Here is a 56,492-nt window from a genome sequence, read left to right as displayed (position 1 = left end):
CACACATGTCGGGATAGCCGTTTGCATCCATGAAGACGACGCCGAAAGAGTCTTCAGGGTGTGCCGGTTCGATCAGCGCGGCGGCAAACATTGACCGATGGCCGCGTGGTTCGAACACGGCCAGGCGCCGCACCCAGTCGCGCGATCCAGCAAGGAGGTAACGAGCATCGACGGGCGAAAGCCCGGGCATAAGCCCTGTTCCATTCAAAATGACGCGTGTCGGCTGACCGCAGGTATGGGAGTCGACGATATCGAGCGTTTCGTCAGATTCCATAATCGAGATATTCTTAAAGTCTGCTAAGCGTGGCATCGTTTATCGCGAATCCTCAATTTCGTGTTGCGCGGCGAAATGGCATCGTCACCACGGTGACGTCATGTCGCAAGCCCTGCCGGTCGATGTCATGAGATATATCCGCTATTGCGTGTATTCCAAAGACTTGTTTTAAAAATCATAGGATTTTCATGACGGATTATCTCACCCGGCCGAAACGCCACTCGCAAGACGGCCTCTTCCGGTGTTATAAAGCAACACCACGGTGTCGAAGGATATTCCTCTTGGTCAACACGGCTCTTTCCTCGGATTCTGACTCTTCTTCGACATCTTCCGGGACGGCCAATGTCGGCACCCGGGTCGATCGCGTCCGTCCGGCCGCGGCGGCGGCGATCGGGAATGCGCTCCAATTTTATGATTTCTTCTTGTATGCGACTGCGGCGGCGATTGTTTTCAATACGGTTTTTTTTCCGTCCGGCCGCCCGGTCGTGAGCATGATCGGCGCCTATGCCAGCTATGCCGTGGGGTTCGTTTCCCGTCCCCTGGGTGGGATCGTCTTCGGTCATGTCGGTGATCGCTTCGGGCGAAAGATCACCATGGTCTGGACCTTGAGTCTGATGGGCGTATCGACGGCATTGATCGGTCTGCTGCCGACGTTTGCACAGGTGGGGCTCGGAGCGCCGGTCATGCTGGTCTTACTCAGGCTTATTCAGGGCTTTGCCGCCGGGGGCGAATGGGGCGGTGGAATCCTGATGTGTACGGAGAATGCTCCGCCGGGCCGGCGCGGCTTTTATGGCGCATTCAGCCAGGCGGGTGTCGGCTTCGGTTTCGTCCTCTCCTCGGGGGCGTTCTATGCCATGCAGCGCATGAGTGGGCATGGCTTCCTGACCTGGGGATGGAGGGTACCGTTCCTGTTGAGTGTCGTCGTGGTCGCGGCCGGACTCCTGATCCGTTCCCGGGTGCCGGAAAGCGCGGAGTTCAGATCCGCATGCGATGAAGTGTCTTCCAGGCAGCCTGTTCGGGAGGTGCTGCGTGAACACGGGCGGGTATTGCTCATATCTGGCGGCTTGCTCCTTGCCGAAATGTGCGGTCCATTACTGACCACGACGTTCGCTTTGGCCTATGGCGCGCTGTGCGGCGTCACGAGCGATATTCTGCTTCTGGGCGTTTTGCTGTCGATGATCGTTGATACCTGCGCGATGCTGGGATTCGGCTATCTGTCTGATCGAATCGGACGAGGGCCGGTTTATGCTTTCGGGATCTGTGGTCTGGGCTTATTCATCACGCCGTTTTTCCTGTTCGTCGGCAGCGGCCATCCCGTACTCATCGTGTTTGGCTTTATTCTGGCGAATGGCCTGTTCCATGCTGCCATGATCGGCGTGCAGCCGGCTCTGCTGACAGAATTGTTTCCCGTGAGCGTTCGGGCTTCGGGGCTGGCCCTCACGCAATCCATCGCTTCGGTGTTGGTCGGTTTTCTACCGCTCGGCGCGACGGCGCTCTTCTATGCAACAGGAAGTATTCTTCCGATCTCGGGAGGGATGATTGCAATCTGCATGGTGTCCCTGCTGGCGTTGCGGGCCGCGTTCAGGCGCTTGGCGACGAGCCGCGTCTAGCGCTGGCTGCCCGCATCCGGAGAATCAAAGTCTTGGAAGCTGTTTGCAAAGTTGGCCGGCCGAATGAGAGTGCCGCGTGTCGGATCGTTGGCAGGATGACTTTGCAAATAATTGCTTACGCCGTACACCTGACGGCGGTGCCTGCCTGTGCCCAGGGACGACCGGGCGGCCGCCTACTCGATCGATAGTTTGGCGAGGTTCTCACCGATCTGCTGAAGGGTCGTGACAAGTTGGTCAAGCGCCGCATCACTGATCCCTTGCATCGCGCGCTTGACCTGGCGTGCGACAACGGGTGTGAGCGTGTTCAGCAGCGTATGTCCATCCGTGGTCAGCGTCACGATCGTGATCCGATTGTCCGCCGGGTCGGGCTCTGTCGTGGCGAAACCGAGTTCGACCATCCGCTCCACGATCCGGCTCACGGTATTACGCTTGATCAGCGCGTGCTCGGCCAGGTAGCTGATGCTGGTCGGCTCCGCTTCCCGCAGCACGGTCATGATCCGGTACATGCTCTTGTTGACGCCGTGCTTGAGCAGTACCGCACTGACATCTTCATGGTAACGGAAGTCGGCGTGCGCGATCAGGTAAAACGGTGAACGAAAAAGCTGATAGCCCTCCTGGGACGGGTCATAGACCATGCGCTGATTGGTATCGATCTTCTTGGACTTCATCCTCGCCTACTTGATTAGGATTGCAATGCCATCGCCAAAGATCTAGCCGATCTTGCGGCGATGGTCATCTTCTCATGGAGGTCACAGCCGGTTGAAAAAGCTTGTCAGCCGGATGGCTGCTTCCTCGAGGCGCTCGCGCGGCTGCGAGCCGAAGCAGATGCGCAGATTCCGGTCGGCCAACTGTCCATAAAAGCCACCTGCCTCGACCACCACACCGCACTGCTCCAAGATCGAATCGGCCAGGGCCTGCGAGGTGCGGCCGGTGGCCGAGATATCGGGGAACGCGTAGATTGTTCCCTCCGGCGGGGTGCATGTCACGCCCGGCATCTGGTTAAGGGCCGACACGATCAGGTCCCGCTTCTTCTGGTCGTCTTGCACCATATGCAGAAGTGGTGCCTGATCGCCTGTCACCGCCGCAAGCGCGCCTTCCTGGATGAAGGTGTTGACATGCGTCACCTCGTTGGCGGTGACCTTCAGCATGCCGTCGATGAGTTCCGGACTTGCCATCGCGTAGCCCAGCCGCCATCCGTCCATGGCGTAAGCCTTGGTGAAGGCATACATGGAGATCGTCCGCTCGGCCATGCCGGGGAGGGCCGCAATGCTGATATGACGTGCATTATCGAAGGTGATGAAGTCATAAACCTCATCCGAGATGACAAGCAGATCGTGGCGGATAGCCAGCGCCGCCAGGTCTTCAAGTTCCTCGCGCTTATAGACGCGTCCGGTCGGATTGCAGGGATTGACCAGCACGATCGCCTTCGTGCGCGATGATATGAATGGCTCGATCAGGGCCGCGTTGAGTGCAAACCCGTTCGCCCGATCAAGCGGCGCAAGGACAACCTTGCCACCGGCAAGTTCGATTTTGCCGACATGCTGAGGATAATAGGGTTCGAGCAGAATGACTTCGTCGCCAGCTTCAACGGTGGCCAGGAATGCCGCGAAGGACGCCTGCGTCAGCCCATTCGTCACCAGGATTTGCTCAGGCGCCGCGTCAATCCCATTGAAATCGCGCAATTTTTCCGCGAGTGCCGTCCTGAGCGTACTGATTCCCTGCAGATCGCTGTAATGCACCTTGCCGGCTTGCAGGGCGTCGATCGTCGCACGTTTGATATGTTCGGGCGTATCATGCACCGGCCGGCCGAGTTCGAGATGAATGAGCTCAGCGCCGCCTGCCGCCAAGGCGGCGGCCTTGGCGAACATGCCGTAATTCTTTTTGGAAGAGTGCGTGATCCGCTTGGCGAGAAATGACATTCTCTGAAACTCCTGAGGCAGATGTACGAAATCGAAATTGTTAGTCGCGTGGGATCAAAAAGCGTCGGATCCGGGCCGCTCCCATCAGTAATTTCGGTACGTGGCGAGCAAACGCGAAGCCGGCAACGGACCGTGGCGGTCGCATGGGTAACAGGGTGCGGTAGCCGCATGCGCCGGCCGATGCCCAGCGCGCGGCTTCCCTTCCGGCGATCGTATTGATCGCCAGACCGCGGCCGTTGCAGGCCTGGATGGCGATAGCGTTGTCAGCCAGCACCGTGATGCGCGGAAGCAAATCCGTGTTGAGCCACGCGGTGCCGACCCAGATATGTTCAAGCGGCATGTCCCGCCAGACAGGCAGCATGGATGCCAGGCGCCGATTAATAGCCTTTTCGATCTGGATCCGGTCGATTTGCTCCGGTGCCGTGCAGGCGGTGATAAGCCGGCCGGCCGTATCATAGCGAATTGAGAACACATCTGTTGATAGATCGGTCAGCATATGCTGGCGCGGGAGGATCCATTGCCGCATATCGGCTGGAAGGGGAGGAGTGGCCACCTCGCAGACAGAAAGCGGAAGCACACTGTTTGCCAGCCGGGCGTCTAAAAGCGTATTGCCGCCATTCGCGCACAGTACAAGCTTTTTGGCGGTGATCGTGCCGTCCGCAACGCTCAGATCCCAGCGGCCATCGACACGTTGGCTGATCGCGGTAACGGCAGTGTTACGGTGAACAATGCCGCCGCGCTCCATGACGCACCGGGCCAGGGAATCCACGTAGGCGACCGGATCGATTCCGCCGCCGCTGCTATCGAGCAGCGCGCCGCCATATCCCCGGCAGCCGGTCAGCGCCCGTGTCGTCTCGGCATCGATGAGGGAGACGTCATTGCGAAACGGTGTCCAACCCGCAGCCAAGGCGCTTATCGCGCGGGCGGATCTGGCGGGGAAAGGGGCGAGAAAGCCGGTCTGCATCGGGGCACAGTCCAGTGCTTCGTCCCGGATCAGATCAAACGTATAGCGGGCGGATTCCGCTACGGCCTGAAGCAGTGCGCGACCGATATCCGGACCCAGTCGGCGCAGCACCGCGGCCGGGGTCTTTCGGACGATCTGTCCGGTTACGATGCCGGCGCTGGCCCCCGTGGCGCCCTCGGGACGGTCGGCAGCTTCTAGAACAATGACGTCTCGTCCCTCGCGGGCCAAATGCAGGGCGGTGGACAGGCCGGAAACCCCCGCGCCGACCACGGCCACCTCGGCCTGCGCCTGCCCGACGAAGCGTCCGGCGCCGGGGGCTGGTCCATTTTGAGATTCCCAAAGGGATGGATCTGCGCCGTGTCGGCCGACATGTGCCACCTTCATGTCAGGCATTGCGGACGAACGTGAGTTCGCAGGCGCCCTGACGGCGGATCGTGCGGCAAGCCTGCTGAAAATCGGCGAGATCGGCCGGCGCGATGCGTGCGCAAACCGACCCCATGATCCAGCCCATTGGCATGAGCAGGCGGGCGCCATCGCCATAAAACAGGCCGATGTCAAAGAAATCGGCTTCCGGCATACCTTTCCACGTGCCACGCCGCGCAAATACGGTTGCGATTTCACCAGCGGCAGGGTAGCTCGTTGCGTTTTCGAGTGGAATATTGAGCGTGCGTTCGGGGTCGGGCAACGCCGATCCGAAGATAGGGCAGGATATTTCTGGACCGGTCCACATGGCGTGGATTGCTTCGTGAGCACGGGCAATGCCCGCGATCTGCCATAAAAGTTCGGCGTTCTCGGGCGCGAGATCGTCGAGCAGATCGACCTGGACATCCAGGTGGGAGCGGCTTTCACGCAGGCGGATGCTACGGGGCATGGGAGACTCTTTAAGGTAGATGACGATATGGCAGTAATTAAAGCACCCATAATCACGTGATGTCGAGGGTATTTCGTGAGCGGTGAGAGCAGGCAATATCCTGGCGAATGATGGTCGGCCCGCGTGCCGCGCTTCGACTTGTAGACATAGAGGAAACGAACGATCTGCGGCACCGCAAAGGCGCGCCGGCGACAGATGTACCCCCGTTGGCCTGTTTCAAAACAAACGCGATCTGCGCCGCGGTGAACTTAGAGGTCTTCATGAAATTCTCCTCATCCTGGATACCGAATCATAAGTGGAGAATTCCGACTCAAAATAGCCGTGTTTTTCGGGGAGCACGCAGTGCTTTGGCATCGTCACTCTGTCATGCGGAAAGGAAGGGTATTTTGTGGTCCATCGATCACACATATCGTTGGCTGCCCTCTTCCGTAACCATGAAATCACGAGAAACCCTACGAAACCAGAAGGTTCGTGGGGTTTCTCGTGTGCGCGTGCCAGACTGGATGCAGGACGTAGGTCATCCGAAAAGGGCTCTTAAACCGCAGAGACTTTCAAGTACCGTTTCAGGCCTGTGACCGGTGGGTACTTCGACAAAATAGAACCGGGCCATGGTCGGGCGAGGCGGGATCCTTCCGTTCCATAAGTCGTTGCTGATGTCCAGACCGACACTGGTGCCGTTGGACGGGACAGGCTCGTCCGAAATGATCGCATCGACATCATCGGACCAAAAGACAGGACCCTTGGCCAGGCGCAAAACCACCGGCCAGCGATAGTGACGCGCGACATTGATCAGGGGTTTGTACAACTCGACTCCTGCGGGAGTCAGAGCCGTGTCTTGTGCATCTTCCTCGATCAGGATACCGCCAATGGCTTGCGAGGAAACGGTGCGCACCATATCGGCTATATACATGGATGCATCCTCGATCGCATCGTCGTCGATCTGCTGATGGTTGCGTCCGAGCGCCGTATCAATCCATCGAAGCCATGCCCGCGGAGATGGCAGGGCCAGGACCAGTGGGGCGCGTCCTCCAACATTGGCAAGTACCGCCTCCACCACTTCGAACAGAATCTGGCGCGGCCCGACATCATCGAGAAGTTTGCGCAGGCCGAAAGACGGGCGGGTTTTTGCGGCCGCGGCCTCCTTGAGTGCTGGATTGCGCGAAAGCCAGGAGGCGTACAGTTCGGCCACTTCGATCACCGCCACATCCGGGCGCAAAAGCCCCTGCGCCTGGCTGAAATAAGCCAGATACTGGGCGGCGCCGACCCATGGGTCGCTGCCGTCGGAAAGGAGGAGTCGTCGGGTATAACCCGACGACTTCAGCCACAGGCGAAGCCCATCGTCACCGGATGGCTTCGATAGGATATTGCTGAGACCCTGGCTCATTTTCTTTCATCTCCCGAGGCACCCGTTGCCGCGAGCCGTGCCTCGAGTTCCGCAATGCGCACATCTTTGGGATGGGGCATGTAGTTCGGCGCGGGCGTATCGGCATGCCGGGTCCGGTCTGGGCTGCCCAGATAGAGCGTATCGACATCATCTCCCCAGCAGCCGAAATATTGCAGATGTGCGGGCGGTACGGGCTTGTTCCAGCTCTTGACGAATTCGTTGAAGGGCATGCTGCGCGCGATGCGTGCCTTGCGCTCTTCGGTGCGTGCGACTTCGGTCGCTTCGTGATTGATCGCCAGTGTCACCGGATCGAACACCACCTTGTAGAGACGGGCTGCGACACCGGCGGACATCAGGCCGTCCTCGATATCGCGGATGACACCTTGCGGATCGCGTTCAAGAAGATCGCCATATCCCGCACCAGCGCCCTGGCTGATCATGAACAGCTCGCCACGCTTCGAAATCTCGAACCCCATGCCCATGTGATGCGTCGTGTAGCTGGCGCCTTCGAAGGGTTGGTCATTCATCATTTCCTCGATGGAATGACGAAATTTCTCCGGATTGCTCAATAGCGTCTCATACGTATCGACGCCCTGGATCTTGCACAACGGATAGGTGCCGCAGGCATAGCCGCCGAACAGGCCCTGGAGCGGCGGCACCTTCGCACCCTGCGCCGTGGTCATGAAGCCCCATTCCGCGGAATCCTTGGTGGCGACCATCATGGTATAACCCTGTCCGCCACGATACTTGCCCGGTGCGATGGCATCGCGCGTCATCTTCTTGGACACGAGTTGCAGGAACGGCACGTCCTCCTCGTTCAATTCCTGCTCGCCGATATCGGCCATCGTCGCAAAAATCGGGGCCAATGCGTGTTCACCGTCCCGATCGGACACCGCGCCAGCGCCCATGCCGTTGAGGTCGGCGCATAGATTGCCAAGCGTTTCGCCATGCTGGCTGACCCCACCCCAGATGAAGGTGTTGATCATGTTGAAGGTCGGTGCATGAACCTTCGTGTATTTTTCCGGGCAGCTATAAAGGAACTTGGCGACCGCATGCTGGCCAGCGGTAAAGCCCGTAAAGATCGACATCAGGCTTTGCGAGTTCGGTGCGTTATAGGAACTGTTGAGGATCGAGTGCGGATCGGCGATGACTTCGATCGGGGCAAAGGCGGCCTGGCCTCGTGGCATGTCGGGCCAGACATAGCAGAGAAAAATCTGCGACAGCATGCCTTTGAGGCTCGCCAGGACCGTATTCGTCGCGCGGTTGGTGAATTCCGGACTCGATCCGCGAAAATCGAAAATCAGCCGGTCTCCCGTCTTGGTCAACTGGCAATTGACCTTGACGATGCAATTTTCACGCAAGGTCGAATCCTGAATGATATAGCTGCGGACGGTCATGTCCGGCCATTCCGAAATTCGCCGTTTGACCTCGCTGCGGATGTTTTCCATCGTCAGGCGCAAGGTCGAGATGACCGCCTCCGGGCCGTCGGATTCGAGCGACTCCTCCAGTCGCTGCTTGATACGCAGGCAGGCAAACAGCTTGACCTTCATATCTTCGTATTGAAGTTTTGGCTCGCGCACGGAGTTCTGCAGAAAAGTCAGAAGATCGCGTTTGATCTGGTAGTTCTCGACGACCTTGAACGGCGACATCTTCAGCCCTTCATCAGAGGGACTCTCGGCCATCGACGGCATTCCGCCCGGCTCGATAGCGCCATTCTCGCCTTCATGCACGGTCGAAGCTACCCAGCAGACCAGCCGTCCGTCATGGAAAATGGGCAGGATCATGCTCTGATCCGTGTTGTGAACGTTGCCGTAGCGCGAGTCATTGTGGATGAAGCCATCGCCTTCGCGCACGCCCACCGTCGGGTCGTTCATCCAGTTCTTGATGATGAATTTGATCGGATGATGCACAAGAGCGGAGAACAGCAATACACCGCCGGAACTGGCGATCGCGAGGTCGCCGCCGGCCGAATAGACACCGGTGATGACATCGCCCCATTTCGCGCCGGGAGCCGCACCCATCTGTTCGACCATCTCATAGCCTTCGTCGCAACCGGCCTGGATGCGATCGCGGATCTTTGCGATCGTATGTGCATCGCTGACCTTGCCGATGGCGGCATCTTCCTCGGCAGAGCGCGGCAGGATATCGTGCTCCTGCATGATCTCGGGATCTGGACCGAGGAAGAGTGTCGTGTCGTTGAGGAATTTCTTGACAAGTGCGGCGTCCTGTTCGCTCAGAACCTTGGACCTGCCCGAGAGATTCATGTTGTTCATCGTATTTCACCTGTAAACGCTGTTCGAACCGGATCCTTCAGGACAATACCGTCGCGGTATCTGGCGTCTCTTCCTTGATTCTCAGGAACCACGATGCATTCTGCCGGGCAGCTACGAAATTCCAGCCCGGATTGACCAGAAAAGTGGTCACATCCGAGGCGATGACGGCAGGCCCCGTGATCTGCATGCCCGGTTCGATTGCGCTACGGTTCCAGACCGGCGTCTCGAAACTCTCCTTGTGGCCAACGAACCAGCAGGTGCGGGTCGTATGTGGCGCCGGCGGTGCGGTGCGGAAGGCTGGCTCCACCGGCTTGACGTCATCGAATTGTACCGTCTCGTGATGAACATAGGCAGCGACGCGAACGGTATTGATGCGGATACCGGCTTCGGGAGCCTGCGATCCGTTTCCGAACCGTTTTCCGTAATCTTCCGAGAACTGGGAGATGATTGCCAGAACATCCGCCGGCCCACGCAGATCATGATTGGGGATGACTGCCGTGGTCTGTACGAGCTGGTTGCCATATCGCATGTCCAGCTCAAGATTATGACGGATATCCTCCAGGGAGACGCCCTGGCGCAGGAGGTCCTGGGTTCCGCGTTCCTTCAGGTCCTCCACGATGGCGTTGAAGCGGTTATAGTCGTCGAAGATCTGACGCGAATTGGAATCATACAGCACCATATAGAGAGATTGTTCGTGGATATGGAGCTGATGCATGTTGCCTGCCCCCACCGCTGAGAAAACCGAACTTAGGGGCGGTGCCAGAATCCGGTCGATATTCAGATTCTGGGCGATGCCGCAGCAATGCAGGGGGCCATTGCCGCCATAAGCCAGCATGGCGAAATCCTTGGGATCGTAGCCACGCGCCCGCAATTCGGTAAAGAGGCCGTTGGCCATGTTGGCATCGACTTTCTCCCGGATCAGGAGCGCGGCTTCGATGACCGAGCAATCGAGTTCATCGCACAGAGCGTTCTGGATGGCCGATCTCGCCCGGCGCGGATTGAGCGGAATCGACCCGCCTGCGTAATTGGCCGCGTCGAGATAGCCCAGGACCAGATCGGCATCCGTCACGGTCGGGCGCAGGCCGCCACGATCGTAACAGGCTGGTCCCGGATCGGATCCCGCGCTTTCCGGGCCGCATCGGACGGTCTTGTACATCCGGTCGTATGACGCGATGGAACCGCCGCCGGCCCCGAGCGTGACCAGGTGCACCATCGGCACCGATACCAGCCAGCGGTCGATGACAGGATTGAAGTCGTAATGTTTCACGCCACCATCGACGACGATTCCGATATCGTAGCTCGTGCCGCCCATGTCGGTGGCGACGACATTGCCGAGCGCCGCCTGGAGCGCCAGATGTTCGGACGCGGCGATGCCGGACACGGGGCCGGAATGGATGGTTTGCAGGGCGTCGGTGGAATTGAGCTGCGCCATGCCGCCCGAATTATGAACCACCAGCATGGGCCGGGCATAGAGATGGGCGCGGAGATTCTGTTCGAGTGCCGACAGCGCGTGATACATTGTGGAATGCAGATAGCCGTCGACGATCGCGGAGGTGGCGCGCACATATTCGCCTTTCCGGCCGGCCACCTGGTGCGACAGGATGACGGGAATGGCGCCGAGCAGATGCGAGGGATATTCTGCGAGCAGAATTTCCTCGATGCGCTGCTCATGAACGGGATTCACGACGCTGTTGACCAGGGCGACCACGATGATCTGCGCGCCTTTATCGACGAGTGCCCTGATCTGGGTGCGGACGTCGTCCTCGTCGAGCGGCATGACCAGGTCCCCCTGGAAATCCAGGCGTTCGCGTATGCCGCGGATCATGTGGGGTTCCACCAGCGGGTCGGGGCGCTGCGCATTGGGCATGTCCTGCTGGCCCAGCCTGTCCAGCCCCTCGCCATAGCCACGGGCGCGGCTGAGCGGTACGGTGGCTTCATACCCTGCGGTCACGAGCATTCCGATGCGCGGACCCTTATGCTCGATCAGCGCGTTTGTGCCGAGTGTCGTCGCATAGCGAACGGAATCGACGTCATCGAGAATGTTCTCCAGGCCCAGTCCGAGAACGTCGCATGCCTTGCCCAGCGCCTCGTTGAAGCCCATGGCGAGGTTATGGTGGGTGGTCAGGGCTTTCGCCTCGATATATCGGTCGCCCCAGACGACGAAGCAGTCGGTGAAGGTGCCGCCGATATCAACGGATACGCGCTTCATGGTGTTTATCCCCATTTCTTCTTCTTGAGGCATCGGCCCCCCGCGGCGAGCCGCGTCCCGTCGTTGCGGGAAGGATATTCAGTGTTGATGTCCTTTGTCGGCCAGAACTTCGGGGCCTGCGGCAGGCGCCACCGTGCCCCGTTGCGCCCATTGGGCCTTGAGGGCAGTCAGATTGACCTCCATGTCGTACAGTGGCGGATGACCGGGGATAGCGTATTCCGTTTCGACTTGCGTTCCGCAGCCGGGGCAGCAATATTCGAGAATACGCACCCACTCCGGGTCAGGGCTGAACGTGTAGCGGTATTTCGTCTGATCGATGATGGGCGGATGGATTTCGCCGGGATCGCGGTCATGGACCAGCAGTCCTTCCTTGTAGTTCCTCCGGGCCGGCCCGATCACATGATCGCACACGCGGCATTCCCAGTTCTCGGATTCCAGATCGATGCGGAGATATTCCGTCATTTGCACTTTCATGATGCTCAGGCCTTTCTGTTCAATATGATATCGCCCATGTCACTGATGACGAACTGCCAGCCTTCGGGTATCCGGCAGGTGAAATAGTCTTCCTCGAGAATCGATGGGCCGTCGGAGAAATCGCCGGATTGAAGGCGGTCGAGTTGATAAACGGGAATATCAATGCGGCCCCGGTCGCGGATCAGCACATTGCGGTGTCCAGCCGCCTGCGCCTGCCTGGTGGGGGTGGCGGCAGCCGTCCTGCTTGACGTATTTCTCATGCTTTTGACCGCTGCCAGCTCGAGTTCGATGGACGATGCCGTCGACAGCTCGGGCGGGAATGGCGTTTCGTCATTCAAATCCGCAATCTGCAAGGGAAAGATGGTTTCCTGACCAGCAACATCGGCCACCAGGCGGGCACTGATCGTATAGCTGCCCTCGGGAAAGCCTTCGGCGAACATGTCGCGCGTTGCCTTGACCTTCAGCGCCCTGAGCGCTTCGGAAAGTTCCTCCGACGTGCGCTGCGCAAGGATGACGCCGTAGCGTTGCGAAATATCGCAGGCTCCGATGCCGTAAGCCGAGAACACGGCGGCCATTCTCGGTATCGCAACCGTCCTGATGCCGACCTTTTCGGCGACGCCGCAGGCGTTGAGTGGTCCCGCTCCGCCGAATGCCAATAGGACCGTTTCGGGTGATATTTTGGTAAAACGATTGAGTTCGACGGCAATCTTGTTCTCGTAGGCATATTCCATCTGCAACAGCGCCTCGTCGAGACCGATGCCCAGGGGTTTGGCGATATTCGCTGTGACAGCGGCCGCCGCACGTTCGCTGTCGAGGGTCATGCCGCCGCCGAAATAGGAGGCGGGATCGAGCAGGCCGCTCAGCAGACTGGCGTCCGTGATGGTCGCTTCCTTGCCGCCGCGTCCGAAGCAGGCCGGCCCTGGCACCGCGCCCACACTTTCGGGCCCGATGACGATGCGGGCATCGACGACCCTGAAGATCGAACTGCCGCCGGCGCCTGCACTGACGATTTCACAGAGGGGCAGAGAAACACTGATGCCCTCGACATTGCCACGACTGACCTCGGCCACGGTACCATCGCGATATTGGCCGATATCGGTGGTGGTACCCCCGACGTCGATCGACACGCTGTCGGTAAAGCCATAGAGTTTCGAAAATGTCTTGACGCCCTCCATGCCGCCACGCGGGCCGGAGGAATAGGTCTTGATTGCCACCGTCTTGGCCACGCGCGAGGCATCGCCATCATTGCGGAAGATCAGGAGCGGGTTCTTGATGCGGTAGTCGCGCAGGCGATTTTCGGCATTATACAGGAACGCTTCCATGGACGGATGGAGGAAGGAATTGATCAGCGCTGTCCAGGTGCGCCGCTCCACCGCCTGATCGGTGGTCAGGTCGCTGCCATACAGGATCGGTACGGCGCCCAGAAGATGCCTGGGATATTTGCGCAAGGCAATTTTCTTGAAATGGTCTTCGAGCGTACGGAAGTTCGTGCCGCCGAAACTGACGACCAGGCGGTTTGCCCCGGCGGCCGTCAGCCGATTGATCGCCCTGACCACCTCGACATTCGCGGCGTCACCGGTGATGGATGCGGGATCGAGACGCTCGACCCGGTCGCCGACGAGCGCTTCGAACAGTTCGGGATCGTGTTCCGCCAGGCGGGCTGGCAGTTCGTCCGCGCAGGTGTCTGTAATCAGCCCCAACCGCGGCCCCTTGCGTTCGCAGATGGCGTTGGTGCCCTGGGTGGTCGAATAGCGGATGAGATCGACTTCCTCCAGAAGCCGTTTGACATCAGGCGCGCCATAGATCACGCTCGATGCCTTCTGTAGTCCCTCGAAGAAGCATTTACTGAGATCGTAAGGTGTGGTCAGCACCTTGGTCTTTCTGACGGTATCATCCGTCATGATGCAGATATCGGTTAGGGTGCCACCGTTATCCACGTTGATCTGCAATGTCATCGCGCATGCCCTCCGCCGCTTGCCCTTGCGGGTGCGGTTATTCTTGTTGAGTGCGAGGTCTTGGCTGGTGTTTAAGATCCTGCTTGGAGACCATCGATACTGTCGGGCAAGGATGTGTCTGTATGCAATGGAATCTTCCTGTAGCCTGAATTCTTGTTAGATCATTGATTTATAATAATATGTCGCGGGTGAGGGCGTTGTGGTCCGTCTGTTTTGCGGAACGGCGTCCGGTTTTCGGTTGGAGCATTGCAAGGGGGGCATCGTGTACAAGTCGACGTCTGGCATCGGGAAGCATGCGGCGGGAAGGGTGAGCTTGTCGTAGCCGAGGGACCGTCTACGGTTGCTCACCGATCGCGCCATTGATGACTGCCCAGGTGAGGCTGTTGTTCGGGATTCTCTAGAAAGTATTTTTTATTCTATAAAGAATTCATAATGGGAATATAAGGTGGATCGATTTTGCGTGCTAATGCGTCGTGGCGGAATGAGACGATGTTCCGTCCCGCAAGCGCCGCGACGTACCGACATAGGATTCGAGACCAAACTGCTTGAGCTTCACATAAACCGTGCTTTTGGCGATTCCCAATTCGCGCGCCACCGCGGTCATATTTCCATCGCAGGATTTGATGACATGCAGAATGGTGTCACGCTCTGCTATTTCCATACGGGTCAGAGTGCCGTGCGTATCGTGCTCGCCGATGGCGTGATCGCTTCTGTCGTCAAGCGCGCTCCAGAGTTCGGTGGGCAGGTCCACTTCGGTCAATAGAATCTGATCCGAATTCAGAAGCATATTCTCGATGACATTCCGCAGTTCGCGAACGTTTCCGGGCCAGCTATAATGCTGCAGGAGGCGGATCAGTCCGGGTGACAGGCGGCGTGGCTCAAGATTATGCTGGCGTGTCAGCGATGCGCTATAATGTGCGGCCAGGAGTGCAATATCTTCCGTACGCGCCCGCAGGGGTGGAATATCGATGCTGGTGACCGCGATACGATAGAACAGGTCCGTGCGGAAACGCCCGGTCTGGATGTCGCGGCGCAGGTCGCGGCTGGTGGCGGCGATCAGGCGAAACGAGATCTTGCGGGGACGATTTTCGCCCAGGCGGCAGATCTCGCCCTCTTCAAGTGCCCGGCGGAATAATGGCTGAAGTTCGACTGGCATGTCTCCGATCTCGTCCAGGAACAGGGTGCCCCCATTGGCGGCTTCGATCTTGCCGGCCATTCCCCCGCGCCGCGCACCCGCGAAAAGACCCTCGCTGAAGCCGAGGAGTTCGCTTGCTCCCAATTCATGCGACAGGCTGCCGCAGTCGAGCGTCACGAACGGCAGGACGCGGCTGGCGCTTGAATCGTGAATGGCGCGGGCCAGCATGTTTTTGCCGGTGCCGGTCTCGCCCGTCAGCAGGATCGGCACACGACTGCGTGCCAGGTGCTGTGCGCGGCTAATGACGGCATTGAGTGCCCCGGATTCTCCCACCAGTCTCTCGAATTCGCCCTTTTCCCGCCTGTCGGCGCTGGCGGTGGGCTCGGAACGGCCCGGCATCAGCGCCGGCGCGCGACGGCCAGGTAGCATGAGGATGGCGCCAATGCGCTCGCCGTTCTCCATGACGGGTTCCAGCCAGTCCGCCTGGAGCCAGTTCGGCAATGTGTCGGGATGTTCGTGCCCGCGCGCCCAGGAAACGGTGATGCCGACGCCGTCTGGCGCTGTGGGGGCGAAGTTGACGCCCATTCGGCCCAGAAAGCGTTCCGCATGCGCGTTGCAGCGGATGGGGCGACCGCGACGATCGAGAATGATCACGCCGTCCGAATGGTGTTCCGACAGGCGATCGAGGCATTTATCGAGAAGACGGCAGCGGATTTCCGCCTCCAGGCAGGCCAGGCGATTTTCGATCTGCCCGGCTGTCGCGATGACGAGTTCGAGGCTGTGGCGGTCATAGGAATCGCTCAGGCCCGAAACATCGATCACGCCGATGATCCGTTTGTCACAGGGATCGCGTATGACATTGGCCGAGCATGACCAGTGTTTGACACCGCTGCAATAATGTTCCGACGAATGGATCTGCACGGGCAGACCGACGGCCAGGGCGGTGCCGATGGCGTTGGTTCCGATGGCTTGCTCGCTCCAGTTGGCCCCGGACAGGAGATGGACGTTTTCAGCCGCCCCCCGTGCGGACGAGTCGCCTTCCAGATTGAGGATGGTGCCGTCCGGGTCGGTCAGGACCATGACCGTACCGGCCTCGCTCAGATAATCGCGCGCCGATGCCATGATCGCGGCACTGGCCTCGACAAGGTCGGCGCAGTCATGGCGCAGGGAAAGCAGCGATGTCTCGCTGAGGGGAGGGGGCGCCTGATCGCGGGTCGGGTCGACATTGGCGTCCAGGCATCGCCGCCATGATTGGCCGATCAGGCGCCGCAGGGCGTTGTTGCCGGTGTCATTCCCATTCAGGAAGCATTTCCAGGAGGTCATGATCAGCTGGTCGTTTTCGGGAACGGAAAATAGCTCGCGTCCAGCGGCATCAGGCATGGTCGTCTGTCCTCGTGCGTTCTTCGAACGCCACGCGCCGCCTTGAAATCTGTGCCATTGGCGGATCGCGGCGTAGGCTCTGTTTCCGGATGCGGTACGGCGCCGGGCCATCCCGCCAGTTCAGGCTTCTTGTTTTTTATTGCTCTTGATCTTCGTGCAGCCGCGAAGCCACGACCCGATCGCGTCCAGCATAGCAGAAAAACGCATTGTCGCTGATCCGGTTCGTGGTCGGCGACAATCGGAATGCCATCGTTATGTCATTGTATTGTCGGAAATTCTGACCTGAAGCATCGGGAGTGGGCGCGCCGGACCGTCCGGAAATCGGACGGTCTTACAGCCGGGTCGGACGGTATTCGAAGTCCGCATCGGTCTTGGCGCGAACCTCCTCGACCGAAACGCCGGGGGCCAGTTCCTGCAGGATCAGCCCCTGGGGGAACCGTGCGAGGACGCAGAGATTGGTGATGATCAGGTCGACCACCCGCACGCCGGTTAACGGCAGGCTGCATTGCCTGACAATTTTCGAGCGTCCCTGGGCTGTGTGCTCCATCAGGACGATCAGCCGTTTGACCCCGGCCACCAGATCCATGGCGCCCCCCATGCCTTTGACCATCTTGCCGGGCACCGCCCAGTTGGCGAGGTCTCCCGTCTGCGACACTTCCAGCGCGCCCAGGATGGACAGGTCGATATGGCCGCCCCGGATCATGCCGAAGGAGGCCGCGCTGTCGAAAAAGCTGCTGGTGGGTAGTGTGGTGATGGTCTGCTTTCCCGCGTTGATCAGATCGGCATCCTCCTCGCCCTCCCACGGAAACGGCCCCATGCCGAGCATGCCGTTCTCGCTGTGCAATTGTATGGTGATGCCTTCCGGTATGTGATTGGCCACGAGGGTCGGAATGCCGATGCCGAGATTGACATAATCGCCGTCGCGCAACTCTGCCGCCGCGCGCGCCGCCATCTGGTCGCGTGTCCATGCCATGGTCTCAGGCCTCCTGTTTTTCGCGTTTTTCACGCACGGTGCGCTGTTCTATGGGTTTTTCGGCGACCTCGACGCGGAGGAGGCGGTCGATGAAGATGCCCGGCGTGACGATATGATCGGGTTGCAGGGCGCCGGCGGGCAGCAGGTGCTCGACCTCGGCAACGGTGGCGTCCGCCGCCGTTGCCATCAGCGGATTGAAATTACGGGCCGTCATCCGATAGACGAGATTGCCTTCGGTATCGCCCTGATACGCATGAATGAGCGCCAGATCGGCGCGCAGGCCGCGTTCCAGGATGTAGGACACGCCGTCGAATTCGGCGCTGGGTTTGCCGTGGGCGATTTCGGTCCCGACGCCGGTGCGGGTGTAGAATGCCGGGATGCCCGCGCCGCCCGCGCGGATGCGTTCGGCGAGTGTGCCCTGCGGCGTGAACGTGACCTCGATTTCACCCGCGAGATACTGGCTGGCGAAAAGGGCGTTCTCTCCGGCATAGGAGCAGATCAGCTTTCGCACCTGACGGGTGGCGAACAGCTTGCCGAGCCCATTTCTTTCCGAACCGGGATTGTTGGAGATCAGCGTAAGCCCGCGCACGCCCGAATGCAGGACAGCGTCGATCAGGGTCGCGGGAATGCCGCACAGGCCGAAGCCGCCGGACATGATGGTCATGTCGTCTCGCAGGAGGTCGCCCAGCGCCTGCGTCGCCGTCGTCCGGATTTTGTCGGTCATGTGGGTCCTCGCATGCGCTCTTATTATGTGGAGGAACGGGGCGCTTATTGTCTGGTTCGTGTTTTATATCCGCGATGCATAAGCCTCTGCCATTATCTGCGGCGGGATCGGATGGATTTGTTTAATTGTGTTGTTTCAACAGGTTGATCTGGTCCGGGGAGGCGGTAAACGTCGGATTTACGGCCAGGGCGGCCTGGTCGGCGTCTGAATAAGAAACGGTCCTCATGGTCCTGATGCGTCGCCCGGTCCCTGCCGGCGCAATGTCCGTAAACACGTCGCCATGCGTATGGAAACCCGACGGTTCCGGTCGTCAGGATAAGACCAACCATCTGAAACAAATGGATAAACGATACAGACAATCGAAGGGGTGCCGACAGTGATCCCGGCATATGATGAGGGCACATCCATTATCGGACGATGCCTCATGACCCACTCCCTTTTTCCACCGAGCGCGTTCCCCGCCCCGGCACCTGTGGGGCGTATACCGGTGACCTTGCTGACCGGGTTTCTGGGGGCCGGCAAGACGACCTTTCTCAACTGGCTGACACGCTGCCCCACGATGGTCGGCGCCGCCGTGCTGATCAACGAATTCGGCGAGGTCGGACTGGACCACCATCTGGTGGATTTCGTCGATGAATCGCTGGTCATCCTCGAATCGGGTTGTCTGTGCTGCACCATGCGCGGCGATCTGGTCGCGGCCCTGAAGGGGCTGCATGGACGGCTGTCGCGGCGCGAACTCCCGGCGTTGACCCGCATCGTGATCGAAACGACGGGCCTCGCCGATCCGGTTCCCGTCATCAATACTCTGATGGAAGACCGTTTTGTTGCCGCGCGTTTCGTCTGTGACGGTATCCTGACCGTAGTGGATGCCACCCGCGCTCTCGATCAGATCGCGCGGCATACCGAGGCGCGGCGTCAGGTGGCCGTCGCCGACCGGTTGCTGATCAGCAAGACCGATCTGGCCGACCGCGCGACAGGCCTGGCCCTTGAAAGACGTCTGAAAGACATGAATCCGGCCGCCACGATCCTCGATCTCGATACGATCCGCCGGTCCGGTACGGGTGATCCGGCCTGTTTGTTCGGTGCCCTCGACGGTCTTGCGGATAAAGGCGCGAACCTCGCGCGCTGGCTGGGCGAAGAGGGCGCTCAGCGCGCGTCGGACGATCGCCATAATGGCCCGCCTCGGCAGGGAAGGGATTTATCCGGGCATCATGATAACGCGGTCAGAAGCTTTGTCGTGCGTTTTGATGATCCGGTTCCCTGGTATGGTTTCGCCGTGACCATGGGTCTCATTCTTCAGACGTACGGCGCGAGGCTCCTGCGTATGAAAGGGCTCATGAACAGTATCGCGGATATCCGCCCCGTTATCGTTCAGGGCGTACAGGCGGTCGCTTATCCCCTTGCACGCCTCTCGGGATGGCCCGCGGGCAATTTTGCGGACCAGCGGGGCTGTCTCGTCTTCATTTGCGACGGATTGCATGAAACGGAGGAGGCGGAGATCCGGGCAGCGCTGTCGAATCTGCCGACCGATTCGGCAGCGTTGCGCATGGCTGCCGCGACCCCGCTGTTGCCGACGCGGTGTTGGCTTAAAGACCGTCTGCCGATGACGCTTGATGGATTGCCCCGGCATGATGCCTTCGTCATCCAGGCACCGCCCTTCAGTCTGGGACGCAGGCGCTCCGCATGATGAACGCGGCCGGGTTATCGGACTGGATCTCTCAGAACCTGACCGAACATGAGTTGAGTCATTTCAGAAGGTTGTAATGATAGGATTGCGACAATCCGCGAGATCCCAATGGCGCCCCGGATGCTGGAGCGGAAATAGTCGGGTCCGTCGCTTCCGGCGGATAAGTTTGTCCAGCGTCAGGTTCGAGGCCGCCCGACGAAGCCGCGCGTTCTCCTTCTCCTGTTCCATCATCCAGCGAGCCTGATCGGTTCTCAGGCCGCCATAGCTCTGCTCGTCCGCCATTCCTTCCAGTCTGCAAAATGCGCATAGCAGACCAGCAGGATACGCCAATGTTTCGGTTGTACATCCGATATTCGTGGCTCTGAAAAGCAGACTTGGCTTTGCCCTGTCAGCCTGCTCGCCTTGGCTTCCGCTCAATCACCTCCATAGGGTAGTCGTCACCGTGCTGGGATATCTACGACGCAGGGCGCATTATCGTGCCTGCTTGTCCTAAAATCTCCCAGAACATTTTGACATATTGCTGTAGTATAATATCGAACGAAGAAATTTTACAGGAAATGCCTCTTAAATCGAGGATAAAATGGGGCTGTTTCTTTTCATTATTGGTCTTCTCCGGTGAGGAATCATTCCGAAGATGTCGAATGGCAATTGAAGACCATCGTGCAACCGATCAATTTTCAATATGTCGAACAGACGGCTTCAGCCTCTTTATGAATCGTGCCGATAGATTGCCAGTGCCGGAAAGTTGAAATGACAAATGCCGCGTCATCGGTCAAATCGGAAAAGCCGAGTGAGGTAAGATCGGTGATTTATGTATTCCTATTCAAATAAGCATGCGGGTTGCTGTCTTTTAAACGGTCAACACTGAATTCAAGGGGCTGTTTTGCTGAAATGCCGTGTCTTGTCAGTCGGCAGGTGTTGGCGTAACTGGGATCCATCAGAACCTTGAGCCGACTTGACCATATCCGGTTTGCGGGGCCGCGCTTCAGGTCCATACACCTCAAAGACGTTGGGATTGCGATGAACGCCTATTCAGATTACCTGACCGAAATCAAGGACAGAGCAAATCAAGGGCTCGCTCCCAAGCCGATCGACGACGGCGCTCTCGTCCGTGACATTATCACATTGATTGAGGACGCCGGTAACGAGCACCGGGCGGATGCCCTCAAGTTCTTCATTTACAATACGCTGCCCGGCACCACGAGCGCCGCCGAGGTCAAGGCGGCCTTCCTGAAGAAGATCGCCCTGGGCGAAACGATCGTCCCGGAGATCACGCCCGTCTTTGCGCTCGAACTTCTTTCGCACATGAAGGGTGGCCCGTCGATCAAGGTGCTGCTTGACATCGCCCTCGGCGATGGCCCGCTGGCCAAGCAGGCGGGCGAAGTGCTGAAGACCCAGGTCTTCCTCTATGACGCCGACATGTTCCGGCTGCGCGATGCCTACAAGGCGGGCAATGCCATCGCGAAGGACGTGCTCGAGAGCTATGCCAAAGCCGAATTCTTCACCAAGCTTCCGGACGTCGAGGACGAAATCCAGGTTGTGACCTTCGTCGCGGCCGAAGGCGATATCTCGACCGACCTGCTGTCGCCGGGCAACCAGGCGCATTCGCGCTCGGACCGCGAACTGCATGGCAAGTGCATGATTTCGCCGGAAGCACAGCAGGAAATCGTCGCGCTGCAGAAGCAGCACCCCGGCAAGCGGGTGATGATGATCGCCGAAAAGGGCACGATGGGCGTCGGCTCGTCGCGCATGTCGGGCGTGAACAATGTGGCGCTCTGGACCGGCAAGCAGGCCAGTCCCTACGTTCCCTTCGTCAACTTCGCTCCGATCGTCGCGGGTACCAACGGCATCTCGCCGATCTTCGCGACCACCGTCGACGTGACCGGCGGCATCGGCCTGAACCTGAAGAACTGGGTCAAGAAGACCGACGCGGACGGCAAGCCGATCCTCAATAACGACGGCAACCCCATCCTCGAGCAGAAATACTCGGTCGAGACCGGCACCGTCCTGAAGATCGACGTGAAGAACAAGCAGCTCCGCGACGAGGACGGCAAGGAGCTGGTCGACGTCGCCGCCGCGTTCACGCCCCAGAAGATGGAGTTCATGAAGGCGGGCAGTTCCTACGCCATCGTCTTCGGCAAGAAGCTCCAGACATTCGCGGCCCAGACGCTGGGGATCGAAGCGCCCCCCGTCTTCGCGCCGAACAAGGAGATCACGGTCAAGGATCAGGGCCTGACCGCGGTCGAGAAGATCTTCAACCGCAACGCCGTCGGTGTCACGCCGGGCAAGGTCCTGCATGCGGGGTCGGACGTTCGCGTGAAGGTGAATATCGTCGGCTCCCAGGACACGACCGGCCTGATGACGGCGCAGGAGCTCGAGGCGATGGCGGCCACCGTCATCTCGCCGCTCGTGGATGGTGCATACCAGTCGGGCTGTCATACGGCATCCGTGTGGGACAAGAAGGCGCAGGCCAACATCCCGAAGCTCATGAAATTCATGAACGATTTCGGCCTGATCACCGCGCGTGACCCCAAGGGCGTCTATCACGCGATGACGGACGTGATTCACAAGGTCCTGAACGACATTACCGTGGATGATGCGGCCATCATCATCGGCGGCGACAGCCATACCCGCATGTCCAAGGGCGTGGCCTTCGGCGCCGACTCCGGCACCGTGGCACTGGCGCTGGCCACGGGCGAGGCGACGATGCCGATCCCGCAGTCGGTCAAGGTCACGTTCAAGGGCACGATGCAGCCGCATATGGACTTCCGTGACGTCGTGCACGCGACCCAGGCGCAGATGCTCAAGCAATGCGGCGACAACGTTTTCCAGGGCCGCGTCATCGAGGTGCATATCGGCACGCTTCTTGCCGACCAGGCCTTCACCTTTACCGACTGGACAGCCGAGATGAAGGCGAAGGCGGCCATCTGCATCTCGCAGGACGAGCCGCTGATCGAATCGCTGGAAATCGCCAAGTCGCGCATCCAGATCATGATCGACAAGGGCATGGACAATGCCGCAGGCACATTGAAGGGCCTGATCGCCAAGGCCGACAAGCGCATTGCCGAGATCCGCTCGGGCGAAAAGCCCGCGCTGGCGCCCGACAGCAACGCGAAATATTTTGCCGAGGTCGTGGTTGACCTCGACCAGATCGACGAGCCGATGATCGCCGATCCCGATGTGAACAATCCCGATGTGTCCAAGCGCTATACCCACGACACGATCCGCCCGGTTTCCTACTACGGTGGCACCAAGAAGGTGGACCTCGGTTTCGTGGGCTCCTGCATGGTGCATAAGGGCGATATGAAAATCGTGGCCCAGATGCTCAAGAATCTGGAGAAGGCACAGGGAAAGGTGCAGTTCAAGGCCCCGCTGGTCGTCGCCGCGCCGACCTACAATATCATCGACGAACTGAAGGCCGAGGGCGACTGGGAAATCCTGGAGCGCTATTCCGGCTTCGAATTCAACGACCTGCTGCCGAAGGCCACCGCGCGGACCGAATACGAAAACATTCTCTATCTGGAGCGTCCGGGCTGCAACCTGTGCATGGGCAATCAGGAGAAGGCGGAAAAGGGCGATACCGTTCTGGCGACGTCGACCCGTCTGTTCCAGGGCCGTGTCGTCGAGGATTCCAGCGAGAAGAAGGGTGAATCGCTTCTGGCTTCGACTCCTGTCGTTGTGTTGTCGGCTATCCTTGGCCGGATGCCGAGCAATGATGAATACAAGGCTGCCGTCGAAGGCATCGATCTGACCACGTTTGCTCCGCCAAAGGTTGCTCCGATCGATTCCGCGTCTGTCCATTACTAAGGCGTGTGGTCAGTCGGCGTCGGGGCTTGCCAGCCCCGCACGTCTGTTTGATCTGCGAGGTTTCTCCCTGTTTTCCGGGAGAAACCTGAAGGCCTCGATATTGGTCCAAGCGATGACCAGTGCAGCGGATAAAGGATCTTCTCCCGGGGGCGCGAGCCTCCGGGTGTCCGTTCAGGCACAAGGAAAAGAAGGGGCGGTCTGGCTTTTTCCGTTCCGCCCCGTTCCTGTCAGGCCGGGGTAGCCACCCCCGGCTTAAAAGGCTGGGTATTCGGCGTCCCGGCTCCGTCCGCCTCGAGTGCGTCTTCGGGCAGGCGCTCCGCCAGCAAGGCGCGGCGTTGTCCGAGCCATGCCCCGTCGAGCATGTGGTCCCGGCGCGGGAAGCGTGTGTTCGGATGGATCAGGATACTCAGCCCCTGATGATTGAGCATCAGCCAGGGCACCAGCGTCGCGAAGAGCGTGGTCTCGAAGGCCACCTGGTACATGGGCAGGGTATGAGGCCCGACCGGTACCTCATGCCAGCGGCCGAGGCGCACGACAAAGCGTTCGGCGATGGCGGCGCGCAGACATTCGGCGGCCGCGCGCTCGTTCGATCCTTCGAAATAGACGTGGGCATGGTAACTGGCGATCGTTTCGACCTGCCGGATCGGCTCGGGCATCAGCGTCATGTCGCCTTCCATTGGGCGGCCCGCTCGGGCCGGGCCTCGGACAGTGCCTTTTTCACGCCCGCCATGTCGAGATCCGCCGCATAGACCGGCGTGCCGGGCTGCTGCCGCCAGGATTCGCTCAGTCCGCCGGCATCGACCGGATCGAAGCCGAGATCATTCACCAGATCCAGTACGATGGCCTTCGCGGTAGGGTCGTCACCGGCGACCGGCAGGGCGATGCGCCCGCGTGTTCCCTGCGGTTTGCCGTTTTCCAGCAAATGCAGGAAATATATGGTGTTGAACACCTTGATGACCGGATGGCCGATTGTCTGCTCGACCCAGCGGCTTTCCGGCTGGCCGTCCTCGATCGCCGCAATCCGGCCGTCCCGTTGCTGTGGGTAGTAGTTCCCGGTATCGACGACCGGCAAGGCTGGCGGCACATCGGCGAACAGATCGTGGGGAAGGTGCGGGACGTTCTTCTCCGGGATCGTCAGCACGATCAGGTCGACGTCCTTCACCGCTTCCTGGGGCGTGACCGCAGTCGCGCCGGTTTCGGCTGCGAGGTCACTCAGGGTAGCGGGGTCGCGGGAGTTGGCCACCAGAACGGTATGTCCCAGTGCCGTCAGGCGCCGGGTCAGGGTGCTGCCAATGTGGCCGGCACCGATAATGCCTATTTTCATATGCGTCTCCGGTGGCTGGGCGTCAGTCGCCATGTGGAACTATGAACGGCAGGCTACCGGAACAAGACCCTCGCAAGAGGGGCCCACACATCTTCCCCGTTCAGGCGCAGCGAGCGCACAAGCACAAGGGTTCCAAACGGATCAGACGTTTTTTGGTTCTTTGTTTTCAAAAAAGAACAACCGGCTTCTATCCCTCCTCCCCAACCAACTGCCGCTCCGCCGGCAGAATGGCTTCCAGCGCGCCTCCCCATGCCAGCACCTGCTCGTCGGCGAAACGATGGCCGACGATCTGCATCCCGACCGGTAGCCCATCCCTCGCGTGACCGATGGGCACGGACAGCGCCGGCAGTTGCGGCAGCAGGTTGAAGGGGCAGGTCATATCCAGCCCCCGGAAGCGGCCATCGGGCCGGATGGCATTATAATCGTCGTCGGTTTCGGTCACGGCGGGCGCGGTGATGGCGCAGGTGGGGCAGAGCAGGGCGTCGTACTGCGTGTAAAGCCGCGCCATGTCCCGCCACATGGCGGTGCGCAGCAGTTCGATCCGCTTGTAGGTCGTGGCATTCATCTCCAGCCCGCGTGTGATCATCGCCACTACCGCCGGGTCCATCCGGGCGTGGCCGGTGGCCAGCGCGTCGCCGAAATAGGCCGACATGAACACGCACCACAGATCGAACCACTGGTCGTTGACCGCGCGGGTCCACGCCATGGCCACGTCGTCGACAACGGCACCGGCCCGGCGCAGGGCATCGGCCGCCTGCCCGACCACGGCCGCGACCTGCGGCTGGACGGCATAATAGCCCAGGTCGCGCGACAGCGCGAAGCGCCGCCCCCGCAGTGTTCCCGCCCGCGCCGCCGCCCCATCGAAGTCGATCGGCAGCGAGGCGATATCCTCGTCGCTGGCGCCCGCCGCCACCTCCATGAAGGAAACGGCATCGCCCACGGTGCGGGCCAGCGGCCCGAAATGGGAAATGCTGTCGAACTGGCTGGGCAGGATGGTCATCGGAATCCGCCCGATACTGGGCTTGAAGCCGACGACGCCGCAGAAGGCGGCGGGAATCCGCACCGACCCGCCCATGTCGGTGCCCTCGGCGAACGGCACCACCCCCGTTGCCACCGCGACGGCCGAGCCGCCCGACGATCCGCCGGGGCTGCGGTCGGGGTTCCAGGGGTTGCGGGTCACGCCCCAGCGTGGGCTGCTGGTGAAGCTGGAATAGGCGAATTCCGGGGTCGTCGTCTTGCCGATCAGGATCGCGCCCGCCGCTTGCAGGCGGCGGATGCACAGCGCGGTTTCCGCCGGCCGCCAGTCGGGCCGCGTCCAGGAGCCCAGCGTCGTCAGGTCGCCGGCGGTGGGGGTCAGGTCCTTGGCGACGAACGGCACGCCGTGCAGCGGCCCGGTGGGGCCGCCGCCGGTCACCGCCGCATCGGCTCGGCGGGCGGCATCCATCGCCTGTTCGGCACGGATCAGGGTGAAGGGATTCAGCGTCGCCTGGGCAATCTCCGCCCGGCGGATCGATTCCGCGACGACCGCTTGGGCGCTGAACCGGGCGGCGCGGATGCCCTGTGCGATGTCCCGCGCGGTCAGGTCCAGCGGATGGGTCATGACGGCACGCCGGCCACCGTGCCCGCTTGCCTGCGGCGGGCGGCTCTGCTCCCCTGCGCGGGGCGGCAGGAATGAGGAGGCGGTGTTTCATGCATTCGGTATCCGGGCCGCCCGCCGACGATCTGCCCTTCGCGGCCTGGAACGCGGCCGTGGCCGCCACTGCCGCCGCAATCGGCACGCGCCGGTTTCCCGATGCCCTGATGGCGATGCTGCGAATGCTGGCATCGGCGCAGATGCTGAACGGGTTTTTCTACGCGCCCGACGGGCGCGCGTTCGACCTGTATAACGAAAGGCTGGCCGCCGACCGCGCCCTGATCGTGGATTGTTATCTCGCCGGCACCTTCGTGCTCGATCCGTTCCACGATGCCGTCATGGCGGACGGCCGGGCCCGCATGATCGCGATGGACGAATGCGCGCCCGACGGATTCACCGAGACCGAATATTACCGGCTGCATTATGCGGCGACACGGATCGTCGATGAGGTCGGCTTCGTCATCCCGCTGGCCGAGGGATGCATCGGCGTGCTGTCCCTGTCCCGTCTCGTTCCCGCGCCGCCTTTCACCGGCGCGGAACGGGGCCGGCTGCGCGCCGCCGCCCCGATCGTCTGCGCCTTCGGTCACCGGCACTGGTTTCACGCGCCCAGTCGCGTGCGCCGGGGCGGAGGCACGGGGCCGCTGGCCAGCATCGAAGATTCGCGGCTCACCCGCCGCGAAATCGAGATCGTCACCCTGATCCTGAAGGGCCATTCCACCCCGTCGCTGGCGGCGGTGCTGGGGTGCGCGCCCAATACGGTCAAGGTCCATCGCCGGCGGATCTACGCCAAGCTGGGCATTTCCAGCCAGACCGAACTGTTCCACCTGTTCTGGCACTAGGGGCGGCCTCACCGTGCCTGTTCCGTGTCGAGATGCATATCGGGCGGCACACGGCGAAACCCCCGTGTCCGCCAGCCCAGCCAGCCGATGCCGAGCACCAGCCACACCAGGCCCAGCACCCGCGCATGGCGGTCGAGATGCCAGAGCAGAAAGAGGTCGCAGAGCGTCCCCAACGCCGGCAGGACCACGCCCGCCAGCACCCCCAGCGCGCGCAGGGGTCGGTCGCCTTTCAGATACAATGCGATCACCGAGAGATTGACGGCGGCAAATCCCAGGAAGGCCCCGAAATTGATGAAGGAAGCCGAGGTCGCGACATCCATCGCCAGCGCCCCCAGCCCGACCGCCCCGACCAGAAGCAGATTGGCGACCGGCGTCCGCCAGCGCGGATGCAGCCGGCCGAAGAAGCCCGGCGGCAGGACCCGGTCGCGCCCCATGGCATAGAGCAGGCGGCTCACGCTGGCCTGCGCGGCCAGGCCCGAGGTGAATTGCGCCACCACCAGCGTCGCCAGAAAGACGACCACGAACAGGTCGCCGCCGATGGCCCGGGCGATTTCGACCCCCGCCGCGTCGGGCGCGGCGAAATCCGCCCCGGGATGCGCCAGTTGCGTCAGATAGGCGGACAGTACGAAAATCACGCCGCTGCCCAGCGCGATGATCAGGATTGCGCAAGGCATGGTGCGCCGTGCGTTGCGGGTTTCCTCGGCCAGCGTCGTCACGGCGTCGAAACCGAGGAAGGAATAGGCGGCGATGGCCGCCCCGGCCACCGACGCCGAAAACGGCACACCCGCCCTGAAGAAGGGGGTCACGGCCAACAGCCCGCCCGGGCCGTCCAGCACCAGCACGTAGCGGGCCGCCAGCGTCAGGAAGGCCACGAGTATGGCGAACTGCGCCAGCATCAGCAGGATATTCACCCGGTTTGCGCAGGCGATCCCGACGACGTTGATCACGGTCGTCAGCACGATAAAGCCGATGATCCAGGCCCAGCCCGGAACGCCCGGAAAGGCGGAGGCGAGATAGGCCGCCCCGATCAGCCAGATCACCATCGGCAGGAAGATGTAATCCAGCAGCACGGCCCACCCGACCAGAAAGCCGATGCGCGGACCGATCGCATGCCGCGCGTAGCTGTAGGCCGACCCGGCGACCGGATGGGCACGGGCCATGACGCGATAGCTCAGCGCCGTCAGCAGAATCGCCGCCGCCGCGACCAGGTAGGCCATCGCCGCCGTACCCCGGCTGGCGGTCGCCAGCGTGCCGAAGGTACCCAGCACGATCATCGGCGCCATATAGGCCAGGCCGAACAGCACGACGGACCACAGGCCGAGCGTACGGTCGAGTTTCACATTGCCGCCCACCGCGTCCTCCCTGCCTTGGCAGCATGGCGCGGCCGTGCGGCGGTGGCCATAATCCCAAAGGGGTATGGCCCGGGGCAGGATCACAGAAGACAATCAAATCACGAAGGATGTTCGTATTAATAATATCCACATGACATCATGAATAAAGTCTGATCAAACGACAGTGCGTGATGATACGTCAGGAGGCGACGATGGTCTGGACGGGCCGCGCCCGCCCGGCGTCTATGATGATGACTGTACATCCGCTTTGTGATGCATGTTGTGAAAGAGGCTGATCACCATGGCTGAAACCTCCGGGGCCAAACCATCTGGGGCTGGATCGACCGGCCGCGTGTCCGAAACGCCCGTCGAGCCGTTGATCCTCGACCGCTGGTCCCCGCGTGCCTTTGCCGCCGCCCCGATTGCCGAAGCAGACCTGCTGGCCTTTCTCGATGCCGGCCGCTGGGCACCCTCCGCCTATAATTCCCAGCCCTGGCGCTTTCTCTACGCCCGGCGGGACACACCCGACTGGGAACGCTTTCTCTCGTGGCTGATCCCGTTCAACCATTCCTGGGCGCAGCATGCCTCGGCGCTGGTCTATGTCGCCTCGCACACGGTGACGAACGCGGCGGGGCAGGCCGAGCCCCTACCCGCCCCCACTCATGCCTTCGATGCCGGCGCGGCGGCGGTTCTGGTGCAGCTTCAGGCCGCCCGCGCCGGCTGGGCGACGCATCCGGTCAGCGGGTTCGACAAGGAAGTCGCCCGCGCGGGTCTGGAACTGCCGGACGATTACGCGCTGAACGCGGCGATCGTCATCGGCCGTCAGGGACCGGCCGACATCCTGCCCGAGGGGCTGCGCGCCCGCGAAACGCCATCGGGCCGCCGGCCGCTGTCCGAATTGGCCTTCGAAGGGCGGTTCCCGGCTCAAACCGACGCATAGCCCGGTCGGGGGGCGGTCGTTCAGGCCGCTCCCCTTACTGTGTACGCGCCTGCGGCCTCCAGCGGTTGAGCAGCAGGGAATTGCTGACCACGGAGACGGAACTCATGGCCATCGCGGCGCCGGCCACGATCGGGTTCAGCATGCCCAGCGCGGCCAGCGGCAGCCCCAGAATATTGTAGATAAAGGCAAAAAACAGGTTCTGCCGGATCTTCGAAAGCGTGGCGCGCGAGAGCGAAATCGCATCCAGAACGCTGGTCAGTTCGCTGTTCATCAGCACCACACCCGCCGTATCCAGCGCAATGGCCGAACCGCCACCGATCGCGAAGCCCACATCGGCCGCCGCCAGCGCGGGCGCATCGTTGATGCCATCCCCCACCATGCCGACCACCTGGCCCTGGGCATGATATCGTTCCACACCCTCCGCCTTGTGGCCAGGCAGCACGCCGGCCAGATAATCGTCGACGCCGACCTGCTGTGCCACCATCGCCGCCGCGCGCTGATTGTCCCCGGTCAGCATCACCACCCGGATTCCGGCCTTCTTCAGCGCCGTCACGGTCGCAACCGCGTCCGGCCGCAGTCTGTCCGCCAGGGCGATATACCCCAGCACCCGCGCGGCAAGCGCCACGCCGATAACGGTCTTGCCCTCGCTCTCCAGCCGCCCGACCAGGGCCTCATCAACGGCAAGCCCGGCATCCGCCAGAAAGCGTGGCGAACCCAGTCGGGCAATGGCGCCGTCCAGCATGGCCGTCACCCCCAGCCCGGCGACCGCCTGAAAATCCACGACGGCCCGTTCGGCACTGTGGGCGGCCCGTGCATGCTCCACGATCGCGCGCGCCAGCGGATGTTCCGAATCCCGCTCCAGCGCGTAGGCCACCCCCAGCAACTCGTCCTCGCTGCTTCCCGGCGCCGGGTGAATGTCGCTGACGGTCGGCCGGCCTTCCGTCAGCGTGCCGGTCTTGTCCATAATGATGGTCGTCAGCTTCTCCGCCTGTTCCAGCGCGTCCGCATTGCGAAACAGAATGCCCGAACGCGCCCCCAGCCCCGTTCCGACCATGATCGCGGTCGGCGTGGCCAGGCCGAGCGAACAGGGGCAGGCAATCACCAGCACCGAAACCGCCGAAACCAGGGCCCAGGTGGCATTCCCCGTCACCCCCCAGCCGGCAAGAAACGTCACCAGCGCAATCGCCACCACGGTCGGGACGAAAATGTTCGAAACCCTGTCGGCCAGCCGCTGCACGCTGGCCTTGGACCCCTGCGCCTGCTCGACCATCCGCACGATGTGCGCAAGCGCGGTATCCGCACCCACACCGGTCGCCCTGGCCCGCAGCACGCCGTTGGCATTCATGGTGCCGCCGAAGATCCGGTCCTCGGGCTTCTTGAGCACGGGCATGCTCTCGCCCGTCAGCATGGCCTCGTTGACGTCCGACGCGCCCTCGATCACCGTCGCATCGACGGGCACGCTCTCGCCGGGGCGGATGACGACAACATCCCCCACCCGGATCTCGGCCACTGGCCGGTCGATCACCGTGCCGCCGCTTTCGACATGCGCGACCGGCGGCTGAAGCTGAAGCAGGCGCTCGATCCCGGCGCTGGCCTTGTTCTTCGCCCTTGTCTCCATCAGCTTCCCGAGCGAGATCAGCGTGAGGATGGACGCGCTGGCCTCGAAATAGACGGGCTGATGAAGCTGGAACAGCACCACCACGGCGCTGAACCCATAGGCAATGCCGGTGCCCAGCACCACCAGCACATCCATGTTGGCCGAGCCCCCGCGCAGCGCGTTCCAGGCCCGCCGATACAGATGCCACGCACAGAAGACCTGCACGGGTGTCGCAAACACCAATTGCAGCCAGCCGGGCATCATCGCCATATGCCCGGCGAGCATCCCCAGCATCTGCACGAAGAAGGGCAGGGAGAGGACCGCCGTCAGGATGAACAGGTTGCGCTCGGCAATCCATGTCTTCGCGCGCTCGGCCTTCGGGTCCTCGCGTACGCCGTCATCCAGCCGCTTCGCGCCGAAGCCGGCCTTTTCGATCCGGGTGATGAAGGTCTCGGGCTCCACGATACCGGGCACGAACATGATATGCGCGCGCTCGGTCGCGAAATTCACGGTTGCCCGCGTCATGGGCAGCTTGTTGAGGATTTTCTCGATGCGGGCGGCGCAGGCCGCGCAACTCATGCCCGAGAGGGAAAGGTCGATGCTGCGTTCCGCGACATCGAACCCGGCCTTGCGCACGGCCGCGACGACGGAATCAATGGACGTGGAGGGATTGTCCAGAACGACCTGCGCGCGTTCGGTGGCAAAATTCACCGTCGCCGTCACGCCCTCCTGCCGGTTCAGCACGTTCTCGATGCGGGCGGCGCAGGCCGCGCAACTCATGCCGCCAACCGGAAAACTGACCGTCACGGACACTGTTTCTCTCCCCGGGAATGCGCTCTGGATATCATACCCCATCCCGGTATGATCAAGAGGATGATTTTCAGCGCCGACAGGAGGCAGGACAGGCATGGCAACACAGCGTCGAAAGCCGACTGCCGCCGGCCCATGCACGGATTGCGCGGTCGCGACGGATGACACAGGCAAGCGCGTTCGTCAGCCGCAGAAAAAGGCCCTGATCAACCGCCTGCGCCGGATCGAGGGGCAGGTCGGCGGCGTGCTGAACATGGTCGAGAACGACCGGTATTGCGTGGACATCCTGATGCAGATCTCCGCCGTGAAATCGGCGCTGGATGGCGTCGCCATCCAGGTCCTGTCCACGCATGCCAGCGGGTGTGTCCGCAAGGCGGTGGAAGAGGATGGGGGCGAAGACGCCATCGACGAACTGCTCGGCGTCGTCAGGCGCATGCTGCGTTAGCACCCGCCCGACCTTCTCAAAGCCTGTTTGGAAATGTGCGCTGGCGAGCGAGAGCGGCCCGGAACGGGCCGCGCCCGTCGTGTGTTTCCGAGCATCGGAGCGGAGCGGCCTTGATGGCCGTGAGCACCGAAGCACAGGAAACGCGCGTCGGATCGCCGCCAGCGTGGATTTCCAAGCAGGCTTTCAGCGGTCCAGGGTCGCTTTAGGAGAAGCCTGCGTCGATGCCCCCATTGCCATGCCATGGCAGGTGGCACTCTGCTGCTTCATTTTCGCCGACAGGGCCTTGCCCTGCTTTTCCTGGCTTTCAAGGCTGGAACAGAGCGCCATCTGCTGTTCCATCGACATCCCGGCCATCGGGTCGGGCGCCTGCGTCGCAGACGATGTTTTCATGGAATCCATGGTCATGCCCGGTGTCATCCGCATCGGCGCGGCATGGGCCGTGCCGGCGAAGAACGCAGCCATCAGGATGAAGAGAATATAACGCATGGAAATTTCCTTTCTTCGTTTGTGAATATTCAGAACCAGCTTCGGATACCGAAGGTAAAGCGAAGGGCGCCGGTCTCCCCGCCCTGGTCGCGGACGATGCGCCGGGCCTGGGTCAGATGCCCCGCATAGGTCACGGCCACGTAAGGCGCGAATTTTCGCCAGATCTCGTACCGCAGGCGCAGCCCGGCATCGACATCCGACAGCCCGGCGCCAACCTGCCGCCCCGCATCGGCCTTGGTGTACAGATTGAATTCGGCCTGCGGCTGAAGGATCAGCCGGTTGGTCAGCAGGAAATCGTAAGACCCTTCCAGGCGGGTGGCGAAACGCCCCCGGTCGCTGACATAGGCCGTGGCCTGAACCTCGAACTGATAGAGCGCAAGCCCCTGTATGCCCAGCGCGCCCCAGGTGCGGGTCGGCCCGTCATCGAGATCCGCCCGCACACCGCCCTGAAGATTGAAATAGGTCGAGATCGCGCGGCTGTAGAGAAGCTCGTGGTCGCCATCGCCCAGCTTGCCGTTCTGGACCGTCCCTTCGGATTTGAGCCAGATCCGGTTATAGTCCGTGCCGTACCAGGCCTCTCCATCCCAGCGGAAAGCGGAGCCGGCGGGCGCATACCGTCCTTCGAATTCATCAAGAATACCATGGAAATAACGTGCCTGGTCCATGACGGGCGGCATGTTGCCCAGATAGGCGACCGGTATCGCCGACGGCGCATCGGCGGCGACATAATGCGTGCCCGAATCCTGCGCCCAGGCCGGCCCTGCGAGCAGGAGCGGCACAAGCGCCGCGCCCAACACTGCGCCCCTCATGCCACGATCACCGTGCGGAACATGCCAAGATCCATGTGGTACATCAGATGGCAGTGATAGGCCCACATGCCCGGCACATCCGCGGTCACGAGATAGCTCAGGCGCGACCCTGGCTGCGAGATGATCGTGTGTTTGTAAGGGCGATACGTCCCCTGGCCGTTTTCCAGCTCGCTCCACAATCCGTGCAGATGGATCGGGTGCTCCATCATCGTGTCGTTGATCAGCGTAAAGCGCACCCGCTCGCCCAGTTTCAGCCGGATCGGCCCCGATTCCGAGAATTTCCGGCCGTTGAAGCCCCAGATATAGCGCTCCATGTTCCCGGTCAGATGCAGGATGATCTCCCGCGTGGGCGGGCGCGGATCGGCGCCCGGCCGGGTGGCTCTCAGTTGCCTGTAATTCAGGACCCGCCGGCCGTTATCCTCCAGCCCGTCTCCGGGGCTGCCCAGGCGGTCCACCGGCATCGCGGCGACATTCTGGTTCTCTACATTGATCGGCGGCGGCCCGGGATCATCCACCTCCATCTTCGGCATGGGCATGTCGCCCATGGAGGGCATGTCCATGCCCTTCATGCTCTCGCCCGGCTTCATGTCTCCCATGCCCATGTCGATCATCGTGCGCACGGGGCGTGGATCCATCGGCGGAATCGCGCCGGCCATGCCCGCCCGTGGCGCCAGCGTGCCGCGGGCAAAACCCGTGCGGTCCTCGCTCTGCGCGAAGATCGTATAGGCCCGGTCCTCCTTCGGCCGGATGATCACATCATAGGTCTCGGCCACGCCGATCCGGAATTCGTCGACCGGAACAGGTTCCACGTCGTTGCCGTCGGCCTGCACCACCAGCATCTCCAGGCCGGGAATGCGGATATCGAAGAACGTCATGGACGCGGCGTTGATGAAGCGCAGGCGAACGCGCTCGCCGGGCCGGAACAGGCCGCTCCAGTTCATGTCCGGCGCATGGCCGTTGAGCAGATAGGTGTAGATGATCCCGCTGACATCCGAGATGTCCGTGGCGGCCATCCGCATCCGCGACCATGCCAGCCTGTCCTTCAGCGCGGCGATCGCGCTGCCGGCCTTGCGCGCTTCCGCCGGAAAGGACGCGGCAGTACGCTGGCGGAAAGTGTAGTAATCCCCCTGCATCTTCAGGTTGCTGACGATGTCCGACGGCGCCACATCGGTCCATTCCGACAGCAGGATCACATAGTCCCGGTCACAGGGTTCCGGGCCCGGCTCGCGCGGGTCGATCACGATGGCGCCGTACAGCCCCTGCACTTCCTGCATGCCGGAATGGCTGTGATACCAGTATGTCCCGCTCTGATGGACGCGAAAGCGATAGGTAAAGGTCTCGCCCGGCGGGATGCCGGTAAAGCTCACGCCCGGCACGCCATCCATGTCTGCCGGCAGACGGATGCCATGCCAGTGGATGGAGGTGTCTTCATCCTCCAGCCCGTTGGTCACGTTGATCGCAACGCTGTCGCCTTGTCGCCAGCGCAGGACGGGGCCGGGAACCGTGCCCCCGATACAGGGCGCGTTCAGGGATTTGCGGTCGATTTCGATACGCGAACGGCCGACATTCAAATTCCAGGTCGCCGAGGCGGCAGGCGGCAGCATGCCGGACGGCATGGCCTGCGCCTGCGACGGGCGCGGGAGGGCGGCCAGAAGACCACCAGCCCCCGCACGCGCAACAAAACGGCGACGTGTCAGGCCGCCCGCCATGCGGGACGGTATGGACATGATAAAGGATCCGCTAGGAGGCTGTTTGCAAAGTCACCCTGCCGGCGATCCGACGTGCATTTTCTGCGCGTCGGTGCTCACGGCCATCAGGGCCGCTCCGCTCCGATGCTCGAAAATACCCGCCGGCCGTGCCGCTTCGCGGCACTCTCGCTCGGCAGGCCGACTTTTCAAACAGTCTCTGAAAGATTGTCAGAACCGGCCATCAACAAGGACGGCAGGACGCAAGACGCCCGTCAGGCGTTCAGACAGCGCGGATTTTCGGTGGCTTGAAAGACGGCATCCCGTCAGTGCTGGGGGGAACCGCCAGATTGTACGCCACAAAGGGCTGCTTCCGCATTCCCGGTTGCGGCCCAAGCGATAGAATCGCCGCCGGTGGCGAGAGATCGGTCGATGCGGCATGGACATGACAGCATTTGTCGCTGTGGTTCATGTCGGCGCAATGGTGCGTCACCATGGTGGCCCCGTGATGATGCATCACCGGGGGCGCTTCCGCGCGGGCGGGAACGAAGCCGACCAGCAGCCAGACCTGCATCAGCAGGCAGACCAGAAGACCTGTCGAAATCCGGGCATGTGTCCTGACCATTCAGGGCTCCTGTGCTCCGACGCGAAAACGCGGCTTCAACGGCCCGTATACCCTCTGGGGGCATACGGGGAAAGTCTTTTCCGGGATGGGTTTCGTTCAGGCGTCCTTGCCGAACAGGGCGGTCAGGCTGGCCGACCCCAGGGAATGGCTGTGCAGGAAGAAGCCGACCATCGCGCCCGAGGCATCGCTGGGCACGCTGAGCGTCTCGGTATCCAGCGCGTGGACGGTAAAGATGTAGCGGTGCGCCGGTCCGGGCGGCGGGGCGGCGCCGCCATAGACATTCCCGCCGAAATCGGTGCGGGTCATGCACGCGCCTTCGGGCAGATCGGCGTCGCCCGACCCGGCACCGGCAGGCAGGCTGGCGACGGTGGCGGGAATATTCACCACAACCCAGTGCCACCAGCCCGAGCCCGTGGGGGCATCGGGGTCGTACATCGTGATGGCGAAGCTGCGCGTGCCCTCGGGCGCGCCGCTCCAGGCCAGCGGCGGCGAGATATTGCCGCCGCGATAGCCCATGCCGTCAAAGACCTGGGCATCCGGCAGGCGCTCGCCGTCCTTGAAGGCCCGGCTGGTCAGGGTGAATGTCATATGGGTCTGTCCTTCGCTTACCAGTTCTTGCTGACCAGCCAGAATTCTTCCGACGTCAGGGTGATGACGGCACCGCCGGCCGGGGATTCCGAGGCCGCTTCGGCCAGGGCCGCGATGCGCTGCACCATCAGCGTCTTGCGCACATGGGCCTCGGAGGTTTCATCGCTGCTTTCCAGGACGGTCAGCGCGGATTTGCAGGCACGGGCGACGCGGGCGGCGTCAAGCGCGGCATAGGACATGGCTCAGGCTCCGGTTTGCATTGCAAGGGCACCATTCTGACCGCCGCCGCCGCCGCTGTCCAACCGTCGCATCATGCTGGCCACGCGGCGCCGGATTCCGTAAACGGGGCATCCGATGAGTGATCAAGTCTCCGATTTCGATTTCGACCTGCCCCACACGCTGGTCGCCGAGCACCCGGCGCGCCCGCGCGATGCCGCACGCCTGCTGGACATCATGCCAACGGGCCCGTTCCACGACCGGGTGGTGCGCGACCTGCCGTCGCTGCTGCGGCCGGGCGACCTGCTGGTGGCCAACGACACGGCCGTCATCCCCGCCCAACTCGATGCCAGGCGCGGCGAAGCGAAGATCGGCATCACGCTGGACCGGATCCTGCCCGACGGCACATGGCACGCGCTGGCCCGCAACGCCCGCCGCCTGCGCGCCGGCGATGTGCTGACCTTTCCCGGCACGCCCAACACGGCGGCCATCGTGTCGCGTGACGACGAAGGCGGGGTGATCCTGCGCTTCGATACCGGGGGCGCGGCGTTCGACGCCTTTCTCCAGCAGGCGGGCGTGCTCGCACTCCCCCCCTATATCGACCGCCCCCAGGGACCCACCGAACAGGACCGGCAGGACTACGCCACCATCTTCGCCGCCCATCGCGGCGCCGTAGCCGCACCTACCGCGGGCCTCCACTTCACCCCCCAGCTTCTGGCGGCGCTGGATGCGGCGGGGGTGGAGCGCTGCACGCTGACCCTGCATGTCGGGGCCGGCACCTTCCTGCCGGTACGCGGCGACAGCATCGCCGGCCACCGCATGCATGCCGAACGCGGCGTGATCACCGAGGAGACGGCCGAACGGCTCAACCGTACCCGCCGCGCGGGCGGCCGGATCGTGGCCGTCGGCACCACCTCGCTGCGCCTGCTGGAAAGCGCCGCCGACCCCGACGGCACGATCCGGCCCTTCGACGGCGACACTGCGATCTTCATCCGCCCCGGCTACCGTTTCCGGGCGGTGGACCTGCTGATGACCAATTTCCACCTGCCGCGCTCGACCCTGTTCATGCTGGTCTGCGCCTTTGCCGGATATGACAGGATGCGCGACGCCTATGCCCATGCCATCGGCACGGGGTACCGTTTCTATTCCTATGGCGACGCATGCCTGCTGCATCGCGCGCCGACGCCGGGGGAAACGGGAGCATGAGCACGTCATTCCGCTGGGTCGAGCAGGCCCGTTCCGGCCGCGCACGGGCGGGGCATCTGCATACCGCCCACGGCGTGGTGCCGACTCCGACCTTCATGCCCGTGGGCACTGTCGGCACCGTCAAGGCGATGACGATGGATGCGGTGCGCTCGACCGGCGCCGGCATCGTGCTGGGCAACACGTATCACCTGATGCTCCGGCCGGGGGCGGAACGGGTGCGCGCCCTGGGCGGCCTGCATCGCTTCATGGACTGGCCGGGGCCGATCCTGACCGATTCCGGCGGCTTCCAGGTCATGTCGCTGGGCCCGCTGCGCAAGCTTGACCAGGACGGGGTAACGTTCAGTTCGCATATCGACGGCTCCAAGCACCGGCTGACGCCGGAACGCTCGACCGACATCCAGCACGCGCTGGATGCCACCATCACCATGTGTTTCGACGAGTGCCCGGCCCTGCCGGCCGCGCCCGAGGTGATCGCGCAATCGATGCGGATGTCGATGCGCTGGGCCGGGCGCTGCCGCGAGGCCTTCGTGCAGCGCCCCGGCTACGCCCAGTACGGTATCATCCAGGGCGGTACTGAAGCCGAGTTGCGGGCCGAGAGCGTGCGCGCCCTGACCGGAATCGGCTTCGAAGGCTACGCCATCGGCGGCCTGGCGGTGGGCGAGGGGCAGGACCTGATGTTCTCGACCCTGGACGCCACCACGCCGCTGATTCCATGGGACAGCCCGCGCTACCTGATGGGCGTCGGCACGCCCGACGACCTGCTGGGCAGTGTCGAACGCGGCGTGGACATGTTCGACTGCGTCATGCCCACCCGGGCCGGGCGCACGGCGCGCGCCTATACCGAGCGCGGCACGCTGAACCTGCGCAACGCGCGGCACGCGGTGGATTCGCGCCCGATCTCGCCGCATTGCGATTGCCTGGCCTGCGCCCGGCATAGCCGCGCCTATCTGCATCATCTGTTCCGGGCGAACGAGATCCTGGGGCCGATGCTGCTGACCTGGCACAATCTGGCCTATTACCAGCGACTTATGCGCGGCATCCGGGCGGCGATCGTCGAGGGCACGCTGGAGGCGCATGCGGCATGGCTGCGCGCGCAATGGGCGATGGAGGACTGGACTCCGGACGAGATGCCGCTGCCCGACATTCCGCCGGTTCCGTGATGGCAAGCAGCCTGCCGACCGGCCGGGCCGTCGCGCTGCGCAATGCCATTCGCGACAAGGCGCTGGCGCTGGGCTTCGACGCGGTGGGCTTCTGCGCAGCCGCGCTGGGGGACGATGCCCGGCGGCGCCTGGCCGATTTTCTGGCGGCCGGCCATCATGGCACGATGGGCTGGCTGGCCGACCGGGTGGAGCAGCGCGGCGATCCGCGCGCCTTGTGGCCCGAGGCAAGGAGCGTGATCGCGCTGGGCCTGTCCTATGCCCCACCCGGCGACGCGCTGGCAACGACACGTCTGGCGGACCGGGGAAACATCTCAGTCTACGCCCGCCATCGCGATTATCACGATGTGGTCAAGGGCATGCTCAAGCATCTGGCCCAGTTCGTGGTGGCGCAAGGAATGCGCGCGGGCGTCACGCCCGAGGTCAAGGTCTTCGTCGATACCGCGCCGGTGATGGAAAAGCCCCTGGCCGAGCAGGCGGGGCTGGGCTGGCAGGGCAAGCACACCAATCTGGTCTCGCGCCGGCATGGAAGCTGGCTGTTCCTCGGCGAGATCTACACCAGCCTGGACCTGCCGGCGTCCGACGAATCCGGCGGGCGGTGCGGGTCGTGCCGCCGCTGCCTGGATGCCTGCCCGACCGATGCCTTTCCCGCGCCGTACCAACTGGATGCGCGGCGCTGCATTTCCTACCTGACGATCGAAAATCCCGGGCCGATTCCCGAGCCATTCCGTGAGGCGATGGGCAATCGGATCTATGGCTGCGACGATTGTCTGGCCGTCTGCCCCTGGAATCGTTTTGCCACGGAGTCGCGCCATATGAAGCTGCGTGCGCGTGAGGATCTGACGGCACCGCGCCTGGCCGAACTGGCGCGGCTGGACGACGCCGGGTTCCGTGCCCTGTTCTCGGGCTCGCCCGTCAAGCGGATCGGCCGGGACCGGTTCGTGCGCAATGTGCTGGTGGCCATCGGCAATTCGGGGCAGGCGGCCTTGCTGCCGGTAGCGCGGGATTTGTGCGAGGACGCGAACGCGGTGGTGGCCGAGACCGCGCGCTGGACGGTCGGGCGATTGGCCGAATGAGTGGCGGTCTGGTCAAGCGCAGCCTGATCCTGTCCGGACATCGGACCAGCGTGGCGCTGGAACCCGAATTCTGGGCGGCGTTGGAGGCCATGGCCCGCACGCGCGCAATGGGCTTGCCCGCGCTGATTGCCGGGATCGATGCCGCGCGCGATCCGGCTCGGCCACTGGCGTCGGCGCTGCGGGTCGCAGCGTTGCACGCGGAGCAGGCACGCGCTGATTTGGGGGGGACGCCACCCGCGTGCTAGACCGTAATCGGTCCGGACATCTGGGCGGGAAAAATGGCGATCTGGGGTAAATTATTCGGTGGTGTGGCGGGGTTCGCGGTCGGCGGCCCCATGGGAGCCGTGGTGGGCGCGGCCCTTGGTCATGCGGCCGACAACGGGTCGATTCTGGAAACGCCCGTCGGCGGTTGGACCGACCGCTGGGCCCCGAGGATGAATGCCGACCCGAACGGGGCGGCGACCTTCGTCGCGGCCAAGCTGGCCTCGGTGATGGGCAAGCGCGACCAGCTCTATGGACTGGTGATGGTGGTGCTCTGCGCCAAGGTTGCCAAATGCGACGGGCCGGTGAATCGGGCCGAGATCGATGCTTTCAAGCGACGGTTCCAGATTCCCGCCGAGAATGCGAGCGATGTGGGGCGCCTGTTCGACCAGGCGCGGCAGCGGGTCGACGATTTCGAGGCCTTCGCTACCGAGCTGGGTCGCGCGTTTCATGATAAGCCCGAGATGCTGGAAGAGGCGCTGGCCGTCCTCTTCGTGATCGCACGCGCCGATCTGGGCCAGGATGAGGCACTGCATCCGGCGGAAATCCGCTTCCTGCGGCGGGTGCATCAGGCCTTCGGCCTGAGCGCCGGCGCGTGGGACCGCGCTGAATCCGGCGGCGCGCGGCCCGATGTCAGCGAGATCGACGCCTATGCCGTGCTCGGCGTGGCACGCAATGCGACGGACAGCGAAGTGCGCGCGGCCTGGCGCGTTCTGGTGCGCGAACATCACCCCGACGCCATGACGGCCCGTGGTGCCGACGAAGCGGCGGTCGAGGCGGCAGCCGGGCGGATTGCCCGGATCAACGCCGCCTGGGACCGCGTTAAGCGCGACAGGAAGCTTTGAGGCTCATACCGTCGGCTTATTTCACGCGCCTGACGGTAGCCGCCACCGTATGGGCCAGGGCGCGATAAGCCTGGCCAGCGGGGCTGTCGGGCGCCGAGATCACGATGGGGGCGCCGGCGTCGGCGCTGGCGCGGATATCGGCCAGCAGCGGGATTTCGCCCAGGAAGGGCACGCCCAGCGCCTCGGCCTCGGCCCGGGCGCCCCCATGGCCGAACAGGTCGGTGCGGTGGCCGCAGTTCGGGCAGCAGAAATAGGACATGTTCTCGACCATTCCCAGGACGGGGACGTTCATCTTCTCGAACATCGCGATCCCGCGCCGCGCATCCAGCAGCGCGATGTCCTGCGGGGTGGAGACGATGACCGCTCCGGCCAGCGAGACCTTCTGGGCCAGGGTCAACTGTGCGTCGCCGGTGCCGGGCGGCATGTCCACCACCAGCACGTCCAGCGCGCCCCATTCCACCTCGCCCAGAAGCTGACCCAGCGCACCCATCACCATCGGGCCGCGCCAGATCATGGCCTGGCGCTCATCCACCAGCAGCCCGATGGACATGGCGCGGATGCCCCACGCCTCCAGTGGCGCCATGCGGCCGTCGCGGACCTGCGGCGGCTGGTGCAGGCCCATCATGCGCGGCAGCGATGGGCCATGGATGTCGGCGTCAAGCAGGCCGACGCGCAGGCCCTCCATCCCCAGCCCGACGGCCAGATTCACGGCGGTGGTCGACTTGCCGACCCCGCCCTTGCCCGAGGCCACGGCGATCACCGTGCGCACGTCCGGCAGGATCGGCCCCTGCGCGGGCCGGCCGCCGGGGCCGCCGAGATTCAGCGGCCGGTGGCCTCCGCCCGGCGCCGGAGCGGGAGCGGCTGCCGGGCGATGGGCGGTCAGGATCACGCTGGCGGCGACGACGCCGGGCAGCGCCCGCAATGCCTGTTCGGCCGCCGGCAGCAGGGGCTGGATACGCCCGGCTGCTGCCCGCTCGGTGGCCAGGGCGACATGCAATGTCCCGTCGCGCAGCATCGTTGTGTCCAGGGCCGCATGGTCCAGGATTGTGGATCCGTCCGCGTCGCGGACCTGGCGCAGGATATCGGCGATCCGCGCCGGCGTGGGTTCCGTCATGGTCTGTCCTTCCGTGGCGGCCGCGCGGAGCGTGGTCGCGTCGTTGCCCGGACATAGGCGAAAACCGTCTGCGCGCAAATCGGAATGGTCGCGCCCGCGTCTTCGGGGCATATGTAAGAAATCGCAACGGGACTGGAGTGGCGGGCGGTTCCGCTCCATTTGTCGAAGATACCGCATGTTCGCGGCGGGCAGGAGAACCGGCTGATATGACTGCATCCGTGCCTTGTCCGCAGGTCTCGTCCGGGTCAGGACAAGGGGCGACGGTGCCACCAAAGCCGCCGGGCAGCCGGCGCGATCATCGGATCGACGCGCTGCGCGGGGTCGCGCTGCTGATGATGTTCGTCGATCATATTCCGCAGAACGTGCTGAATCGCTTTACGTTGCGCAATGTCGGCTTTGCCGACGCGGCGGAGATCTTCGTGCTGCTGGCGGGCTATGCCTCCTGGCTGGCCTATGGCCGGAATTTCCAGCGGGTCGGGTTGCGTGCCGGTGTGGGCCGGGTGTGGCGGCGCTGCGTGCGGCTATATGTCTTTCAGGCCGTCATGGTGGTGGTGACGACGGCCACCATCCGATACTGGCGCGCCTTCTGGCCAGTGCCGGTCGATTTTCTGGAGCCAGAACTGGCCCATGGACTGAGTTCCTTCTGGCGGGTCCTGTTCCTTGACGCGCTGCCCAGCAACCTGAATATCCTGCCGCTTTATATGGTTCTGCTCGGCGTTTTTCCGCTGATCTACCTGATGATGCGGACCAGCCTGTGGCTGACGCTGGCGCTGAGCGCCAGCCTGTGGCTGCTCATCAACCTCGACCCTTCGATCAATTTCCCCAACTGGCTGGACCCGGATGGCTGGTATTTCGACCCCCTGGCCTGGCAGTTCCTGTTCACGCTGGGGGCCTGCGCTGCCGTGGTGGCAGGGCGGCATGACGGCAGCCTGCCGCGCCGGGGCTGGCTGCGCTGGGCCTGCGGCCTCTATCTGGCAGTCTCCGCGCTCGAGGCCTTTCCCTGGCAGCAATGGGGCCTGCCCGATCTGCGGCCCTTTGCCATCACCGCGCCGGACAAGAGCGTGCTCGCTCCGCTGCGGCTGCTGGATGTGCTGGCGATCTTCTACCTGGTGCAGTCCTCGCATGGCGTGCGTGGCGCCGCGGAAGGACGCATAGGACGGGTGATGGCGCTGTTCGGGCGCCATTCGCTGGAAGTCTTCGCGGTCGGGACGGTGATCGACCTGTATGCACGGTTGATCTTTACCTCCTTCGGCTCGGGCTGGATGTTGCAGATCGCGGTGAATGTGATTGGATTCACGATCCTTTGGGAGCTCGCGACGGTTCTCGATCGGGTTCGCGTCAGGCAGAAACAGCGTCAGGCGGCACATCCTCCAGCGGCGGAGGCACGCGGCAATCCGGCCCCTGCGGGGACCGTAATGGAAAGAGCCCATTGATGAATGATGCGACCGAACTTCCGCCCTCTCCCATCCTGCCGCGCCTGACCGACCGGCTACGGCGCGGCCGGCCGGTGCGCGTGACCCTGTTCGGGTCCTCGACCACCGAGGGGATCGGTGCCAGCAGTCCGGAACATGGATTTGCTGCCGTCTTCGAACGCACCCTGGCGCCCTTCGTGACCGGCGGGCTGACGGTGATCAATCGCGGGATCGGCGGCAACGGCGCGCAGGAAATGCACGACCGGCTGCCCGGCGTGCTGGCCGACGACGCGGACCTCGTGATGTGGCAGACCGGCAGCAATGATGCCTGGCAGGGCGTGAAGCTGGAAACCTATGAGGTTCTGACACGCCAGGATCTGCTGGCCACCCGCGCCACGGGGGCCGACCTGGCGCTGATCGACCCGCAATATTGCCGTATGCTCGAGGAATGCGCGGCCTTTCCGCCCTTTGTCCCGGAGGTGCATCGTATCGGCGCGGAACTGGGGATTCCGGTCTTCGGCCGCTATGCCCGCATGAAATCCTGGTGTGCCGAGCTGGGCATGGACCGCGACGAGCTGTCGCCCGACGGGCTGCATATGGGCGATCGGGGCTACCTGCTGCTGGGCGAGGCGGTCGCGCGCTGGCTGGTGGAACTGACGGGGGCTCCGGCGGGTGCATTTCCTCCCAACCATTGATCTCCCGCGCGGGGCGCGGGTCAGCCCTTCCGATTCGGGCGGGATCATGCTCTAGGATAGTCGGGTCACGACGACCTGACTGCTGGAAGCGCTTTACCCGATGTCTTTGCCTGTTCCGGTTTTCCCTCGCCCGTTCGCCGCCGTCGGGCTGGCGGTTTCCCTGTCCCTGATCGCGGCGGGCGTTGCCCGGGCCGAGCCCGCGATGGTGGCGCCCCCGCCGGCACCGCCGCAGGCTGACGCCGCGCCCGCGATCCGCCTGCCCGCGCCGGGCCGGGGGACCCCCGACAGTTTTGCCGATCTGGCGGCGCGGTTGCTGCCGGCGGTGGTCAATGTCTCGACCACCGAGACGGTCAAGCCCGGGGATGACGATGGGGAATCGGACGGCGACGGCGAGGATGCGCCGCAGATCCCGAATTTCCCCGAAGGGTCACCCTTCGAGAAATTTTTCCATGATTTCATGAGCCACCAGAATGGTCCGGAGGCTGCGCCGCGCAAGATGCAGGCCCTGGGGTCGGGTTTCATCATCGATGCGTCGGGGATCGTGGTCACCAACAATCATGTTATCCGCCACGCGGACCAGATCACGGTGACGCTCCAGGACAATACCGTTCTCAAGGCCAAGGTGCTGGGCCACGATGACAGGACCGATCTTGCGGTGCTGAAGGTCGAGACGCCCCATCCGTTGCCGGCCGTGGTCTTCGGCGACAGCGACCATGCGCGGGTTGGTGACTGGGTGCTGGCGATCGGCAACCCGTTCGGCCTGTCGGGTACCGTGACGGCGGGTATCATCTCCTCGCGCGGTCGCAACATAGAGCAGGGGCCGTACGACGATTTCATCCAGACCGATGCGCCTATCAACAAGGGCAATTCGGGTGGCCCGCTGTTTGACATGCAGGGGCAGGTGATCGGGATCAACACCGCGATCTATTCGCCTTCCGGCGGGTCGATCGGGATCGGGTTCTCGATCCCCTCGGCCGAGGCGCGGGGAATCATCGATCAGTTGCGCCGTACCGGCAAAGTCTCGCGCGGTTGGATCGGCGTGCGGATTCAGGACGTGACGCAGGACATCGCCGATGGGCTGGGGCTGAAGGCCGCTCATGGTGCGCTGATCGCGGGGGTCGAAGCCAAGGGACCGGCCGCCGCGGCGAAATTGCAGGTCGGTGATGTGATCCAGACCCTGAACGGCAAGGAGATCGATGGCCGTGCCCTGCCGCGCCTGATGGCCGATACTGCTCCCGGACAGGTGGTGAAACTGGGCGTCTGGCGGCATGGCCAGGCGGTGACGGCCTCGGTCACGGTCGGTGCGCTGCCCGAGGACCCCAAGGAAGCGCCGGCCCCCAAGCCTGATGCCAAGACGCAGGGCAGCGTCCAGCTTCAGGGCCTGGGTCTGACCGTGGGGGCGATCGACGACGTGGCTCGGCAGAAATTCAATCTGGCCGAAGGGCAGAAGGGCGTGGTCGTGACCAACGTAGCCCAGGATGGGGCGGCGGCGGATCGCGGCTTGCGGGCCGGCGACGTGATCACCCAGGTTCAGCAGGCTGAGGTGGCGACCCCTGCGGACCTCCGGCGATTGGTCGATGCGGCGCGAGCCAAGCACCGGCGGTCGATTCTGTTCCTAGTCCAGAATGGTGACGGTCTGCGCTGGGTGCCTCTGTCGCTGGCGGATGATGCGAAATAACATTCGTAGCTCATCATGGACCATGACGCTCTGAATGCAGCGGGCAGCCCGGCTGTGCCGCCGCCCGCGCGCTGGGCGGCAATCCGCCGGGTGCTGGAGCCCAGAGGGGCCGAGCTCCGCCAGGCAGCGCGCCTGCTGGTGTCGGTGCTGCTGTCGGACCTTCTGGCGCGGGCGGTGCATCTGCATGAACCGGTCTGGTCGGTGATCACCTCGGTTATCGTCACGCAGAGCCGAATCACCCAGACCCTGACCACCGGGCGGGACCAGATCGTGGGTACGCTGGTCGGGGCCGGGGCGGGGTTGCTGGCCATCCTGCTGGTTCAGACCGGGATACTACCGGACTGGATTGCGTTCTGGTTGGCGCTGACGCCGCTGGCACTGCTGGCGGCGGCGCGACCGAACCTGCGCTTTGCCGCGGTGACGCTGATGATCGTGCTGCTGTTTCCGATCAGCGGTGACCCGTTCCTGCGGCCGTTGGACAGGATCGTCTCGATCCTGATCGGTGTCGTGACCTCGCTCGTGGTGACGATGTTCGTGCTGCACGACGCCGCGCGGGGTGACGTGCTGACTGCTTCCGGCCGGCTGATCGCCGACATCGCGGATCTGCTGGACCGCGCGCTGCGTGGCGAACTGGATCACGATACGATCGAGACGATCGACGAGGCATGCCGCACCCATTTGCAGGAAATCTACGGCGCGGTGGCCGAGACCCGGGTGGAGGGGTTGAGCGTCCTGCGCCGGCGGGCCGATCCGCTTCTGGATGTTCTGCCCGGCCTGCTACGGCGCCTGCGCGGCAGTGCGGTCTTCGCCGCTCGTGCGGCGACCGAGGCTGGGGAATTGCCGACTGTGGATGCTGCCCTGGATGCCGAACGGCGGGCGCTGGCGCGTGTGCTGTCGCAGCTTTCGCGCCGCTGCGCGCGCGCAGCGCGTGGTCGCCGGCGGATATCGCGCGAGGATGCGGCGACCATATTGGCGGTGCTGCATCCGCCGGGGCCTTCATGGAGCCCGCCCATGCAGTTCACGCTGGGGATGCTGCATGAAGATCTGGAACGGGCGGTCGAGGCGGTCTGGTCTGACGGTACGGCGCATCCATATGCAGAGGCGAAGTAAAGCGGAGGGCAGGCCCCATGCTGAACCGGACGATCCTGAAGACCCTTCCGGCTGGCGTGTCCGCCCCGGGCTACGATCCGGCCACCATCCGGACCGGCATCGTGCATTTTGGTGTCGGCAATTTCTTCCGCGCCCATGAAGCCTTCTATATTGATCGCTGCCTGGCGCTGGCGGGGCAGCAGGATTGGGGGATCGCCGGTGTCGGGCTGACGGCGGGGGCGCGGTCCGAGCGCAAGGCCGGACAGTTCATGGCGCAGGATTGCCTTTACTCCCTGACCGAGACCGCCCCGGACGGTGCGCGGGCGGTACGGGTAATCGGTGCCCTGCATACCTATCTGCTGGCGCCGGCCGATCCGAAGGCTGTGCTGGACCTGCTGGCCGATCCATCGGTGCGTATTGTCAGCATGACGATCACCGAGGGCGGCTACAACATCGACGAGACGACAGGCGCGTTTCGCCTGGATAGTGATGCGGTGCGGGCTGATCTGGTCGGTGATACCCTGCCGACGACCATTTTCGGCTTTGTCGTGGAAGCTCTGGGCCGTCGTCGGGCCGCCGGGAGCGGGCCGTTCACCGTGCTTTCCTGCGACAATCTGCGCCATAATGGCGATGTGGCGCGGACGGCGTTCCTGGGGTTTGCCCGGGCGCGCGATCCGGATCTGGCGGCGTGGATCGAGGCCCATGTCACCTTCCCCAACGGCATGGTCGATCGCATCACGCCGTCGGTGGACGACGCGATCGCCCGCATGCTGAATATCGCCAGCAGGCTGGACGATGCGCTGCCGCTGGTGGCCGAGGATTTCACCCAATGGGTGGTGGAAGACCGGTTCTGCGCCGGCCGGCCGGCGTTGGAGAAGGCGGGCGTCCAGTTCGTGGCCGACGTGACAGGCTATGAGCACGTAAAAGTACGGATGCTGAATGCGTCACATATCCTGTTGGCCTTCCCCGGTATCTTGCTGGGCTATCGCCAGGTGGATGAAGCATTGCGCGACCCGGATCTGGCGCGATTCGTCAATGCCTATCTGGAACTGGATGTGATTCCGCGTCTGGATGCGCCGTCGGGCCTGGACCCGCAGGATTATCGGCGCAGCATATTGCGGCGCTTTTCCAATCCGGCGATGGCGGACCAGTTGCTGCGGATCGGCGGCGATGGATCGTCCAAGATTCAGGTTTTCTGGACCGAAACGGTGCGGCGTGTGCTGTCCGATGGGGGCGACCTGCGGCGTATCGCCTTCGGCATCGCAGCATATCTGGAGGCATTGCGCGGCGTGGACGAAACGGGCGTGCAATACACGCCCGCAGAACCGTCGCTGGATGCCACGCAACTGGAGCTGGCTGATGCCGAAGACCTGCATGCGGCGCTGGCCCTGCCGGCCTTCGATGGTTGGCGCGACGTGCGGAGCCTTGCGTTGACCGATGCCATCGTCGCTGCCCGTGGGGCTATTCGCGCAATCGGCGTGCGGGCCGCGATGGTGGAATGTGGTGGCTTGCCAGGTTGAAGGCGTTCCCGTGTTCGCGCATTAGCCCGGTTGCACGGCACGGGTCATCAACCGTGCTTTCGGGTCGTAACTGGCTAGAATGGCGGCGGCCTTGGGCTTGTCGATCGGAGTGAAGCCAACGCGCAGCCAGTAGGTTCCGGCACTGCCGGTCGCGATCAGTGCAATCTGCGACAGGCCGGCCGATGCCGCGCGTTCGGCCAGGATTGCCAGCGCGGTGGCGGGGGCGCCCTGGCCTCGGGCGTCGGGCAACAGTGCGATATCGTGCAGGTACCAGCAATCCGGTCGTGCCGGTAGCGCGCCCAATGCGCAGTCCAATGCCGGCGGCGCGGCGGCGCACCATGGGTGACTGAGGACATAGCCTTCCGGCCCAAGGCCCCGGTCGAGGACCAGACAGCCGATGGGGCAGAGGGTCAGCCGTTCGGAGAAAACCGCCTCGTCCTCAGGATAAGCGGGGTGTACGCGCGCCGCGATATCCAGCACGGCAGGCAGATCGTCCAGACGCATGGCGCGCCAGCTTGGCTGGCGGGAGCCTGATGTGGGAGTGGCGGTCGGCATGGGCGGCAAAAACGCTCTCGACAGGCGGGCGACAACTCCAGCATAGCATGCGGCGCGAGGGCGGACAGTGCTGGCGCTATCGGGAGCGGGAGACGGTGGGATGGAGGATGCGCGTCTGACGGTGCGGATCGACGCGCATGAGGCGCCGTTGCTGGGTCATGGCAAGATCCGCTTGCTGGAAGCCATTGGTGCCAGCGGTTCGATTTCCGGCGCCGCGCGGGTGATGGGGATGTCTTACCGGCGCGCGTGGCTGCTGGTCGAAGCCATGAATGCCGCCTTTGCGGAGCCGGTGGTCGCCACCCGTCCGGGTGGGGGAGGCGGTGCCGAACTGTCGCCGGCGGGGATCGAAATCCTGCGTCTGTATCGCGAGATCGAGGAGCGGGCAGCACAGGCGGCCCTGCCGGCTTTGCGGGAACTGGTCGCGCGTCTCGCACCGCGCTGAGGGGCATGTGTCGTTGCGTGGGTAATTTCGTGTTTGGGAATTGTAACAACGCGCCGCAATATGGCCACAGGCCTTTGTCACAATTAACAGATTGCCTGTATGGCTTTGGGAGCGCCGACGTCAGCGGCGCTGAAACGCAACCCGCTGGTGCCTTGGTGCCGGTGACAGATCATGGATGGCGCCGCGGCGCGCGGCATTCGGGGAGCAAGGATGTTAAGACGCGATCTCGTGAAGACCGGAGCGGGCGTGTCCCTGCTGTCGATGCTGGGGGCTGGCGTACGTGCCGCTCATGCCGACGTGCCGGGCGCGCCCGCACCGACCGGTGCCTTCGAGGCCGGCACGGTGCGGCGGATCGCTCAACAATTGTCGCGCCGGCCTTATCGCGCGCCCGAGCAGACCCTGCCATCGGCGATTGATTCGCTGAATTTCGATCAGTACCGCTCGATCGCCTATCGCGAGGACCAGGCGCTCTGGCACGGACAGAACCTGGCCTTCGATGTGGAATTCTTCCCGCGCGGCTTTCTCTACCGGCCCCGTATCGAGATCTATGAGGTTGTTGATGGCAAATCGGCGCCGGTGCCCTACAACCCTGATCTGTTCACCTATGGCGACCCGAAGCTGAAGGTACCGGACAATGTCGGTTTTGCCGGGCTGCGCCTGCGCTATGCGATCAATACGCCCGGCGTAATGGAGGAGTTCTGCGTCTTTCTGGGGGCGTCTTATTTCCGCGCCGTGGCCAAGGGACAGAATTACGGCCTTTCGGCCCGGGGATTCGCCGATGGGACGGGCAATCCAAAAGGTGAGGAATTCGCGCTGTTCCGTGCCTTCTGGTTGGAAAAGCCACAGCCGGGCGTCGATTCCGTGGTGGTGCATGCGCTGCTGGACAGTCCGTCGGTCGCGGGGGCTTTCAGCTTTACCATCCGCCCAGGTGACATGACCGTTTTCGATGTGCAGTCCTATGTGTATCCGCGGACGAAGATCGACGAACCGGGCATCGCGCCGCTGACGGGCATGTTCTATTTCGACGCCAACGACCGCAATCATGTCGATGACTGGCGCCCCGCTGCGCATGACAGCGAGGCGCTTTCGATCTGGACCGGTAGCGGCCAGCAATTGTGGCGGCCGCTGCGCAATCCGCGCGACCTGCAATTCTCGGCGTTCTCCGACAATTCGATGCGCGGCTTCGGGTTGATGCAGCGCAAGCGGGCTTTCGCCGATTTCGAGGATCTGGCGCTCAATTACGAAAAGCGTCCGTCGCTGTGGATCGAACCGATCGGCGACTGGGGCCCCGGCGCGGTCGATCTGGTGGAAATTCCGACGCCCAATGAGGTGAACGACAACATCGTTTCGTTCTGGCGCCCCGGTGGCGGGCTGGCGGCGGGGCAGGAATATGCCTTTACGTACCGCATGTACTGGGGGTGGGATACGCCCTGGCCGACCAAGCTGGCGCGGATTGCTGCCACCCGTGTCGGCGCGGTGACCGATGACCCGGCCGCGCGGTTCTTTGCGATCGATTTCAGTGGGGCCCCATTCGAGAATCTGCCGCCGGATGCCAAGTTCCATCTGGTGCCCAGCAGTTCGGCCGGGACGATCCGCAATGTCGTGGTCGAACCCGATCCGGCCATCCAGGGTTGGCGCACGACGTTCGAATTCGCGCCCGGCGACGCCAAGATCGCTGAGCTGACCTGTGCCCTGGCCAATGATGCCGGGCCGATCTCCGAACAATGGACCTACCGATGGACACCCTAGGCCAGCGCGCTGAGATGGGTACGGGTGGTGGTTCCCGGCCGGGCGATGATGGCGCGTTTCGGGCTCTGCCCGACGAATCTCCGATGGAGATGGCGACGCAATCGTTGTCTATGCCGCCCCTGACGCATGGCCGGCCGCGCGTGCCCGTTACCGAGCCCTCGCTGATGGCGTTGCGGCGGCTGGCGGTGATCGGTTCGGCCACCCTGCTGACGATCTATGGTGCCTACGAGATGAACCGGGTGCTGAACTCGGTGGGATACTCGGTGCTGGGCGTGATCGTGCTCGTCCTGTTCGTGCTGCTGTTCCAGTGGATCGCGCTGGCCTTCACCTCCGCCGTGGGCGGTTTCGTCTCGCTGTTGCGCCATGGTGGCCTGGGGCTGGGGATTGCATATGACGGGGAATTGCCGGCGCTTTCGAGCCGCACAGCCCTGCTGATGCCGACCTACAACGAAAGCCCGGGGCGGGTGATGGCCGGCCTGCGCGCCATGTATGACAGCATGGCGGCAACCGGCCGGCTGGATTCGTTTGATTTCTTTATCCTTTCCGACACCACCAATCCGGATGTGTGGGTCGAGGAAGAGGCCGCGTTCCTGGCCCTGCGGGCGGCGACGGGCGGAGACGGGCGCATCTTCTACCGCCGGCGGCCACTGAATACCGAGCGAAAGGCCGGCAATATCGCTGAATGGGTACGCCGCTTCGGCGGGGCCTATGCCCAGATGGTCACGCTGGATGCCGACAGCCTGATGGCGGGCGGGACGGTGGTGCGTATCGTGGCCGCCATGGAGCGCAATCCGGGCGTGGGCCTGATCCAGACCCTGCCGGAAATCGTCAACGGCACGACGTTGTTCGCGCGCATGCAGCAATTTGCGGGCCGGGTCTATGGTCCGCTGATCGCCCACGGCATTGCCTGGTGGCACGGTTCGGAGGGCAATTACTGGGGGCATAACGCGGTGATCCGCACCCGTGCTTTCGCGGAGCAGGCGGGCCTGCCCCATCTGCCGGGGCGCAAGCCGTTCGGCGGCCATATCCTCAGCCATGATTTCGTCGAGGCCGCGCTGATGCGCCGGGGCGGCTGGGCCATTCATATGGTGCCGGGCCTGCCTGGATCTTACGAAGAGAGCCCGCCGTCGCTGACCGACATCGCGATCCGCGACCGTCGCTGGTGCCAGGGTAATCTGCAACATGCCAAGGTGGTGGGAACGCGGGGCCTGAATTGGGTCAGCCGGATGCACATGCTGATGGGCATCGGCTCCTATGTTACGTCGCCGCTGTGGCTGCTGTTCCTGCTCGCGGGTATCCTGATCTCGTTGCAGTCGCGCTTCGAGAAGCCGGAATATTTCGGCGATACCAAATCCCTTTATCCGAACTGGCCGCACGTTGATCCGGAGCAGGCGAAATATGTGTTCATCGGCACAATGGGGATCCTGCTGGCCCCCAAGCTGCTGGCCTATGTCGCGCTGCTGTTCGATCCGGCCACACGCCGAGGCTGTGGCGGCGCGGTGCGGGCAGCGCTGTCGGTGCTGGTTGAGACGCTGATCGGTGGGCTGGTCGCGCCGGTGGCGATGCTGATCCAGACCTCGGGCGTGCTGTCGATCCTGCTGGGGCGGGATTCGGGCTGGAACGCCCAGCGCCGCGACGATGACGGGGTGCCGTTCATGGATACGGTGCGGGCCTACTGGATCTATATGCTGTTCGGCCTGGTCCTGGGCGCATGTGCATGGACTGTGTCGATCCCGCTGTTTCTGTGGATGACGCCGGTGCTGCTGGGGTTGGTTTTTGCCATCCCGCTGGCAGCCGCAACCAGCAGCCGTGATGCCGGCCAGGCCCTGCTGCGGGCCGGACTGCTGCTGATTCCCGAGGAAACGTCGCCGCCGGACATCCTGCGCCGTGCCGCCGCCACCAACGCCGCCCGGCCGAAGGCCGAGGGTGGCGAGGCCATCCATCTGCTGCTGGCTGATCCGGGACTGATGGCCGCGCACCGCGCGATGCTGCCGCCGCCACGCCGGCCGGGCGACCCGATCAATCCCGACCTGCTGGTCGGATTGCTGAAGCTGTCGGAAAGCCCCGATCCCGACAGTGCGGTCACGCGGCTGGGTCGGACCGAAAAGGCTGCGGTGCTGGGCAGCGCGGATGGTCTGGAGCGGCTCGACGCCCTGCGTGGCGGTGAACGGCGCGGCTGAACGATCTGGCAGGACACGCCGCTGTCCCGCCCGGCGCGTCTTATTTCGGGGCCGGGCCGGGCTGGTCCAGGATCATGCAGGCGCGGGCTATCTTGGGATCGTTGCTATGCTTCTCGCACAATGCGGTAGCATCGGCAGTGCAGGACTGGACTGCGGTTTCGAAATCGGTTTCCAGTACGTCCCGTGCGACTGCGACATCGGGGTCGTTGGTCCGTTTCTGTTCGGCTTCCAGCGTGTCCTGGGTCTTGTGCAGTTCGGTCAGAGCATCGACGCATGACTGGCTGGTCGAGTTTGGATCGCTCTGCAGCACCGCCACGACCTTCTGCAACTGCATCGCAGTTGGGGGGGAGGCTGCCTCATCGTCGTCCTGAGCGAAGGCGGGAGAAACGGCGAGGATGCCGGACAGGAACAGGACTGCTAGCCGGCCGGGATGGGTAATCGTCACACTGGGTATTCCACTGGTGCGAGGCCCCGGGGACGCGACGCGCGCTTCTCGACGGCGATCCCGTGCTTTCCCCGGGAAACGCCGGGCCGGTCGGGCGGCGGCGCCGCGGGATCGGTCGGACTATGGCAGGAAGTGCCGGTGGACGAAAGGGCGCCCAGCGCGGCACCCCTCTGCGCCTGGCGATGCGCTCAGGGAACGGCCGGGTTGATGGCGGCATGGCTTTGCAGCAGCAGGGCCTGCATCTCCGCATCGGGATTGCCCAGCCAGCTTTGCAGGAACGGCTGCCGTTCGTCCGGCCGGGTATGCAGCAATCCCCAGGCGGCGTGGCCGTCTGCCGCGAAAACGATATCGAGTTGGTTGTTATTGCAATCGTGGGGCTTGCACAGGTGCCCCAGCAGGTAGCTGTGACCGCCGGTGACGATCCGCGCCACGGGTGTCGAGGTCGCCTGCCCGTGACTGACCCAGTCCGGAAAGCGCTGCATGACGACATAGGCCCGGCGGTAGGGAGCCTCGAGCAACAGGTCGGCGGTCTGCGGCTGTTCGGCCGCCCGGGTGGAGTGGCTGATCAGGAGCAGCAGGGCAGGACAGGCATGGATGAAATGCATAAGGCGGCATGGCACGTCGGCATGGCTCCCGGGATATGGCGAGATGGCATGATGTTTCTGGCGGTTGAGTGTCTTCGGGTCTGGCGGATGCCGTCGCCGCACCACATCCATGACAGGGTCATCGGTCGTCCGGCATGATGGTCATGCCGCCACAGGTCAAAGACGCTTATCTCGGGTGGAGGTTTAAAATATCCTTCCCACTCCCGATTTTTTACTCAGGAAATGCCTGCCGGGACGATCACCGGATCGCTAAAAATCGCATCGTGACGTCCGGCGTTATCGTCATGCCCATTCTGGAATGTCGGTTTCGGGCCATTGGGGCCGGTCTTCCGGGTTATCCGTTGCCCGTGCGTGGCAGGGTGCGCCTGCCTAGTGTATGACTTCTCTTCACCAGTTGCGCGTTAGCGCACCCGCCAGTTCAGGAATATCATTCCCGCCATGCGCCTGCGTTCCGCCCCCTCATCCATTCTGCCCAGGCTGCCGAACCCGAAAAAGCTCAAGCTTGGGGTGCTGGTCGTGCTGGCCGTGGCCTATGGCGTGCTGTTTCTGACCATGTCGCGGCATCCCAAGCCGTTGCCGAAGCCGCGCTATACCGCCATTCCCGTGGCGGTGGTCAAGACGGCTCCGCCAGTCGGGGCTGCGCCGCCGGCGCCGGCAGTACAGCTTCAGCCCGCGCCGACGGTGGCGCTTCCGCCGCCGTCCGTGACGATCCGCTAGCTGGGGGCCTGGCAGATATCGACCCAGGCGGCCTGGGTCAGTTCGACCAGACGGTCGGGCGACAGGCGCACGGCGCTGTTGATTGCGCCGGCGGCGGGAATGACCGTCTCGAACGCGAGCAGCGACACATCACAATAGACCGGCAGCGGGGCGGGTAGCCCGAACGGGCAGACGCCGCCCACCGGGTGGCCGGTCAGGGACTCGACTTCCGCGCGGTCGAGCATGCGGGGCTTGTGGCCGAAGACCTCCTTGGTCTTGCGGTTGTCGAGCCGGGCGGTGCCGGCCGCGACCACCAGCACCACCTGTTCGCCCAGTCGCAGCGAGATGGTCTTGGCGATCTGGGCCGGATGGGTGCCGTGTGCGGCGGCAGCCTCGGCCACGGTCGCGGTCGGCTGGTCCAGCTCGATGATATCCAGTTCGGGCGCATGCTCGGCCAGGAAGGTGCGGACGGACTCCAGGCTCATCGGGCGGAATGAGGGCGGGACGTGGACATGGACGACGGCTCCTTGGGCTCCCGAATGCGGATAGAAGGTGCATCCTGGCCCGCATGCCGGGCGCCGTCGAGAGGGAGCGCGCTCATGCCTGGCGGCCGCCGCCGAAGAGGCGGAACATCGGGCCGGTCAGCACGGTCGAGATCACGGCCAACAGCATGAGCGAGGCGAAAGCGAAGTTCGAGACCATGCCGCGCTGGTGCAGAATGGTGGCGGCCACGATTTCCATCAGTCCCTTGCATTGCAGCAGGGCACCGGCCGCCAGCGCCTGCCGGCTGCGCAGGCCGG

The 56,492-nt window shown here is 63.5% G+C and carries 51 protein-coding genes (2 of these 51 cut by a window edge); 20 read left to right on the top strand and 31 right to left on the bottom strand.

Translation table 11 applies throughout. The features are described from left to right. Window positions 1–274, bottom strand: partial view of a proline racemase family protein gene (locus tag ACMAUO_RS17815; protein ID WP_420358221.1) — the beginning only. 758 nt of this gene lie to the left of the window's left edge; 274 of the gene's 1,032 nt are visible here — the first part of the coding sequence; it begins with the start codon at window positions 272–274; the stop codon falls past the left edge of the window. Between the two features lie 281 nt (window positions 275–555). Between ACMAUO_RS17815 and ACMAUO_RS17810 the strand changes: the two genes are divergently transcribed. Beyond that, complete coding sequence (locus ACMAUO_RS17810; RefSeq protein ID WP_420358220.1) at window positions 556–1,884, top strand: MFS transporter; 1,329 nt, start codon at window positions 556–558, stop codon at window positions 1,882–1,884. Window positions 1,885–2,057: 173 nt separating this feature from the next. Here ACMAUO_RS17810 and ACMAUO_RS17805 read toward each other — a convergent pair whose 3' ends face one another. The 12 genes from ACMAUO_RS17805 to ACMAUO_RS17750 form a co-directional block, all read right to left on the bottom strand. Continuing rightward, the gene (locus ACMAUO_RS17805) at window positions 2,058–2,552 is read right to left on the bottom strand and encodes a MarR family winged helix-turn-helix transcriptional regulator (RefSeq protein ID WP_420358219.1); all 495 of its coding nucleotides are present in this window, start codon (window positions 2,550–2,552) and stop codon (window positions 2,058–2,060) included. Window positions 2,553–2,633: 81 nt separating this feature from the next. Beyond that, window positions 2,634–3,803, bottom strand: coding sequence for a pyridoxal phosphate-dependent aminotransferase (locus tag ACMAUO_RS17800; RefSeq protein WP_420358218.1), 1,170 nt, complete (start codon window positions 3,801–3,803; stop codon window positions 2,634–2,636). A gap of 40 nt (window positions 3,804–3,843) precedes the next feature. Continuing rightward, a complete protein-coding gene (locus ACMAUO_RS17795) occupies window positions 3,844–5,151 on the bottom strand; it encodes an NAD(P)/FAD-dependent oxidoreductase (protein ID WP_420358217.1) in 1,308 nt (435 codons plus the stop codon). A gap of 1 nt (window position 5,152) precedes the next feature. Continuing rightward, window positions 5,153–5,638 carry a DUF3830 family protein gene (locus ACMAUO_RS17790; RefSeq protein ID WP_420358216.1) on the bottom strand — a complete coding sequence of 162 codons (486 nt, stop codon included), beginning with the start codon at window positions 5,636–5,638 and terminating at the stop codon, window positions 5,153–5,155. A 517-nt stretch (window positions 5,639–6,155) separates the two neighbouring features. Next, complete coding sequence (locus ACMAUO_RS17785) at window positions 6,156–7,022, bottom strand: hypothetical protein (protein ID WP_420358215.1); 867 nt, start codon at window positions 7,020–7,022, stop codon at window positions 6,156–6,158. Then, window positions 7,019–9,055 (bottom strand): hydantoinase B/oxoprolinase family protein, encoded by a 2,037-nt coding sequence (locus tag ACMAUO_RS17780; RefSeq protein ID WP_420358316.1) that lies wholly within the window; start codon window positions 9,053–9,055, stop codon window positions 7,019–7,021. Before ACMAUO_RS17780 ends, ACMAUO_RS17785 begins: the two co-directional genes overlap by 4 nt. Window positions 9,056–9,332: 277 nt before the next feature. Then, complete coding sequence (locus ACMAUO_RS17775) at window positions 9,333–11,504, bottom strand: hydantoinase/oxoprolinase family protein (protein ID WP_420358214.1); 2,172 nt, start codon at window positions 11,502–11,504, stop codon at window positions 9,333–9,335. A gap of 78 nt (window positions 11,505–11,582) precedes the next feature. Further along, a complete protein-coding gene (locus tag ACMAUO_RS17770; protein WP_420358213.1) occupies window positions 11,583–11,966 on the bottom strand; it encodes an acetone carboxylase subunit gamma in 384 nt (127 codons plus the stop codon). Between the two features lie 17 nt (window positions 11,967–11,983). Continuing rightward, window positions 11,984–13,933, bottom strand: a complete 1,950-nt coding sequence (locus tag ACMAUO_RS17765; RefSeq protein WP_420358212.1) for a hydantoinase/oxoprolinase family protein — start codon at window positions 13,931–13,933, stop codon at window positions 11,984–11,986. A gap of 463 nt (window positions 13,934–14,396) precedes the next feature. Continuing rightward, a complete protein-coding gene (locus ACMAUO_RS17760) occupies window positions 14,397–16,448 on the bottom strand; it encodes a sigma-54-dependent Fis family transcriptional regulator (RefSeq protein WP_420358211.1) in 2,052 nt (683 codons plus the stop codon). A gap of 331 nt (window positions 16,449–16,779) precedes the next feature. Next, window positions 16,780–17,421: a CoA transferase subunit B gene (locus tag ACMAUO_RS17755; RefSeq protein ID WP_420358210.1), complete on the bottom strand. Its 642-nt coding sequence runs from the start codon at window positions 17,419–17,421 to the stop codon at window positions 16,780–16,782. 4 nt (window positions 17,422–17,425) lie between these two features. After that, window positions 17,426–18,145, bottom strand: coding sequence for a CoA transferase subunit A (locus ACMAUO_RS17750; RefSeq protein ID WP_420358209.1), 720 nt, complete (start codon window positions 18,143–18,145; stop codon window positions 17,426–17,428). A 424-nt stretch (window positions 18,146–18,569) separates the two neighbouring features. On the opposite strand from ACMAUO_RS17750, the gene ACMAUO_RS17745 reads away from it, so the two are divergent. Next, window positions 18,570–19,832: a CobW family GTP-binding protein gene (locus tag ACMAUO_RS17745; RefSeq protein ID WP_420358208.1), complete on the top strand. Its 1,263-nt coding sequence runs from the start codon at window positions 18,570–18,572 to the stop codon at window positions 19,830–19,832. 63 nt (window positions 19,833–19,895) lie between these two features. On the opposite strand, the gene ACMAUO_RS17740 is transcribed toward ACMAUO_RS17745, so the two are convergent. After that, the gene (locus ACMAUO_RS17740) at window positions 19,896–20,114 is read right to left on the bottom strand and encodes a hypothetical protein (protein WP_420358322.1); all 219 of its coding nucleotides are present in this window, start codon (window positions 20,112–20,114) and stop codon (window positions 19,896–19,898) included. 738 nt (window positions 20,115–20,852) lie between these two features. Between ACMAUO_RS17740 and ACMAUO_RS17735 the strand changes: the two genes are divergently transcribed. Beyond that, window positions 20,853–23,639 (top strand): bifunctional aconitate hydratase 2/2-methylisocitrate dehydratase, encoded by a 2,787-nt coding sequence (locus ACMAUO_RS17735; RefSeq protein ID WP_420358207.1) that lies wholly within the window; start codon window positions 20,853–20,855, stop codon window positions 23,637–23,639. A gap of 227 nt (window positions 23,640–23,866) precedes the next feature. Here ACMAUO_RS17735 and ACMAUO_RS17730 read toward each other — a convergent pair whose 3' ends face one another. The 3 genes from ACMAUO_RS17730 to ACMAUO_RS17720 all read right to left on the bottom strand — a co-directional run bounded on the left by ACMAUO_RS17730 (window position 23,867) and on the right by ACMAUO_RS17720 (window position 26,563). After that, window positions 23,867–24,304: a DOPA 4,5-dioxygenase family protein gene (locus tag ACMAUO_RS17730; RefSeq protein ID WP_420358206.1), complete on the bottom strand. Its 438-nt coding sequence runs from the start codon at window positions 24,302–24,304 to the stop codon at window positions 23,867–23,869. Continuing rightward, window positions 24,301–24,963, bottom strand: a complete 663-nt coding sequence (locus tag ACMAUO_RS17725) for an NADPH-dependent F420 reductase (protein WP_420358205.1) — start codon at window positions 24,961–24,963, stop codon at window positions 24,301–24,303. Before ACMAUO_RS17725 ends, ACMAUO_RS17730 begins: the two co-directional genes overlap by 4 nt. 187 nt (window positions 24,964–25,150) lie before the next feature. Beyond that, entirely contained in the window at window positions 25,151–26,563 is a 1,413-nt protein-coding gene (locus ACMAUO_RS17720) for an amidase (protein ID WP_420358204.1), read from the bottom strand. Between the two features lie 89 nt (window positions 26,564–26,652). Between ACMAUO_RS17720 and ACMAUO_RS17715 the strand changes: the two genes are divergently transcribed. Further along, complete coding sequence (locus ACMAUO_RS17715) at window positions 26,653–27,435, top strand: helix-turn-helix transcriptional regulator (RefSeq protein WP_420358203.1); 783 nt, start codon at window positions 26,653–26,655, stop codon at window positions 27,433–27,435. An 8-nt stretch (window positions 27,436–27,443) separates the two neighbouring features. On the opposite strand, the gene ACMAUO_RS17710 is transcribed toward ACMAUO_RS17715, so the two are convergent. Beyond that, on the bottom strand, window positions 27,444–28,787 hold the full coding sequence (locus ACMAUO_RS17710; protein WP_420358202.1) for an APC family permease: 1,344 nt from the start codon (window positions 28,785–28,787) through the stop codon (window positions 27,444–27,446). A gap of 280 nt (window positions 28,788–29,067) precedes the next feature. Here ACMAUO_RS17710 and ACMAUO_RS17705 point away from each other — a divergent pair, with 280 nt between their 5' ends. Continuing rightward, window positions 29,068–29,706 (top strand): nitroreductase family protein, encoded by a 639-nt coding sequence (locus ACMAUO_RS17705; protein ID WP_420358201.1) that lies wholly within the window; start codon window positions 29,068–29,070, stop codon window positions 29,704–29,706. A 34-nt stretch (window positions 29,707–29,740) separates the two neighbouring features. Here the strand turns inward: ACMAUO_RS17705 and ACMAUO_RS17700 are convergent, their stop codons facing one another. Further along, a complete protein-coding gene (locus ACMAUO_RS17700) occupies window positions 29,741–32,116 on the bottom strand; it encodes a heavy metal translocating P-type ATPase (protein ID WP_420358200.1) in 2,376 nt (791 codons plus the stop codon). A gap of 94 nt (window positions 32,117–32,210) precedes the next feature. Here ACMAUO_RS17700 and ACMAUO_RS17695 point away from each other — a divergent pair, with 94 nt between their 5' ends. Further along, a complete protein-coding gene (locus ACMAUO_RS17695) occupies window positions 32,211–32,558 on the top strand; it encodes a metal-sensitive transcriptional regulator (protein ID WP_420358199.1) in 348 nt (115 codons plus the stop codon). Window positions 32,559–32,741: 183 nt separating this feature from the next. Here ACMAUO_RS17695 and ACMAUO_RS17690 read toward each other — a convergent pair whose 3' ends face one another. The 6 genes from ACMAUO_RS17690 to ACMAUO_RS17665 form a co-directional block, all read right to left on the bottom strand. Further along, on the bottom strand, window positions 32,742–33,044 hold the full coding sequence (locus tag ACMAUO_RS17690; RefSeq protein WP_420358198.1) for a hypothetical protein: 303 nt from the start codon (window positions 33,042–33,044) through the stop codon (window positions 32,742–32,744). 29 nt (window positions 33,045–33,073) lie between these two features. Beyond that, window positions 33,074–33,853: a copper resistance protein B gene (locus ACMAUO_RS17685; protein ID WP_420358197.1), complete on the bottom strand. Its 780-nt coding sequence runs from the start codon at window positions 33,851–33,853 to the stop codon at window positions 33,074–33,076. Further along, complete coding sequence (locus tag ACMAUO_RS17680) at window positions 33,850–35,580, bottom strand: copper resistance system multicopper oxidase (protein ID WP_420358196.1); 1,731 nt, start codon at window positions 35,578–35,580, stop codon at window positions 33,850–33,852. Before ACMAUO_RS17680 ends, ACMAUO_RS17685 begins: the two co-directional genes overlap by 4 nt. A 241-nt stretch (window positions 35,581–35,821) precedes the next feature. Continuing rightward, window positions 35,822–36,163, bottom strand: coding sequence for a hypothetical protein (locus tag ACMAUO_RS17675; protein ID WP_420358195.1), 342 nt, complete (start codon window positions 36,161–36,163; stop codon window positions 35,822–35,824). Window positions 36,164–36,259: 96 nt separating this feature from the next. Then, on the bottom strand, window positions 36,260–36,751 hold the full coding sequence (locus tag ACMAUO_RS17670) for a kinase inhibitor (protein WP_420358194.1): 492 nt from the start codon (window positions 36,749–36,751) through the stop codon (window positions 36,260–36,262). Window positions 36,752–36,768: 17 nt separating this feature from the next. Next, window positions 36,769–36,990: a hypothetical protein gene (locus tag ACMAUO_RS17665; protein ID WP_420358193.1), complete on the bottom strand. Its 222-nt coding sequence runs from the start codon at window positions 36,988–36,990 to the stop codon at window positions 36,769–36,771. Window positions 36,991–37,105: 115 nt separating this feature from the next. Between ACMAUO_RS17665 and queA the strand changes: the two genes are divergently transcribed. Genes queA through ACMAUO_RS17640 form a run of 5 tightly spaced genes read left to right on the top strand, consistent with a single transcriptional unit; the run spans window position 37,106 to window position 41,512 of the window. Next, window positions 37,106–38,173: a tRNA preQ1(34) S-adenosylmethionine ribosyltransferase-isomerase QueA gene (gene queA / locus ACMAUO_RS17660; RefSeq protein WP_420358192.1), complete on the top strand. Its 1,068-nt coding sequence runs from the start codon at window positions 37,106–37,108 to the stop codon at window positions 38,171–38,173. Then, a complete protein-coding gene (gene tgt, locus ACMAUO_RS17655; protein WP_420358191.1) occupies window positions 38,170–39,333 on the top strand; it encodes a tRNA guanosine(34) transglycosylase Tgt in 1,164 nt (387 codons plus the stop codon). The genes queA and tgt overlap by 4 nt, the downstream gene beginning before the upstream one ends. Next, on the top strand, window positions 39,333–40,406 hold the full coding sequence (gene queG, locus ACMAUO_RS17650; protein ID WP_420358190.1) for a tRNA epoxyqueuosine(34) reductase QueG: 1,074 nt from the start codon (window positions 39,333–39,335) through the stop codon (window positions 40,404–40,406). Before tgt ends, queG begins: the two co-directional genes overlap by 1 nt. Continuing rightward, on the top strand, window positions 40,403–40,651 hold the full coding sequence (locus ACMAUO_RS17645; protein ID WP_420358189.1) for a ribbon-helix-helix domain-containing protein: 249 nt from the start codon (window positions 40,403–40,405) through the stop codon (window positions 40,649–40,651). The genes queG and ACMAUO_RS17645 overlap by 4 nt, the downstream gene beginning before the upstream one ends. A 33-nt stretch (window positions 40,652–40,684) precedes the next feature. Then, complete coding sequence (locus tag ACMAUO_RS17640; protein WP_420358188.1) at window positions 40,685–41,512, top strand: TerB family tellurite resistance protein; 828 nt, start codon at window positions 40,685–40,687, stop codon at window positions 41,510–41,512. 16 nt (window positions 41,513–41,528) lie between these two features. Here ACMAUO_RS17640 and ACMAUO_RS17635 read toward each other — a convergent pair whose 3' ends face one another. Then, the gene (locus tag ACMAUO_RS17635) at window positions 41,529–42,626 is read right to left on the bottom strand and encodes an Mrp/NBP35 family ATP-binding protein (protein WP_420358187.1); all 1,098 of its coding nucleotides are present in this window, start codon (window positions 42,624–42,626) and stop codon (window positions 41,529–41,531) included. Between the two features lie 206 nt (window positions 42,627–42,832). Between ACMAUO_RS17635 and ACMAUO_RS17630 the strand changes: the two genes are divergently transcribed. The 5 genes from ACMAUO_RS17630 (at window position 42,833) to ACMAUO_RS17610 (ending at window position 49,020) form a co-directional block, all read left to right on the top strand. Continuing rightward, window positions 42,833–44,059: an OpgC family protein gene (locus ACMAUO_RS17630; RefSeq protein WP_420358186.1), complete on the top strand. Its 1,227-nt coding sequence runs from the start codon at window positions 42,833–42,835 to the stop codon at window positions 44,057–44,059. Further along, a complete protein-coding gene (locus ACMAUO_RS17625; RefSeq protein ID WP_420358185.1) occupies window positions 44,059–44,733 on the top strand; it encodes an SGNH/GDSL hydrolase family protein in 675 nt (224 codons plus the stop codon). Before ACMAUO_RS17630 ends, ACMAUO_RS17625 begins: the two co-directional genes overlap by 1 nt. 100 nt (window positions 44,734–44,833) lie before the next feature. After that, a complete protein-coding gene (locus tag ACMAUO_RS17620; RefSeq protein ID WP_420358184.1) occupies window positions 44,834–46,411 on the top strand; it encodes a DegQ family serine endoprotease in 1,578 nt (525 codons plus the stop codon). Window positions 46,412–46,426: 15 nt separating this feature from the next. Continuing rightward, complete coding sequence (locus ACMAUO_RS17615) at window positions 46,427–47,521, top strand: FUSC family protein (protein WP_420358183.1); 1,095 nt, start codon at window positions 46,427–46,429, stop codon at window positions 47,519–47,521. A 17-nt stretch (window positions 47,522–47,538) separates the two neighbouring features. After that, window positions 47,539–49,020, top strand: coding sequence for a mannitol dehydrogenase family protein (locus ACMAUO_RS17610; RefSeq protein ID WP_420358182.1), 1,482 nt, complete (start codon window positions 47,539–47,541; stop codon window positions 49,018–49,020). Window positions 49,021–49,041: 21 nt separating this feature from the next. On the opposite strand, the gene ACMAUO_RS17605 is transcribed toward ACMAUO_RS17610, so the two are convergent. Further along, window positions 49,042–49,575 (bottom strand): GNAT family N-acetyltransferase, encoded by a 534-nt coding sequence (locus ACMAUO_RS17605; RefSeq protein WP_420358181.1) that lies wholly within the window; start codon window positions 49,573–49,575, stop codon window positions 49,042–49,044. A 100-nt stretch (window positions 49,576–49,675) separates the two neighbouring features. Between ACMAUO_RS17605 and ACMAUO_RS17600 the strand changes: the two genes are divergently transcribed. From ACMAUO_RS17600 to mdoH, 3 genes are all read left to right on the top strand, one after another. Beyond that, complete coding sequence (locus ACMAUO_RS17600; RefSeq protein ID WP_420358180.1) at window positions 49,676–50,017, top strand: winged helix-turn-helix domain-containing protein; 342 nt, start codon at window positions 49,676–49,678, stop codon at window positions 50,015–50,017. 210 nt (window positions 50,018–50,227) lie between these two features. Beyond that, a complete protein-coding gene (locus ACMAUO_RS17595) occupies window positions 50,228–51,766 on the top strand; it encodes an OpgD/OpgG family glucan biosynthesis protein (RefSeq protein WP_420358179.1) in 1,539 nt (512 codons plus the stop codon). Further along, window positions 51,754–53,946: a glucans biosynthesis glucosyltransferase MdoH gene (gene mdoH / locus ACMAUO_RS17590; RefSeq protein WP_420358178.1), complete on the top strand. Its 2,193-nt coding sequence runs from the start codon at window positions 51,754–51,756 to the stop codon at window positions 53,944–53,946. The genes ACMAUO_RS17595 and mdoH overlap by 13 nt, the downstream gene beginning before the upstream one ends. Window positions 53,947–53,986: 40 nt before the next feature. On the opposite strand, the gene ACMAUO_RS17585 is transcribed toward mdoH, so the two are convergent. Together ACMAUO_RS17585 and ACMAUO_RS17580 are read right to left on the bottom strand one after the other, a co-directional pair. Continuing rightward, on the bottom strand, window positions 53,987–54,391 hold the full coding sequence (locus ACMAUO_RS17585) for a hypothetical protein (RefSeq protein ID WP_420358177.1): 405 nt from the start codon (window positions 54,389–54,391) through the stop codon (window positions 53,987–53,989). Window positions 54,392–54,579: 188 nt separating this feature from the next. Beyond that, window positions 54,580–55,011, bottom strand: a complete 432-nt coding sequence (locus ACMAUO_RS17580; RefSeq protein ID WP_420358176.1) for an Ivy family c-type lysozyme inhibitor — start codon at window positions 55,009–55,011, stop codon at window positions 54,580–54,582. Between the two features lie 423 nt (window positions 55,012–55,434). On the opposite strand from ACMAUO_RS17580, the gene ACMAUO_RS17575 reads away from it, so the two are divergent. After that, entirely contained in the window at window positions 55,435–55,713 is a 279-nt protein-coding gene (locus ACMAUO_RS17575) for a hypothetical protein (protein ID WP_420358175.1), read from the top strand. Here the strand turns inward: ACMAUO_RS17575 and ACMAUO_RS17570 are convergent. Next, a complete protein-coding gene (locus ACMAUO_RS17570; RefSeq protein WP_420358174.1) occupies window positions 55,710–56,177 on the bottom strand; it encodes a YbaK/EbsC family protein in 468 nt (155 codons plus the stop codon). The two genes, ACMAUO_RS17575 and ACMAUO_RS17570, sit on opposite strands and share 4 nt — an antisense overlap. A 112-nt stretch (window positions 56,178–56,289) precedes the next feature. After that, a protein-coding gene (locus tag ACMAUO_RS17565; protein ID WP_420358173.1) for a cation:proton antiporter crosses the window boundary here: on the bottom strand, window positions 56,290–56,492 show its end. 994 nt of this gene lie beyond the right edge of the window; 203 of the gene's 1,197 nt are visible here — the last part of the coding sequence; its start codon lies off the right edge, out of view — the gene reads right to left on this strand; the stop codon is at window positions 56,290–56,292.

Origin of the sequence: Gluconacetobacter brunescens (genome assembly GCF_048695475.1) — a bacterium.
Lineage (GTDB): Bacteria > Pseudomonadota > Alphaproteobacteria > Acetobacterales > Acetobacteraceae > Gluconacetobacter.
Note: the sequence above shows the minus strand (reverse complement) of the source record. Positions and strands in the feature narration are given on the sequence as shown.

Excerpts from the sequence above, each read along its gene's own strand:
- ACMAUO_RS17805 (WP_420358219.1), bottom strand. The coding sequence starts at position 2,552 with ATGAAGTCCAAGAAGATCGATACCAATCAGCGCATGGTCTATGACCCG.
- ACMAUO_RS17800 (WP_420358218.1), bottom strand. The coding sequence starts at position 3,803 with ATGTCATTTCTCGCCAAGCGGATCACGCACTCTTCCAAAAAGAATTAC.
- ACMAUO_RS17795 (WP_420358217.1), bottom strand. The coding sequence starts at position 5,151 with ATGAAGGTGGCACATGTCGGCCGACACGGCGCAGATCCATCCCTTTGG.
- ACMAUO_RS17790 (WP_420358216.1), bottom strand. The coding sequence starts at position 5,638 with ATGCCCCGTAGCATCCGCCTGCGTGAAAGCCGCTCCCACCTGGATGTC.
- ACMAUO_RS17785 (WP_420358215.1), bottom strand. The coding sequence starts at position 7,022 with ATGAGCCAGGGTCTCAGCAATATCCTATCGAAGCCATCCGGTGACGAT.
- ACMAUO_RS17780 (WP_420358316.1), bottom strand. The coding sequence starts at position 9,055 with ATGGTCGAACAGATGGGTGCGGCTCCCGGCGCGAAATGGGGCGATGTC.
- ACMAUO_RS17775 (WP_420358214.1), bottom strand. The coding sequence starts at position 11,504 with ATGAAGCGCGTATCCGTTGATATCGGCGGCACCTTCACCGACTGCTTC.
- ACMAUO_RS17770 (WP_420358213.1), bottom strand. The coding sequence starts at position 11,966 with ATGACGGAATATCTCCGCATCGATCTGGAATCCGAGAACTGGGAATGC.
- ACMAUO_RS17765 (WP_420358212.1), bottom strand. The coding sequence starts at position 13,933 with ATGACATTGCAGATCAACGTGGATAACGGTGGCACCCTAACCGATATC.
- ACMAUO_RS17760 (WP_420358211.1), bottom strand. The coding sequence starts at position 16,448 with ATGCCTGATGCCGCTGGACGCGAGCTATTTTCCGTTCCCGAAAACGAC.
- ACMAUO_RS17755 (WP_420358210.1), bottom strand. The coding sequence starts at position 17,421 with ATGGCATGGACACGCGACCAGATGGCGGCGCGCGCGGCGGCAGAGTTG.
- ACMAUO_RS17750 (WP_420358209.1), bottom strand. The coding sequence starts at position 18,145 with ATGACCGACAAAATCCGGACGACGGCGACGCAGGCGCTGGGCGACCTC.
- ACMAUO_RS17745 (WP_420358208.1), top strand. The coding sequence starts at position 18,570 with ATGACCCACTCCCTTTTTCCACCGAGCGCGTTCCCCGCCCCGGCACCT.
- ACMAUO_RS17740 (WP_420358322.1), bottom strand. The coding sequence starts at position 20,114 with ATGGCGGACGAGCAGAGCTATGGCGGCCTGAGAACCGATCAGGCTCGC.
- ACMAUO_RS17735 (WP_420358207.1), top strand. The coding sequence starts at position 20,853 with ATGAACGCCTATTCAGATTACCTGACCGAAATCAAGGACAGAGCAAAT.
- ACMAUO_RS17730 (WP_420358206.1), bottom strand. The coding sequence starts at position 24,304 with ATGACGCTGATGCCCGAGCCGATCCGGCAGGTCGAAACGATCGCCAGT.
- ACMAUO_RS17725 (WP_420358205.1), bottom strand. The coding sequence starts at position 24,963 with ATGAAAATAGGCATTATCGGTGCCGGCCACATTGGCAGCACCCTGACC.
- ACMAUO_RS17720 (WP_420358204.1), bottom strand. The coding sequence starts at position 26,563 with ATGACCCATCCGCTGGACCTGACCGCGCGGGACATCGCACAGGGCATC.
- ACMAUO_RS17715 (WP_420358203.1), top strand. The coding sequence starts at position 26,653 with ATGCATTCGGTATCCGGGCCGCCCGCCGACGATCTGCCCTTCGCGGCC.
- ACMAUO_RS17705 (WP_420358201.1), top strand. The coding sequence starts at position 29,068 with ATGGCTGAAACCTCCGGGGCCAAACCATCTGGGGCTGGATCGACCGGC.
- ACMAUO_RS17695 (WP_420358199.1), top strand. The coding sequence starts at position 32,211 with ATGGCAACACAGCGTCGAAAGCCGACTGCCGCCGGCCCATGCACGGAT.
- ACMAUO_RS17690 (WP_420358198.1), bottom strand. The coding sequence starts at position 33,044 with ATGCGTTATATTCTCTTCATCCTGATGGCTGCGTTCTTCGCCGGCACG.
- ACMAUO_RS17685 (WP_420358197.1), bottom strand. The coding sequence starts at position 33,853 with ATGAGGGGCGCAGTGTTGGGCGCGGCGCTTGTGCCGCTCCTGCTCGCA.
- ACMAUO_RS17680 (WP_420358196.1), bottom strand. The coding sequence starts at position 35,580 with ATGTCCATACCGTCCCGCATGGCGGGCGGCCTGACACGTCGCCGTTTT.
- ACMAUO_RS17675 (WP_420358195.1), bottom strand. The coding sequence starts at position 36,163 with ATGGTCAGGACACATGCCCGGATTTCGACAGGTCTTCTGGTCTGCCTG.
- ACMAUO_RS17670 (WP_420358194.1), bottom strand. The coding sequence starts at position 36,751 with ATGACATTCACCCTGACCAGCCGGGCCTTCAAGGACGGCGAGCGCCTG.
- ACMAUO_RS17665 (WP_420358193.1), bottom strand. The coding sequence starts at position 36,990 with ATGTCCTATGCCGCGCTTGACGCCGCCCGCGTCGCCCGTGCCTGCAAA.
- queA (WP_420358192.1), top strand. The coding sequence starts at position 37,106 with ATGAGTGATCAAGTCTCCGATTTCGATTTCGACCTGCCCCACACGCTG.
- tgt (WP_420358191.1), top strand. The coding sequence starts at position 38,170 with ATGAGCACGTCATTCCGCTGGGTCGAGCAGGCCCGTTCCGGCCGCGCA.
- queG (WP_420358190.1), top strand. The coding sequence starts at position 39,333 with ATGGCAAGCAGCCTGCCGACCGGCCGGGCCGTCGCGCTGCGCAATGCC.
- ACMAUO_RS17645 (WP_420358189.1), top strand. The coding sequence starts at position 40,403 with ATGAGTGGCGGTCTGGTCAAGCGCAGCCTGATCCTGTCCGGACATCGG.
- ACMAUO_RS17640 (WP_420358188.1), top strand. The coding sequence starts at position 40,685 with ATGGCGATCTGGGGTAAATTATTCGGTGGTGTGGCGGGGTTCGCGGTC.
- ACMAUO_RS17635 (WP_420358187.1), bottom strand. The coding sequence starts at position 42,626 with ATGACGGAACCCACGCCGGCGCGGATCGCCGATATCCTGCGCCAGGTC.
- ACMAUO_RS17630 (WP_420358186.1), top strand. The coding sequence starts at position 42,833 with ATGACTGCATCCGTGCCTTGTCCGCAGGTCTCGTCCGGGTCAGGACAA.
- ACMAUO_RS17625 (WP_420358185.1), top strand. The coding sequence starts at position 44,059 with ATGAATGATGCGACCGAACTTCCGCCCTCTCCCATCCTGCCGCGCCTG.
- ACMAUO_RS17620 (WP_420358184.1), top strand. The coding sequence starts at position 44,834 with ATGTCTTTGCCTGTTCCGGTTTTCCCTCGCCCGTTCGCCGCCGTCGGG.
- ACMAUO_RS17615 (WP_420358183.1), top strand. The coding sequence starts at position 46,427 with ATGGACCATGACGCTCTGAATGCAGCGGGCAGCCCGGCTGTGCCGCCG.
- ACMAUO_RS17610 (WP_420358182.1), top strand. The coding sequence starts at position 47,539 with ATGCTGAACCGGACGATCCTGAAGACCCTTCCGGCTGGCGTGTCCGCC.
- ACMAUO_RS17605 (WP_420358181.1), bottom strand. The coding sequence starts at position 49,575 with ATGCCGACCGCCACTCCCACATCAGGCTCCCGCCAGCCAAGCTGGCGC.
- ACMAUO_RS17600 (WP_420358180.1), top strand. The coding sequence starts at position 49,676 with ATGGAGGATGCGCGTCTGACGGTGCGGATCGACGCGCATGAGGCGCCG.
- ACMAUO_RS17595 (WP_420358179.1), top strand. The coding sequence starts at position 50,228 with ATGTTAAGACGCGATCTCGTGAAGACCGGAGCGGGCGTGTCCCTGCTG.
- mdoH (WP_420358178.1), top strand. The coding sequence starts at position 51,754 with ATGGACACCCTAGGCCAGCGCGCTGAGATGGGTACGGGTGGTGGTTCC.
- ACMAUO_RS17575 (WP_420358175.1), top strand. The coding sequence starts at position 55,435 with ATGCGCCTGCGTTCCGCCCCCTCATCCATTCTGCCCAGGCTGCCGAAC.
- ACMAUO_RS17570 (WP_420358174.1), bottom strand. The coding sequence starts at position 56,177 with ATGAGCCTGGAGTCCGTCCGCACCTTCCTGGCCGAGCATGCGCCCGAA.